A 40949-nucleotide genomic window follows, 5' to 3' on the forward strand; every position below is an offset into this window, starting at 1 on the left:
GCCCACCGCAAGGAGCGGCGGCAGGTGCTGGTGGAGGCGGTCGACGCGGTGGACGGGCCGGGGGCCGGGGCGGGGCCGGGCGCCGCGGGCGGGTCCGGCGGGTGGGACGGCGGGGTGGGGCGGCGGCACGCGGAGCTGGAGGCGGTCCGGCTGTTGGGGCGGCTGTCGCACCGGCAGGCCGGGATCGTCATCCTGGTGGACCTCGACGGGTACACGATCGACCAGGCCGCGAAGATCATGAAGGTGCACCGCGGCACCGCCGCCCGGCACCGGGCCCGTGCCCTGGACAGGCTGCGCGCGTACCTCGTTGAATCGGAGCACGGGCAGGCCGGGAGGTGAGCGGCACGGTGGGCGCGGGGCCACGGGACGGCGCGGGCGGCGACGGCGAGGTCGAGGCGCTGCTGCGGGCGAGACTGCGGGCGGCCGACGAGGAGATCGACACGCCGCCGGGGCTGTGGGAACGGGTCAAGGGGCCCGCACCGGACGGGCGTTCGGCCGCCGCCGCGGGGGCCGCGGGGCGCCGCGGCGCGGCCCGGTTGCCGCGGCGGCACCCGTACGCCGTCGTGGTGGCGGTCGCGGCAGCGGTGGCGGCGGTGGTGCTGGGCGTCTGGTGGGCGTTCCTGCGGCCCGCGGCGGTGGAGGTCAGGCCGGCCGGGCCGCCGCGCACGGTGCCGCTCACGGTCTACAACGGCGAGGCGGCGTGCCGCCCGCGGCACACCCTGGAGTGCGCGCTGCGGCTGGCCGTGGATCCGCACCGGGCGTACGCGGCGCGCGACAACACCGCGGGGCGGGTGTGGCACGGGGAGGTGCTCGCGGCCCGGTGCGTGGTGCCGGACGGGCAACTGGTGCGGGACGAGCAGGGCGTCACCTCCACCCGCTGGTACCGGGTGCGCACCGGGCAGGGGGTGGAGGGGTGGCTGCCCGGGGTGCGCACCCGCAACACCCGGGAGGTGCCCGAGTGCCCGGCGGCCGGCCGGTGAGGCGGCCGGGCGCGCGGGGGAGCGGGGCGGGCGTCACCGGCCCCGGTACGTGGGGTGGCGGCGCTCGACGAAGGAGGCGACGCCTTCCTGTGCGTCCGCCGTCGTCATGTTGATCTCCTGGGCGGTGGCCTCGGCCGCGAACGACGTCCCGCGGTCGCCGTCGAAGGAGGCGTTGACCAGCGCCTTGGTGAGGGCGAGGGCGCGGGTGGGGCCGGCGGCGAGCCGCCCGGCCCACTCGCCGGCGGTCTTCGCCAACTCCCCGTCCGGGACGACCCGGTTGACCAGGCCCAGCCGCGCGGCCTCGGCGGCCGGCACGGCGTCCCCGAAGAACATCAGCTCCTTGGCGCGCTGCGGGCCGACGAGTCGGGGCAGCAGGTAGGCGCCGCCGCCGTCCGGGACCAGGCCGCGGCGGACGAACACCTCGATGAAGCGGGCGGATTCGGCGGCCAGCACCAGGTCGCAGGCGAACGCGAGGTGGGCGCCGATGCCGGCGGCGGTGCCGTTGACGGCGGCGATCACCGGTTTCTCGCAGTCCAGGACGGCGGCGACGAGCCGTTGCGCGCCGTTGCGGATCATCCGGGCGACGTCGCCGGCGACCCGGTCGCCGGTGGCCGGTGCGCCGCGCAGGTCGGCGCCGGCGCAGAAGCCCTTGCCGGTCGCGGTGAGCACCACGGCGCGGACGTCCGGGTCGGCGGAGGCGTCGGCGAGCCGGGCGATGAGGCGTTCGCGCATGTCCCAGGTGAGGGCGTTGAGGGCGTCGGGGCGGTTGAGGGTGAGGTGGGCGACGCCGTCGTGCGTGGCGTGGAGCACCAGGGCGTCGAGCGGGTCGGCGGCGGCCGGGCCGGTGGTCGGGTCGGTGGCCGGTGCGGGACGGGGGGACGGTGCGGAGGTCATGGGGGAGCGGCTCCGGGGCAGTGGGCGGACGGGGGGCGCGGACGCGGGCGGTCGGCCGGTGGTCAGTGGCACACCGCGAGGGCGTCCAGGGCCACGGCGCCCTGCCCGCGGGGCAGCACGACCAGCGGGTTGATGTCCAACTCGGCCAGTTCGCCGTCGAGTTCGAGGGCCATCCGCTGCACCCGCAGCACGGTCTCGACCAGCGCGTCGATGTCGGCGGGCGGCATGCCGCGGACGCCTTCCAGGAGCGCGTGCCCGCGCAGCCGGCGCAGCATGGTGCGGGCGTGTTCCTCCCCGAAGGGCGGGACGCCGACCGCGATGTCCTTGAGGACCTCCACCAGCACCCCGCCGAGGCCGACGGAGACGGTCGGCCCGAAGAGCGGGTCGGGGGTGACGCCGACGACCATCTCGACGCCCCGTTCGATCATCTGGCAGACCAGGACGCCGTCCAGCGGCAGGTCCTCGTAGCGGGCGATGTCGGTCAGTTCGCGGTAGGCGTCCCGGACCTGGCTCGCCGAGGTCAAGGCGACCTTGACCAGGCCGAGTTCGGTCTTGTGTGCCAGTTCCGGGCCGGAGCCCTTCAGCACGACCGGGTAGCCGACCTGGCTCGCCGCCCGGACGGCCGCCGCCGCGCTGGTCACCAGCTGTTCCCGCGGGACGCGGATGCCGTAGGCGCGCAGCAGTTGCTTCGCCGCGTGCTCGCTGAGCTGCTGGCCGGGCCGCAGCAGGGCCTGGGCCTTGCGGGCGGAGGGGGAGGGCGTGCGGGGGGCGTCGTCGAAGGGGGAGCGGTAGCCGGCGCTGAAGCGGTGGTGGTCGAGGTGGGCGCGGACGGCGGTGATGCAGTTGGCGAAGGTGCGGAAGGTCGCCACGCGGGAGGAGCCGAGGAGGGTGCGGCGGTAGGCGTCCTCGGTGCCGACCGGGGACCCCCAGACCACGCACACCAGCTTGTCCGTCTGCTCCGCCGCGTCGACGAGGTCCTGCGCCAGCTTGTCGCTCATGGGCGGGAAGGGGCCGGTGATCGGGCAGATCAGGACGCCGACGGACGGGTCGGCCAGGATCGCGTCGATGATCTTGCGGCCGCGCCAGTCGCCGACCGGGTGCCCGCCGTTGTCGATCGGGTTGGCGACGTTGAGGTAGTCCGGTATCCACTGGTGGAGTTCGCTCTGCTTGGCGTCGGACAGGGCGGGCAGGGTCAGGCCCGCCGCGGTCGCCAGGTCGGCGAAGTGGGCGCCGGTGCCGCCGGAGATCGAGTAGACCGCGACGCCCTCGGCGGTGGGTTTCTTGGCGCGGGCCAGCAGCGCCGCGGTGTCCTGTAGCTCGTCGAGGCCGTCCACCCGGATCACGCCGAACTGCCGCAGTGCCGCGTCCACCACCTCGTCCGCGCCGGTGAGCTTGCCGGTGTGCGAGGCGGCGGTCCGGGCGCCGGCCTCGGTGCGGCCGACCTTGACGACGACCACCGGCACCTTGTTGCGGGCGGCACGGTCGGCGGCGAGCAGGAAGCTGCGGCCGTCCTTGAGCCCTTCCACGTACGCGGCGATCGCGCCGACCTCGGGGCGGGTGGCGAAGTAGGAGAGGAAGTCGGCGGTCTCCAGGTCGGCCTCGTTGCCGGTCGGCGCCCAGTGCGAGAGGCGGACGCCCAGTTCCTGGAGGGTGAAGACCGGCCGGCCCTGGTGGCCCGACTGCGTGATCAGGGCGATGGCCGGGCCGTCGAGGTCGTCGCGGAACGCCTCGAAGGCGTTGAGGTTGGTGTTGGGGCCCAGCAGGCGCAGGCCGGAGCGGGCCACGGCGTCGGCCAGCCGGGCCTGGGCGGCCGCGCCGTCCGCGCCGGTCTCGGCGAAGCCGGAGGCGAAGGCCACCGCGAACTTCACCTTGGCGTCGGCCAGTTGGCCGATGAGCGGCAGCGGGTCGCCGACCAGCAGCACGGCCAGGTCGACCGGCTCCGGCAGTGCGCCGATGCCGGCGTGACAGGGCAGGCCGAAGACCCGCTCGCGCCCGGGGTTGACGGGGTGGAGCCGGGCGCCGACCCGCTCGGCCCAGGCGATCAGCTGCCGGGTGATGCCGGTGTTGGGTCGGCCCTCGCGGTCCGAGGCGCCGATCACGGCCACCGACTCGGGCCGGAAGAAACGGTCCAGGTCGGGCACCGGCGCGTACAGCGGGCGCCCGCTGACGTCCCGGTCGGTGCCGGCCGGGCCGGTGGCGGCGCCGGCGGGCCGCGGGCCGTCGGCGCCGTCGGGGTCGGCGATGCCGTGGACGGTGTGGGGTGGGTGCTCCCCGCAGGCCACGACGCGGGCCGGCCGGGAGTGCGTGGTGAGGGTGCCGTGAGTCGATCCAAGCATCGCAGACGCCCGCTCCTGTGTGACGGCTCTCGTGGACTGCGCGCCGTACCGCGCTCAGCAGTAGCTGACGCATAGTCAGATTACTGAACTGACGCCATGTCAGGAATGGGTGTGCGCGGTAAAGCTTCGCGGCGCCGTCCGGCGGGGGTGGGATCGACGACCCTCTTGCGGACCGGCGGCCGATGGGCTGGACTGGCCGGACGCAGTGAACTGATGCAGAGTCAGACATGACGGATCTGTTGGGGGGAGTGTCGGGATGGTCGTGCGGGACGACGCCGGAAGGGCGGGGCGGGCGCCGGGGGCGGCGGCCCCGCCGGGGCGCGCGGCGGTGCGGTTCGACCGGCCGGAGGTGGACGCCTTCACCCGGCCGTACTGGGCCGCGGCGGCCGAGGGGCGGCTGCTGTTGCGCCGGTGCCGGGCCGCGGGGTGCTGGGCCGTGCACCACTATCCGCGGGAGTTCTGCCCGCGGTGCTGGAGCGAGGACGTCGTCTGGGAGCCGGCCGCCGGGCGGGCCACCCTCTACACCTGGTCCGTCGTGCACCGCAACGACCTGCCGCCGTTCGGCGACCGGGTTCCGTACGTCGCCGCGGTCGTCGAACTCGCCGAGGGCCCGCGGATGATGACCGAGGTGACCGACTGCGCGGAGTCGGAGCTGCGGATCGGGATGCCGCTCGCGGTGCACTTCCGCACCGTGCCGGCGGCGGGGGACGGCGACGGGCCGGCGGGGGACGGTGGGTGCGCGGTGGCGGTGTTCCGGCCGGCGTGAGGCGCCCGCCCGCGCGCCCGCGCGCCCGCCGGACTAATGGAGTGGCGCGGGACGGGCTTCTCGGGGAGGCTGCCCGCGTGCTGATTCGAGACGCGAACCCGGCCGACTGGCCGTCGATCTGGCCCTTCTTCCGCTCCGTCGTACGGGCCGGCGAGACCTACACCTACCCCCAGGACATCGACGAGCCGGCCGCCCGCGACCTGTGGATGCTCCGCCCGCCGGGCCGCACGGTGATCGCCGTCGACGACCGCGGAACGGTGCTCGGCTCGGCCAAGATGAACCCCAACCAGATGGGGAACGGCGCGCACGTCGCCAGCGCCAGCTTCATGGTCGACCCGCGGCACCGCCGGCGCGGCACCGGGCGGGCGCTGGGGGAGCACGCCCTGGCCTGGGCCCGTGCCGAGGGCTACCGGGGGATGCAGTTCAACGCGGTGGTGGCGACCAATACCGGCGCGGTCGCCCTCTGGCAGTCGCTCGGCTTCCGGATCATGACGACCATCCCCGAGGGCTTCCACCACCCCGGTCGTGGCTACGTGGGGCTGCACGTCATGTACCAGCAGCTGTAGCCGCCCGCGGCGGCCGATCGGCACGGCGGCGCCGCTGCCGCCCCGCCTCACGGCCAGAGCAGTTCCCGCTCCCAACCGCCCGCGCCACGGCGGTAGTTGAGGCGTACGTGCTGACGCCGGTGCTGGTCGCCCTGGAAGAACTCGACCTCGTCGGCGCGGAGCACGTACAGCGTCCAGCTCGGCACCGGTGCGTCCGGTTCGCGCCGGGCGCGTTCCCAGGCGGCGTCCGCGGCGCGGGCCAGCTCCTCGGCCGAGCCGAGCACCTGGCTCTGGCGGCCCACCAGGGCGGCGGCCAGTGCGCCCGTGGAGCGGTGGTGCAGATCGGCCGCGCTCTCCTGGGGCCCCGCCGCGGTCACCGTGCCGTGGACCCGCACCTGGCGGCCGACCGCCGGCCAGTAGAAGGCCAGCGCGGCGCGGGGGCGGGCGGCCAGCTCGCGGCCCTTGCGGCTGTCGCGGTGGGTGCCGAAGTGCCAGCCGCGCTCGTCCGCGTCGTGCAGCATCACGATCCGCACGGAGGGGTCGCCGGCCGCGTCCGCCGTGGCCAGGGACATGGTGTGCGGCTCGGGAACACCGGCCTCGGCGGCCTCGCGCAGCCACTGCCGGAACAGCGGCAGCGGCTCGGCCGGTGCCCGCTCGGCGGCGAAGGCCGGCAGCTCGCCGTCCCAGACCCGCAGACCGCGCAGGAGCGTGCGGAAGGCGAGGGCGTCGGCGTCGGCCGCCGGCCCGGGGGCCGCGGGCGCGCCGGCGTCGGGGTCCGGAACGGCCCCGGTGGCGCGGTGATCCGTGTGGTCGGGCATGCCAGGCAGCGTACGCGGGGTGTTCGGGGTGCGGGCGGAAGGGGCGACGGCCGCCCTCGGCCGGTTCGCGGAGGCCGTTCCGGTCATCGGCGGGCGGGCCGCTATCCCCGTCCGAGGACCACGGTCCCCGAGGAGCAGAACCAGCCGCCGGTGCCGGACGCAACGGCCAGTTGCGGCAGGGTGCCGTCCGGCCGGTGGACCTGGCGGTCCGGGCCGGCCTCGCCGCGCAGCTGTCGGACCGCCTCGACCAGCAGGAACAGCCCCCGCATGCCGGGGTGGCAGGCGGCCAGTCCGCCGCCGTCGGTGTTGACCGGCAGTTCCCCGTCCCGCAGCAGCCGCCCCTTCTCGACGAACGGCCCGCCCTCCCCCTTGGCACAGAAGCCGAGGTCCTCCAGCGTCACCAGGGTCATGTAGGTGAAGGCGTCGTAGATCTCGGCGAGGTCGATCTCGGCGGGGCGGACACCGGCCCGTTCGAAGGCGAGCCGGCCGGAGACGGCGGCGGGGGAGACGGTGAAGTCGTCCCACTCCGCCATGGTGGTGTGCGAGACGGCGGTGCCCGAACCGAGCACCCACACCGGGCGGGTGGCGAGGTCGGGTACGAGGTCCTCGGCGACCAGCAGGACCGCGCAGCCGCCGTCGGAGCGGATGCAGCAGTGCAGCTTGGTGAACGGGTCGGCGACCATCGGGCCGGACAGCACCTCGTCCACGGTGATCGGCTCGCGGTACATGGCGTCCGGGTTGGTGGCCGCGTTGGCCCGTGCCTGGACGGCTATCTGGGCCAGCTGTTCCAGGGTCGTGCCGTACTGGTGCTGGTGGCGGCGGGCCGCCATGGCGTATTTGGCGATCAGGGTGTGCCCGTAGGGGACCTCGAACTGGAGCGGGCCGCGGGCGCCGAAGGAGAGGTTGGCGGTGCGGCGCCCGGCCTTGATGTCGGCGCGGGCGGTGGAGCCGTAGACCAGCAGGACGGCGTTGGCGTGCCCGGCCACGATGGCGTCGGCGGCGTGGGCGGCCATCACCTCCCAGGTGGCGCCGCCGACCGAGGTGGAGTCCACCCAGGTGGGGCGCAGTCCGAGGTATTCGGCGACCTCGACGGGGGCGAGGGTGCCGAGCCCGGCCGAGGCGAAGCCGTCGATCACCGACCGGTCGAGGCCGGAGTCGGCGAGCGCCCGACGGGCGGCCTGGGCGTGCAGGGCGTACGGGGTGGCCTCGTCCACCCGTCCGCAGTCGGAGAGTGCGACTCCGGCGACGGCGACCTTGCGGTGTCGAGGAGGGGTCCCTGGCGTCAGCCTCATGAATCTGACGGTACATCAGATTTGTGGGGGCGGGCAGGGGGCGAGAGGAGCTCCGGTGCACGTCTTCCCTGTCCGTCTCTAGGAAAGTGCCGCCGGTGTCCCTACTATGACGGGCCGTCAGATCGGACCCCGTTCGAGCGGACGGGCGTCGCCGCACGGCCGGGAGGAGCCCGCCGATGGATGCCGCGTTCACCGAGGAGCAGGACGAGATCCGCCGCACCCTGCGCACACTGCTGGCCAAGCGCTGCGGCCCGGACGAGGTCAGGGCGGCGGCCCGCACCCCGACCGGCCACGACCAGGCACTGTGGCGGCAGCTCGCCGGGCAGTTGGGGCTGCCCGGCCTCGCCCTGCCCGCCACGTACGGCGGAGCCGGTTGCGGTCCCACCGAACTCGCCCTGGCCTGCGAGGAGACCGGCCGCGCCCTGCTGCCCGCACCGCTGATCGGCACCGCCGTGCTCGCCGCGCCGCTGATCCTCGCCCTGGGCGGGGAGGAGCAGCGCGCCGCACTGCTCCCGCCGCTCGCCGCCGGGGAGCTGACCGCCACCCTCGTCGTCCCCGGCGGGCGGTTGGCCACCGCGTTGGCGCTGACCGGGCCGAACGACGGTGACTGGGCCGGCGGCGGCCGGTCCGGCGGGATCCAGGCACGGCAGGTCGACGGTGCCTGGCGGCTCTACGGGGAGGCCGGCCAGGTCCTCGACGGACACGCCGCGGACGTGCTGGTGGTCGCCGCGCACACCGGCGGCTTCGCGCGCAGCCGGACCCTGCTCCTGGCCGTACGGGCCACGGGCCCGGACGGCGCCGAGACGCCCGGGCTGCTGCGGACCCGGCAGACCGCGGTGGACGAGACCCGCCCGCAGGCCCGCGTCGAACTCCGCGATGTGCCAGCACAGTTGTTGTTGGGCCCCGAGCCGGCCGGGGACGACGGCGCGGTGACCGCGGCGCTGGCCGACACCGGGGCGACGGCGGCCGCGTGCCTGGCGGCCGAGGCGGTCGGCGCGGCCGACGCGGCGCTGTCCCGCACGGTCGACTACGTCAAGGAACGCACCCAGTTCGGCCGGCCGATCGGGTCCTTCCAGGCGGTGCAGCACCGGCTCGCCGACCTGTACGTGGCGGTGCAGGCGGCGCGCTCCGCGGCGTACTACGCGGCCTGGGCGGCGGGCGGTGCCCGCGGCGAACCCGGGGCGGGCGGACTGGCGCTGGCCCAGGCGCTGGAGGCGCTGCGCGCGGTGGCCGCCGAAGCGGTGCAGCTGCACGGCGGGCTCGGCTTCACGTGGGAACACCCGGCGCACCTGTACTTCAAGCGGGCGGCCTGCGACGAACTGCTGCTGGGGCCGGTGCACCGACTACGGGCCCGGGCGGCGGAACGGGCCGGCCTGTTCGGGGCCGGCGGACCGGACGGGACGGGCGCGGACGACCCCGCCGGCCCGGTGGCGCGAGCGGCGGTCGGTGCCTGATGGACCGACGCACACGGCTGGTGCAGAAGATCTCCTCGACCCGGACGTTCGCCCGCATCGCACCGCACGTCATCCCCGCGCTGGACCGCACCGTCCACCGGCTGTCCGGCGGGAAGGCGCTGCTCAGCACCCGGATGCTGCCCGGCGTCGTGCTGACCGCCACCGGCGCCAGGAGCGGCCTGCCGCGGAGCACCCCGCTGGCCTGCATGCCGCAGGACGACGGCGGCTGGCTGCTGATCGGCAGCAACTTCGGCCGTCCGGGACACCCGGCCTGGACCGGCAATTTGATCAAGAACCCGGAGGCGGAGGTGAGTTGGCGGGGCCGGGACGTCCCGGTGCGGGCCCGGCTGCTCACCGGTGAGGAACGCGCGCGGGCCTGGCGGGCGGCGCTGGAGTTCTGGCCGCCGTACGCGGCCTATCAGGCGCGGTTGGAACGGGAGATCCGGCTGTTCCGGCTGGACCGGCGCTGACCTGCCCGGACGCGGGCCGTCATGCGCGCAGCGGGTGCCGTACGGCCCCGAAGGGCGGTCGGCACCCGCTGCGACGCGGTACGACTATGGCAGGACGGACACAGGACGACGTGGGCGAACTGCCCCGGCGACACCGGGACATCGGGGATGCGACGGCCTCCCCGGCGGTGGTGCGGCGACTGGGGCGCGACGGTGCGGCTCGGCGTTCCGGCTCGGCGGGAACGGCGGCTCGGCGGCCCGAGCGGTGCGGCGGTCCCGCCGACGCGGACCCTCGGGGTCCGGGCGGGCGGTCCGCTACTTGGTGGGTTTCTTGCCGGTGACGCCGAAGTGCACGAGCAGGGCCAGGTTGGGCTTGAGGTCGGCCTGCTTGACGCCCCAGCTCTGGAAGCCCTTCTGGTGGCCGGCGACCGCCGCGAGCATGGCGACGATGGAGCCGGCCATGGCCGCCGGGCTGACGTCCTTGTCCACCTTGTTCTTGGCCTGGAGCTCCTGGATCGACTCCGTAAGGGAGTTGGTGACCGCGTTGAGGATCTTCATGCGGAGCTTGTAGAACCGCTTGTCGCCCTCGGCGGCCCCCAGGTCGACGACGCGCAGGATGGCGTCGTGCTTGCGCCAGAAGGAGAGGAAGCCGTCGACCAGCTCCTCGGCGGCCTGCCAACCGGATTTGCCCACCCAGGAGCGTTCGGCGACGAGATGGGTCAGGCTCGCGCCCTCTTTCGCCATCTCTTCGGCGATTTCGAGGACCGCACCTTCAACGTCCGGGAAGTACTGATAGAACGTCGCGGGTGAAGTGCCCGCCTTTCGGGCCACATCGATGACTTTGACGTCCCGATAGGGGGACGAACTGAGCATTTCACTGAGGCAGTCGAGGAGCTTTTGCCGCGTCGCCTGTCCGCGGCGGCCGGCAACTCTGCCGTCGACGGTTCGCACTTGTCCTGTCATGCCGTCAGCTTACCGAGGGGTGATCGGAGCGCGATTTGGCTGCCTGCAAATGGGGACGGGGGAGTTCGGCCCGCCTGGCGCCCGTAGCCGCGCTGGTGGCGGGCCTGACCGCTGCCGGGAGCGGCCTCCCAGGCATTGGTCCGATCCAGTGAATGTTGTTATCAACAGGCTGTGGACAACATCGGTGGACAAGCGGTCGGACGGGCCGCATCGGGTGCCTGGCGAGGACGGCGGGGGAATCCCCGCGCCGCGCGTGGTGTCACGACCGCGAAATCGCCGTGGGCGACGCAGAATTGATCCGTTGACGCAAGGCGGGGTGCGGGGGACGGCATGCGGACGGGCAACGGGTGGGGAAATGGAACGTTTTCGGCCACGGAGGGTGGTTGGTCGCCCGGGTTCGCGTCGGGCGTCGAAGGGGTGGTGGGGATCCTCCGATCCGTCCGCCTGGGCGGAACCAGTCCGTCCGGATGGGGCGATGGGCGGCGGAAATTCCGCGCACGGCACCCCAGAGCGGGCCACAACTGGCCGGTAACCCTTCGGCAATCGCCCGTCCCCGGACGTATCGGCGCACGTCAGGGCGGGGTGGAATACGCCGGGTAATGGCCTTGTTGCGTACCGCAGGGGGTGAGTCGTGACACGGCCGACAGGCCCCGGGTTCGCAACCGCCGGCCCGGCCAGGAAGAATCAAGGTGCGTACGGCCGTTTCGGCCTGGCGGTGGGACGCTGCGCGGGGCAGTGGCTCTCGGCGGCGCGTGGCTTTGGAGAGTCTCGTTCTATGCCCCACGGGGAGGTGGCAGGCAAGTGGTGGAGCAGCTGACGCAGCACGATCCCCGGCGGATCGGCCCGTTCGAGGTCCTCGGCCGTCTCGGGGCCGGCGGCATGGGACTGGTCTATCTGGCGCGGTCGGCGTCCGGTCGGCGGGTGGCGATCAAGACGGTCCGGTCCGAACTCGCCGAGGACCAGCTGTTCCGGGTCCGGTTCACCCGCGAGGTGGAGGCGGCCCGCGCGGTCAGCGGCTTCTACACCGCGGCCGTCGTCGACGCCGACCCCAGGGCGGCCGTGCCCTGGTTGGCCACCGCGTACGTGCCCGCGCCCTCCCTGGAGGAGATAGTCAATGAGTGCGGGCCGCTGCCGGTCCAGGCGGTGCGCTGGCTCGCCGCCGGCATCGCCGAGGCGCTCCAGTCCATCCACGGCGCCGGCCTCGTCCACCGCGACCTGAAGCCGTCGAACGTCCTGGTGGTCGAGGACGGCCCCCGGGTGATCGACTTCGGCATCGCCTCCGGGGTGTCCAACACCCGGCTGACGATGACCAACGTGGCCGTCGGCACGCCCGCCTACATGTCGCCGGAGCAGGCCCGCGACTCCCGCAGCGTCACCGGCGCCAGCGATGTCTTCTCGCTCGGCTCCACGCTGGTCTTCGCCGCCACCGGGCACGCGCCGTTCCACGGCGCCAACCCCGTCGAGACGGTCTTCATGCTGCTGCGGGAAGGCCCCGACGTCGCCGGACTGCCCGACGAACTGCGGCCGCTGATGGAGTCCTGCATGCAGATGGAGGCGGCCCACCGGCCGTCCCCGGCCGATCTGCAGTCCCAACTGGCGCCGCACCTCTTCAGCTCCGGCAGCGACGACAGCGGCACCGCGTCCGCCTGGCTGCCGCCCGGTGCCGTGGCGCTCATCGAGCAGCGGCGCGGCGGCGGCCGGGGCGCCGTGGCACCGAGCGTCCCGCGGGCCGCCGCCGCGCCCCGGGACGCCCGCCGGGAGCCGGTGGCCGCGCCGCCCATGCCGCAGGCCCCGCCGTACCCCGTGCCGCAGCGGGCCGAGGGCTCCCGGCCGGCCGAGGGCTGGCCCGGCCGGATCGGCGCCGGCCCCGGCGCGCACCGTGCCGCCGACCCCCGCGGCGCGGCCGCCCCGGTGCCCCAGCCCGCCACCGCCCCACCGGCCCCGGACGCCGCCGGCGGTCCCGTACGGCTCGGGGGTTCGCCCGCCCCGATAGGGCCCGGACCGCGCGCCGCCGACGCCCCGCCGCAGCGCGGCCCGGCTCCCGCCACGAACTGGGTCCGGCCGCCCGCCGGGGCGCCCGCGGCCGTAGTGCCCCAGCAGGGCGCGGTCACCGGCAGCGGCGGCTCCGGCGGGGAGGCCGTGCCGTCCGCTCCGCCGGAGCCGCCGTCCGCCGAGCCCGGCCGCTGGCGCCCCTGGCGGTTCCGGATGTCGAACGACGTCTGGGGCACCCCGGTGGTCGCCGACGACCTGCTCTACGTCACCTCCTTCGAGGTGCACGCCCTCGATGTGGGCAGCGGCCGGCGGAAGTTCAAGACCCGGGACGTCGCCTGGGCGATGGCGATCGCCGAGGGCCGGATCCACGCCTCGGACGGCCCCACCCTCTACGCCCTGGACGCCGCCGACGGCGGCGAGCTGTGGCGGCTGAGCAGCGAGGGCTGGGTCTACGCCCTCACCGCGGACCGCGGCACCGTCGTCACCAGCACCCGGGGCGGCGGCGTCCAGGCGCGGGAGGCCGCCACCGGCGAACGGCTGTGGGAGCTGTCCGGCGCCCAGACCGAGTTCGAGACCCCCGAGGCCGCGCCGGTGCAGCACGAGGGCACGGTCTACGTCTGGGCCGACGCCCGGCTCAAAGCACTGGAGGCGCGCACCGGCGTCGAGCGCTGGTCGTACCCGGTGGGCGACGCGGCGTCCTGCGGCGGCGTGCCGGTCCGGCTGCTGCCCGCGTCGGACGGTGCGGTGTACGTCGTCGCCGGCACCCGGGTGCTGGCCCTGGACGCCGCGCGCGGTGAGGTGCGCTGGCACTTCGAGGCGCCGGCGGCCTTCCTGAGTCCGCCCGCCTTCGCGCCCGGCCCGGCCGTCACCGGCGGCGGCCTCTACCTCGCCGACTACCTCGGCACGGTCTACGCCCTGGACGCCGCCGACGGCCGGGACCGCTGGCGGATCGCCACCGAGTCGCGCCAGTCCACCGAACCGGTCCTGGTGGCGCACGGCGCCGTCCACCTGGGCAGCGGCAAGGCGCTCTACACCCTCGACGCGGTGACCGGTACCCCGCGCTGGCGCTTCCAGGCGGGCGCCGAGGTCGTGGGCTCCCCGGTGGTGGCGGAGGGCCGGGTGCACTTCGGCTCCCACGACCACTGCCTGTACACCCTCGACGCGATGGGTGGTCAGCTGCGGTGGAAGCTGGCCACCGGCGGTGAGATCACCGGCTCTCCGGTGGCGGTCGGTGGAGTGGTCTACGCCTGTAGCAAGGACCGTTGCGTGTACGCCCTGGACGCCGCCAAGGGGACGGGGTTGGCCCGGCGCCCGTAGGCGGGTTCCTCGGTGGCGGGTCGTCAGCGGGGGGCGTCCGGCCCGCTCGCCCCCGGGTCGTGCGGCGCTTCCGGTCCGTTGGGTGGGGCGGGCCAGTCCGGCCGGGTCGGTCGGGTGGGCCGGTCATCGGTGTCGTGCTCCGGGGCCGGCCGTCGGTTCCGGCCCCACTCCACGGGCGGCGTGGGTGCCTGCGGCCCGTGCGGCGGGGTCGGTGGGCCGGGTGCGGGACCGGGCGGTTGCGGGTGCCAGGTCCGGGTGGGCTGGCCACCGGGGTCCCAGGCGTCGGGCGGCGGCCGGTGGGCGTGGCCATGGCTGTCGTAGCCGTCGCGACCGTCGTGGTCGTAGGCACCGTAGGCGTCGTAGCCGCCGTGGCCGTCGTCGTCCTCGTGCGCGGGGACCCGGCGGGGGCGTCCGCGCATGACGAGCGCGCCCAGGATCAGCAGGGCGCCACCGCCCAGGGCATTGGCCGCGCCGACGCCCAGCGCGTGGGCGCCGGCGGCGAGTTCGCCGGTGCGCTGGCCCTGACGGACCATCCACAGGACGGTGAAGCCCAGTACCACCAGCCCGGCGAGGGTGATCAACAAACGGGAGCGCAGCACCACGCCGACCAGGGTGAGCAGTCCGGCGAAGACCATCGGCAGCACCAGGGAGCCGAAGAGCGTGGCGCTGCTGCCGGTGATGCCGTTGAAGAGGTCCTCGATCCGGACGTCGCTCCCGTGACGGCCGTCGTACCAGGGACGGAAGGGGCTCCAGACGGCGGCCGTCGCTCCGATGAGGGCGATCAGGGAGCCGAGCACGTTGCGCACCACCGGCGTCGCCTCGCTTCGACTCGTCCTGTCGTCCCGTGATCGACGCTACGCCTGCCCGTCTGCCCCCGCTAGACAAGCACGGCCGGATGCGATCCGACGGCGCCGAGGGCTCCGCATGGGCCGTCACCGGCTCTTGCTAGGGTGCCGTGCACGCGTCAACCCTGGGGTTCGACGCGTCTGGGAACGCAGCAACGGGGGATGGTCGAAGGACATGGAGCAGCGCACGCGTACGCGCATGGGCACGGCCGCCGCGGGCACCGCGGACCGGGTCCGCAGGGGGATCAGGGCGGGGCTCGCGGTGGGGGTGGCGGCGATCACGCTCGCCACGGTCGGCGGCTGTGCGTTCGGCCGGCCCAAGATCACCGTGCCGCCCCCAAACTGGGCGACGGCCTCGCCGTCCGCCAGCTACGACCCGTACAACCCGACCCCGTCGTACACGCCCGGCTACGACAGCTACTCGCCGTCGCCGACGCAGGAGACGTACGACCCGGACGGGCGGTCCGACGTCCGCGGCAGCGGCTGCGACTTCTCCTCCTCGCTGCGCCAGTTCACCTACACGGTCTCCATCACCAACCCGTCGACGACCAGTTCGTACTCCTACGACATGCGGATCGACTGGATGAAGGACCGGCCGGCGGACGGCTCGTCCTACGGGCAGCACCAGCGCAGCGTCGTGGTGGCGCCCGGTGCGACCGAGACCTACACCGCCAAGTACACGCTGAACCAGTCCACCTGGCAGGCGTTCTGGTACACCTGCCAGATCACCCGGGCGACGAAGTCCAAGATGTGACGCGGGCCCGGTGGTGCCGGGGCCGCCGCGGGGCGCGGTGCCGGGGTGTGCCGCCGGTCATCTGACGGGCGGCGGGGCGGTTCGGGTGGAGGTCCGCGGGCGGGCGGCGAACAGGGCGGCCTGCCGCTCCGGCGGGAGGTTGCCCAGCGCGATCAGCTGCGGGGCGTGCGCCAGTGCCTGGGCCCGGGTGGCCTCCTTGGCCGCCCACAGCGCGCGGACGGTGCCCTGGACGGCCTCGGTGGGCTGCGCGGCCAGCACCGCGGCACGGCGCAGCGCGGTCTCGGCGGCGGCGCCGGGCGCCGTCAGTTCGGAGACCAGGCCGACGGCGTGGGCGCGGCGGGCGCCCAGCCGTTCCGCGGTGCCCATCAGCGCGAGCCGGGCGATCTCGCCGTGCGGCATCCGCTGCGCCATGAGGATGGACTCGTAGGCGCTGACCATCCCGTAGGTGGTGTGCGGGTCGAAGAAGGTGGCGTCCTCGGCGGCGATGAGGAACTCCGCCTCGCCCAGCAGGTAGAAGGCGCCGCCGCAGGCCATCCCCTCGACCGCGGCGAGCACCGGTTTCCACAGGTCGTTGGCCTTCGGGCCGATCCGCAGCAGCGGGTCGTCGAGGGAGAACGGGCCGGTGGGCTGGGGGACGTCGGCGGATCGGTCCAGGCCGGTGCAGAAGGCGCGGCCGCCGGCCCCGGTGAGGACCGCCGCGCGCACCGTGTCGTCGAAGCGCAACCCCCGCCAGATGGCGGCGAGTTCGTCGGCGGTGGCCAGGTCGAGGGCGTTGTGTCGGTCGGGTCGGTCCAGGGTGACCAGGGCGACCCCGTCGACGGTCTCGGTGCGGACCCCGGGGGACGTCACGGCCGCTCCAGGACCCAGCGCGGGACGGTGAGGCCGTCGGGCGTGCGGTGGAAGACGGCCTTCACCGGGGCGCCGATGCGCAGCTTGGCCGGGTCGACGGAGTTCAGGGCGGCGTCGGCGGCGGTGACGAGGTTGCCGACCAGGCGGATCCGCGGTGCCTCGGCGAGTTCCACGACGATCGCGTTGTAGGGGGCCTGGGCCGCGTAGGCGGGCAGCAGCGGCGGGTGCGGCACGACGAAGGACCAGATCCGGCCGCGGCCGCTCGTCCGCTGCCAGTGGGCGGTGAACGACTGGCAGTGCGGGCAGCAGGGGCGGGGCGGGAAGCGCGGTTCGTCGCAGTCGGTGCAGGTCTGCACGCGGAGTTCGCCGCGGGCCGCGTACTCCCAGAAGGGGGCGCCGTCGTCGTCGGGGACGGGGGCCAGTAGGTCGGCGTCGGGGGACGGGGGATTGTCAGTGGCGGGTGGCAGGCTTGTGGTCATGGAGTCACGGACGGTCACGGAATCGGTGTCGGCGGCGGTCCCGCCGGGGGAGTGGTCTGCGCGCATCTCGGATCAACTCCTCAGCAGTAGCGCGGAGGTGGGCACGCACTCGCCCGCGGTGACGAGGCAGGTGGCGGCGTCGGGCACCTGCGCGGTGCTGGTGCCGCGCAGTTGGCGGACGCCTTCGGTGATGAGGTTGAAGCCGTGCAGGTACGCCTCGGAGAGGCCGCCGCCGGCGGTGTTGAGGGGGAGTCGGCCGCCGATCTCCAGGGCGCCGCCCTCGGTGAAGGCCGCGCCCTCCCCGCGCCCGCAGAAGCCGTACCCCTCCAGGGTCAGGGGTATCAGGGGGGTGAACGCGTCGTAGATCTGCGCCACGTCGACGTCCTGCGGTCCGAGGTCGGCGCTCTTCCAGAGGTGGCGGGCGGCGGCCTGGGCCGGGCCGCTGAGCGGGTCGTCGGTCCAGTAGTTGACCATCCCGTGGTGCTGGGCGGGCAGGCCCTGGGCCGCGGCGTGGACGTAGACCGGGCGTCGGCGGCAGTCGCGGGCGCGCTCGGCGGAGACCACGACGCAGGCCAGGGCGCCGTCCGTCTCCAGGCAGTTGTCGAAGAGGCAGAGCGGTTCGCTGATCCAGCGGGCGGTCATGTACATCTCGCGGGTCAGCGGGCGGTCGTACGTCACCGCGGCCGGGTTCTGGTTGGCGCGGTTGCGGCAGGCCAGCGCGACGTTGAAGAAGTGGTCGCGGGTGGCGCCGTACTCGTGCATGTAGCGCCGGGCCAGCATGGCGATCTCGTCGGCGGGCCGGAGCAGGCCGAAGGGCCGGGTCCACTGTGCGGGGGTGGGGAGTTGGGTGTTGGTGTTGGTCCACGGGCGGGGTCCGGAGCCGCGTTTGCGGGACCGCCAGGCGACGCCGACGTTCGCCTGTCCGGTGGCGATCGCGGCGGCCAGGTGCGCGACCGTCGCGCAGGAACCGCCGCCGCCGTAGCCGACCTTGGAGAAGTGCGTGACGTCCCCGGCGCCGATGGACTTGGCGATCTCGACCTCGTCGGTCTCCTCCATGGTGTACGACGCGAAGGCGTCCACCTCGGAGGGGGCGATCCCGGCGTCGTCCAGGGCCGCGACGATCGCCCGGCACGCCAAGGTCCGTTCGGATTCGGGGAGTCGTTTGGCAAAGGCCGTCTGTCCGATACCGACGATCGCCGTAGCGTCCTTGAGGGTCGCCCCCATCGCCACCTCCGTGCTCGGCCGTCACTGCTGACAGCGGAGGAGGCTACCGCTAATCTGACGGACAGTCAGCTAGTGCGGTGCGGGGTCTTTGCCGGGAACGGGAGGCAGTGCGATGGGCGAACGGCTCGATGCGCGGGCGGACGTGGCCTACGGCTCGCTGGCACACCTGGTGCGCGCGGCCGCCGCGCGGTACGGCCCCCGGGAGGCCGTCGTCGAGGGCCGCACCCGGGTGTCCTACGCCGAGTTGGGCGGGCGGGTGGAGCGGGCCGCCGCGGCCTGCGTGGCCGCCGGCGTCGCCCCCGGGGACCGGGTCGCGGTCTGGGCGCCCAACACCCTCGACTGGATCGTCTCCGCCCTCGGCGCGGTGACCTCCGGCGCGGTCCTCGTCCCGGTCAACACCCGCTTCAAGGGCGCCGAGGCGGCCGACGTGCTGCGCCGCACCCGCGCCAAGGTCCTCTTCGTCACCGGCACCTTCCTCGGCACCTCCTACGTCGCCTCACTGCGCCGCGCCGCCGAGCGGGGCGACGGCCGCGGCCCGCTGCCCGCGCTGCCGCACCTCGAACGGGTGGTGGTGCTCGCCGACGACGCCCCCGCCGACTTCACCACCTGGCGCGACTTCCTCGCCGCCGGTGCGGCGGTGCCGCCCGAGGCGGTCCGGGCCCGCGCCGACGCCCTCGGCCCCGACGACCCCTCCGACATCATCTTCACCTCCGGTACCACCGGCCATCCCAAGGGCGCCGTGATCACCCACGGCCAGACCCTGCGCGCCTTCGACGTCTGGAGCGCACTGGCCGGCCTGGCGGAGGGCGACCGCTACCTCATCGTCAACCCCTTCTTCCACACCTTCGGCTACAAGGCCGGCATCGTCGCCTGCCTGCTGCGCGGCGCCACGATGGTCCCGCAGCCGGTCTTCAGCGTGGAGACCGCGCTCGCCAACATCGCCGCCGAGGCGATCTCCGTGCTGCCCGGCCCGCCCACCCTCCACCAGCAGCTCCTCGACCACCCCGACCGCGCCCTGCACGACCTGTCGGCGCTGCGGCTGGTCGTCACCGGCGCTGCCGTCGTCCCGCTGGAGCTGGTCGAACGGCTGCGCGGCGAGCTGAAGGTGGCCACCGTCCTGACCGCCTACGGCCTGTCGGAGAGCACCGGCGTCGTCACCATGTGCCGGCGCGGCGACCCGCCCGAGGTGGTCGCGGCGACCTCCGGGCGCGCCGTACCGGACACCGAGGTCCGGGTCGTGGACCCCGCCGGCCGCCCGCAGCCGCCCGGCGAGGCCGGCGAGATCCTGGTCCGCGGCTACCACGTCATGTCCGGCTACTTCGAGGACCCGGCCGCCACCGCCGCCGCGATCACCCCCGACGGCTGGCTGCGCACCGGCGACGTCGGCGTCCTGGACGAGGCCGGCAACCTCCGGATCACCGACCGCATCAAGGACATGTTCATCGTCGGCGGCTTCAACGCCTATCCCGCCGAGATAGAGCAACTCCTCGCCCGCCACCCGGACATCACCGAGGTCGCGGTCATCGGCGTCCCCGACCGCCGCCTCGGCGAGGTCGGCAAGGCGTACGCGGTCCGCCGCCACGGTTCCGGGCTCACCGCGGACGACCTCATCGCCTGGTCACGGCGGGAGATGGCGAACTACAAGGTCCCCCGGGAGGTCGAGTTCGTCGCCGGACTGCCGCGCAACGCGAGCGGCAAGGTGGTCAAGGGGCGGCTGCGGCAGGGCGGTTCGCACGCCGGGCGGGGCGGGGCGCGCTGACGGCCGACGGGGCCGGCGCACGGGCCGGGGGCCGGCCCCGGAGCCCGTGCGGGGCGCGACCACGGAGGCATTAGCGGGGCGTTAGCCGCCCGGCAGCCGGACGCCAGGGCGCCGGGACAGAGTAGGTGTCGTACCGAGGAGACAACGACACCGACCGTCCCGGGGGGACCTGCCATGAGCTCCAACACCGCCGTCCGCAACGCCCGCCGCCGCACCCTGCGGATCGCCGCCGCGGCGCTGACCGCGGTCGCCGGCCTGACCCTGACCGCGTGCTCCGGCTCGGACGTACCCGGCGCCAAGGCCGCCGGCGGCACGGAGAGAGCGGTCGGCGCCGCCGGCGTGGACGCCGGCGGTTCCTCCACCGACGCGGCCGGCTCCGCCACCGACGCCGCCGGTACCGCCGCCGACGCGCCGGAGAGCGCGGCCAAGGCGGGCGGGGGTGCCGAGGGCGGCACGAAGGCGGGGGGCGCGGGCAAGCAGGCGCCCGCCCCGCACGCCGCCGCCGGCGGGGCGGGCTCGGGCGTCGAGCGCTGCCACACCTCCGGGCTGAAGGCGTCGTTCAACACCGGCGGGGACGCGGTCCCGGACGAGGACGCGGGCGGGTCGACGACCACCAGCATCAACCTGGTCAACAAGGGCAGCCGCGCCTGCAAGATCGGCGGGTTCCCGGGCGTGGACCTCACGTCCATCAACGGCGGCGAGCGGTGGTCGCTGGTCCGTTCCTCGGCCAAGTTCAGCTCGATCACCCTGGCGCCCGGCGACAGCACCGACGTCGTGCTCAACGTCGCCATGACCAAGGAGAACGAGGGCTTCTACCAGCCGGCGTGGGTGGAGATCACCCCGCCCAACGAGACCACCTCGCTGAAGGTCGAGTGGCCCTGGGGCACGCTCCTCGACCAGCGCGGCGCCACCCACCCGGCCACCTTCGTCAACCCCATCGGCTGACGCCCGCACCCCCGGCGGCCGTTCCGAGGCCGGGCGTCCCGACGACGCCCCCGCCCGGAACGGCCTTCCCCGTTTCCGGTGCGGCCGAACGGCCCGCGACGCGCGCACCGTGCGACGGCCGGCGCCGCCCGGTGCGCTCACCGTGCGACGCGGCCGCCGGTGACTCCGGTCCGTTCCGCCAGCGCCCGCATCCGGTCCGCGAACCCGGCGTCCGCCGACCCGAACCACACCCCGAGGTCCGCGGCGCCCGCCGCCTCCCAGTCGGCGACCTCGGCCGCCACGTCCGCCACCGTGCGGTCCGGGCCGTCCCAGCCGATCCGGGTGCCGGCCGTCACCCGGGTCCCGCGCGACGCGGCCCGCCGGGCCAACTCCGCGGCCCGCTCGGCGAACTGCCCGGGGGTGAGTCCCACCCCCTGCCAGTGGCCGCCGAACTCCGCGGCGCGGCGCAGCGCCGCGTCCGAGTTCCCGCCGATCAGGAACGGCACCGGCTCCCGCGGCACCGGCGCGAACACCGCCCGCCCGTCGAAGGCCACCTGCCCGTCGTCGTAGGGCCCGCCGGCCCCCGTGTGCAGGTGTCGCACCAGCCGCAGCGTCCGGTCCGTGCGCGCACCCCGGTCGCCGAAGCCGACGCCGGCCGCCGCGAACTCGTACGGCTGCCAGCCCACGCCGACGCCCAGCACGAACCGGCCGCCGCTCAGCCGCGCCAGCGTCGCCGACTGCCGGGCCAGCAGCAGCGGTTCGCGCAGCGGTGCGATCAGCACCGACGTCCCCAGCGTGAGCCGTTCCGTCGCGGCGGCCAGGAAGGCGAGCGTGGTCAGCGCCTCGTACACCCCGCCGTAGCCCTCCGGCGGCCGTCCGTACGGGCCCGGCGGCAGCAGGTGGTCCGGCAGCCAGACCCCCGCGTACCCCAGCTCCTCGGCCTCCCGGGCCAGTCGGACCAGCTCCGGGGCGGGCATCGTGCCCGCCTCGGACGGCAGGACGACGTGCAGCCGCATCCGGTCCGGCCGCCCGGTGACCGCATCTGGGACGGCGGGGTGCGCGGTGGTGTGCTGGGTGGTGACGGCGTCGCTCATGGGACCTCCGCGGTACGCGTGACTCGGTCGGACGCCCCCTTCCTAAGCCCTGACACGGATGTGAGGGTCAAGGGCCGGGCGCCCGCCAGCCGCTCACCGTCCACCCCTCACCGTCCACCACTCACCACTCACCGCTCACCGCGCGTCGCCGTCCGCCGGTGCCGCCGCCGCCGTCGTCGCCGCCGTCCAGTCCGGTGTGCGTCCGCCGAGGGCCACCACCCGGTCCAGCAGCGGCGCGTCCGGCGCCACCGGGACCGCCGGCCCGAAGAGCGACCCGTCGCGCGCCTCGTCGCCCACGGTCGCCAGCAGGCCGTGCGCGACCGCGAGGCTCGCGCCGTCGGGTGCGTACTCCTGGCCGGTGGCGCGCGCCAGGTCCCAGCCGTGCAGCACCAGCTCGTTCAGCGCGAACCGGCCCGCGGCGGCCCCGGGCAGGGTGACCCCGCCCACCTGCGTCTCGCCCTCCCAGGCGGCCGGCACCCGCCAGGCGGCCGCCAGTTCGTCGAGGTTCCGTGCCAGTTCCGCGCGCCATCCCGGGGTGACGTCCGGGCGCTCGGTGTCCGGGGGCGTGTCGGTGGTCGGCCCCAGGTCCTTGCGCGCGGCGTCCCGGAACGCGACGGTCAGCCCGACCAGATGGCCCAGCAGGTGCCGCACGGCGAACGCGGGGCAGGGGGTGGGCGCCGCCAGCTGCGCGTCGGCGGTCCCGGCGGCGAGCCGCGCCACCTCCCGGGCCTGTGCCGCGAAGTCGACCGGCGGGGTCGACGGGGTCGGTGGGGCTGCCTTCTCGGTCATGATCGCGGGTTCCTTCCTCCTACGGGCCGGCCACCGCGGCCGGCCTCACGAGTACAGACCCCGCGACGCCCGCGAACTCATCGGTGCGGGCGCGGGTCCCTCGGCTGCTGCCCGTAGCGTTCCCGCAGCACCGCCTTGAGGACCTTGTCCAGCGGCCCGCCGCGCGGCAGCGCATCGGTGATCTCCAACTGCTCCGGCAGCTTCTGCGTCATCAGCCCCGCCGCCCGCAGGTGCGAGGTGAGGTCGGCCAGGGTGAGCGGCGGCGCCGCCCCGTCCCGCTGTGCGACGAGCGTGACCACCGCGCAGACCCGCTCGCCACGCTCCCGGTCCGGCAGGCCGATCACCGCCGCCTGGGCCACCGCCGGGTGGGTGTGCACCAGGTCCTCGACCTCCTGCGCGGAGATGTTCTCGCCCTTACGGATGATGATGTCCTTCAGCCGCCCGGTGAGCACCAGGTGCCCGTCGGACCGCAGGTGCCCGAGGTCGCCGGTGCGGAACGCGCCGTCCGCGGTGAACGCCCCGGCATTCAGCGCGGGATCGGTGTAGCGCCGGAACACCATCGGCCCGGACACCGTGACCTCACCGGTCTCGCCGGTCGCGGCCGCGCTCCCGTCCGCCCGCACGATCCGCACCCGGGCGCCCGCCACGGGCCGGCCGACGGTGTGCGCCAGCTGTTCGTCCGCGTCGTACGGCGTCCCCATCGCGATCATCGGGCTCTCCGTCATCCCGTACCCGTGCACCAGCGCGCAGCCCAGTTCCCGTCCGGCCGCGCGGTACAGCTCGGGCGGCAGTGGTGCCCCGCCGCCGGACAGCAGGCGCAGCGAGGGGATCAGCGGCCCGGCGCCCGGCGCGGCGGCCCGGCGGCGCCGCGAGGCGTCGTGGAACGCCTGGTAGAACGCGGTGCTGCCGCCCGCCATGGTCACCCCGTGGCGCCGGTAGACCGCGGCCGCCCGGTCCGCGTCGAAGCTCTCCAGCACCACCGCCGGGAAGCCGCTGACCAGCATGGCGATCACGTAGTCCGGCCCGGCGACGTGGGCGTAGGGGAACGCGATCGAGCCGACGTCGTCCGCCGTCATGCCCAGTGCGGTGGCCAGTCCCACGCCGCCGGCGATGAGCGAGGCGTCGGTGTGCTCGACGCCCTTGGGTGCGGAGGTGGTGCCGGACGTGTAGTAGATCCACCGGGTGGCGTCGTCCGCGGCGGCCGGGGCCTCGGGCAGCGTCGTGGGATCCCCCTGCGGCAGCCCGTCCGCCACCGAGACCACCCGCACGTCGCAGTGGTCCCCGGCCGCGTCGCGCACCATCGCCGCGTAGTCGAAGCCCCGCCACGCTCCGGGCACCAGGGCGAACTCGGCGGCCGATTCGCGCAGCACGAACCCGACCTCCCGCGCCCGGTGCAGGTGGATCACCGGCGTCTGCACGGCCCCGAGCCGGGCCAGCGCGAGCGACGCGACCACCGTGTCGATCCGGGTCGGCAACTGCCACAGCACCCGGGTCCCGGCCCCGATCCCCCACTTGCGGAACCCGGCCGCCGCGCCCGCCGCCGCGTCCCGCACCGCCTTGAAGGTCACGGTCCGCCCGTCGTCCCCGTCGAAGAACATCGGCGCGTCCCCGGAGGCCCTCGCCCGGTACTCGACCAGTTCCCACAGCGTGCGTAGACGGGCGGGTTCGAACACGGCGCGCCTCCGGGGGTGGATGGGCGGGGTGGGGCGTGACTGTAGCACCACAGCTGACGGATCGTCAGATATCGTGCGGTGCCCCGTCCGAGTGCCGCGCCCTTTCCCCGGGCCGTGCCGAGCGTTTCGGAACGGAAACGTCCGGCCCTTGGAGAACGGCGGACGGGGCCGGGCGTCGGCCCGGCCCCGTCCATGATGCCGCTACCGGAGGGCTGTCCTTCGGCTTCCGGTCAGGGCATGTGGTTGTCCATCGGAGCCAGCCCCGCGTGCTGGCCCTGCGGGGCCAGCGGTGCGTGGTTGTCCTGCGGTGCCATCGGCACGTGCTTGTCCTGGGCCGAGACCGCGTTCGGCGGCCCGGGTATGTGGTTGTCGGCCATGGCGGGCACTGCGGCGGTGCCGAGCACGGCCGCCGCGATGGCGGCGACGGCCAGGGACTTCTTCGTGCGGGTCATTCCAACTCCTCAAGTAACGGGGGTCGTTGCTGTTCCCAGAAACAAACTAGCGTCAAGTGTGTGCAGGTGTTCGAGCCTTGTCATGGAAAGCCGAGGCGCATCTACAGGTTTTACTTCCCGCACGAAAACGTCGTAGGGGCCGGTTTTCCGTGGCTTCCCCTCCAAGCCACGGAAAACCGGCCCCTACGAACTCCCGGAATCATCCGGGTCCCCCTCCGGAGCCCCCCCGGGTCCTCCGGCCGTACTCCCCCGTCCCCCGTGTCCCCCGTGTTCCCCCTTGCGTCGACGGTCTACTTGACTCCGCCGACGGGCTGGTGGCTGTCCATGGTGGTGAGGTTCTCCCCCTTGGCCGGCGCCTTCCCGCCCTCGTCCGCCGGCGCTTCCGCGGTGACCGCGTCGGCGGCGATGGGCTGGTGACTGTCCATCGGCTTGACGACGTCACGGTCCCGGGGCTTCGGGACCTTCGGTGCGGTGCCGGGCGCGATGATCGGCTGGTGGCTGTCGCGCGGCGCGATGATCGGCTGGTGACTGTCGCGCGGGGCGACGACGTCCCGTTCCCCCGAATTCTGCACAGTGTTCTCGGTGCTCATGGCGATCAACTCCTGATGGGCGCTTGAAGGCTGTCAGTCCGGCCGGCGACTCCCCCGTTGGCCGCCGGACGGACGTGACGCGGCCGCTCACGATAACTGCGCGACCTGGGCACCGAGCCGCTTGCCCCCCGAGGCGGCGGATCGGTAGCCCTAAGATTGGCCCGGACCGATGAACGATCGATAAACGCCGGCGGCGCGTGGCTGAACGGGCGTCAGGCCACCGTTGCGGGCGTGAGCAGGTTGCGCACCGCGGCGCTTTCCGCGGAGCCCAGCCGCTCGAAGATCGTCAGGGCTTCCTGCCAGCACACGCGGGCCCGACCGCCGTGTCCGATCTCGTGCAGGGCGCGGCCGAGCGTGGTCAGGGCGCTCGCCCGCCACGGTTCCCCGCCGATTCCCCGCAACGCGGTCAGCGCCTGCTCCGCGTGGTTGGCGGCGGCGGTGGGGCGGCCGGCGGCGAGGTCCACCTCGGCCAGCCGGTAGTTGGTCATGCCCTCCCAGAAGCGCTGGCGGCTGTCCCGGAAGATGCCCAGGGCGGCCATCAGTTGCTCGGCCGCCTCGGGCAGCCGCCCGGCCTGGGTGTAGGCCAGTGCGAGGGCGTACATGCCGTTGGCGAGGCGTCGTTTGGCTCCGAGCTCGCGGTAGATCGCGATGCCCTCCTCCGCCAGGCCGATGGCGTGGTCCACCCGCCCGGTGTCCAGGTGCACGCGGGAGAGGTTGCACAGCGCGCTGGCCTCGGACTGCCGATTGCCGTCGTCGCGGAAGGCCGCCAGGGCCTGGAGCAGGTACGCCTCGGCATCCTCGTGGCGGCGCTGCGCGTTGGCGATGATGCCGCGGTCGTTGGGGGCGTAGGAGGACGAGAAGGCGTCCCCGGCGGCGAGCCCGAGCAGCATCGCGGACTTGGCGTTCTCGTCGGCGTCCTCCAGCCGGCCCGAGAGCGTGCGGACGTAGGCCAGGGCGGTGTGGATGCGGGCCTGTGCGTGTTCGTCGCCGAGTTCGCGCGCCGCGGTCAGCAGGGCGGTGTTCGCCTGCTCGTACTGGAGGGCGTCGGCCCCGGATTCGGCCAGGTCCTTGGTGAGCAGCAGGAGGTCGGCGGCGCGGCGCAGGGTCGACGGGCTCGTGGACTGCCGGGCGCACGCCAGGACGCATCCCGCCTCGCTGAACAGCCACTCCAACGCGGAGGCGCGGTCCTGGAAGTCCAGCCCCGGGTAGTCGGTGGGCTCCATGTGGGCGATCAGCCGGTCCCCGGGGCGTTCCAGTGCGTACATCCGGGAGGCGGTCACCAGGTAGAAGTCGAGCAGCCGGGAGAGCGCCGCGTGTCGATCTGAGGGCGGGTGCTCATCGCGCTCGGCGCAGGCGCGGGCGTACAGGCGCACCAGGTCGTGGTAGCGGTAGCGGCCCGGGGCCGCGGACTCCAACAGGGAGGTGTCGACCAGCGATTCGAGCAGTTCCTCGGTGTCGTCCGGAGGCAGGTTGAGCACGGCGGCCGCGGCGGTCAGCGAGATGTCCGGCCCGTCGGCCAGGCCCAGCAGGCGGAAGGCGCGGGCCTGGGCGGGCTCCAGTTGTTTGTAGCCCAGTTCGAAGGTGGCCTTCACGGCCAGGTCGCCGGCGCGGAGTTCGTCCAGCCGGCGGCGTTCGTCGGCGAGCTTGCTGGCGAGGGTGGAGACCGTCCAGGTGCGGCGGGCGGCCAGGCGCGAGGCGGCGATGCGGATGGCCAGCGGCAGGAAGCCGCAGGCGCCGACCACCGCCATGGCGGCCTGCCGCTCGGAGGTGACGCGCTCCTCGCCGACGATGCGGATGAAGAGGGTCAGGGCCTCCTCGGGACTCATCACGTCGAGGTCGACCAGATGGGCCGAGGCCAGGTCGATCATCCGGGAGCGGCTGGTGATCAGGGCCGCGCACCCGGCCGTTCCGGGCAGGAGGGGGCGGATCTGGGCGGCGTCCCGGGCGTTGTCGAGCAGCGCCAGGACGCGTCGTCCGGCGAGCGTGGAGCGGTAGAGGGCGGCCCGTTCCTCCAGTCCGTCCGGGATGGCGGAGTCCGCCGCCCCCAGCGCACGCAGGAACGCGCCGAGCACCGCCTCCGGTTCGGCCGGGTTGTGTCCTGCGCCCTGGAGGTCGACGTAGAGCTGGCCGTCGGGGAAGTGTTCCCGTGCGGCGTGGGCGACGTGCACCGCGAGGGTGGTCTTGCCGACGCCGCCGATGCCGGCGACCGCGGAGACCGCCATCACGCTGCCCTCCGCCGTCGCCAGCTGGTCGCTGAGTTCCGTGACGAAGGCCGCGCGGCCGGTGAAGTCGGCGACGGTGGCGGGGAGCTGGCGCGGCCGGACGAAGGTGGCCTCCGGCGAACCGGAGTCCGTGACGGGCGGGGCGGCCAACTCGGCGTCGGCCCGCAGGATCCGCTGGTGGAGTTCGGAGAGCGACGCGCAGGGGTCCACGCCCAGCTCGTCCGCGAGCAGCCGCCGGGTGTCGGCGTACACCGCGAGTGCCTCGGCCTGCCGGGCGCTGCGGTAGAGGGCCAGCATCAGCAGCTCCCGCAGCCGTTCGCGCAGCGGGTGGGCGGCGGTGAGCGCGGTGAGTTCGGAGACCGCCTCGGCGTGGCAGCCGGCCTCCAGGTCCAGGTCGAGCCGGACCTCGGTCAGGGACAGTCGCCACTCCTGGAGGCGGGTGCGCTGGTTCTCGGCGTACGGGCCGGGGACGCTGGCGAGGGGTTCGCCGTCCCACAGGTCCAGTGCGGCGTCGAGGAGTTCGCGGGCCCGGGAGCGGTCGCCGGCGGCCTTGGCCTTCTCCGCCTCGGCGGCGTACTGCTCGGCGGTGTCGTGGTCGAGGTCTAACGGGAGACTGTCCACGGACCGCAGGGCGTAGCCGCCGGACTCGCTGACCAGCGCTTCCGCGTCGGTGCCGAGCGCCTTGCGGATCCGGGAGGCGTAGGTCCGCAGGGCGGCGAGCGCGGCGTGCGGCGGTTCGTCGCCCCACAGGGCGTCGACGAGCTCGGGCGCGGTGGCGGTCCGGCCGCCGCGTAGCAGCAGCGCGGCGAGCAGGGCACGCTGCTGCGGGGAACCCGCGGCCAGCGGCGTCTCACCGCGCCAAGCCCGCACGGGACCGAGCACGGTGAAGCGGAGCCGCTCCCGCACCTGTCCCGGACCGTCGTCCATGGTGTCCCCCTGCCCTGTCCCGTCTGTCCGCTTTGTCAAGGCTGTTCGCGCCTTTATCTCGTGCGCAACGGTCAGTCTGCCTTGTCGCGACCCCTCGCGTCAGTAGGGGTCCGGAGCGTGCACAAAGCCTCCTCGTGCGGCGCGGCGGGGAAGGTACGGCGATTCGGCGGGAGTTCGGAGGGGAACGTTCCGTTCTCGTTCGCGCCGCGTCGAACGGTGCCCGTCCGGCCCATTCCCCCTGATGGGTGCGGTGTGCCGCGCCGACCGTCACCCGTCCGCCCTCCCGTAGCCCCGGGTTCCGGCCGCCCGCCCCGGTTGCCGCCCGGACGCCCGCCGCTGTCCACCCGGCGCGCCGCACACCACTCCTGACTGGCTGGTTTGTTACTGCCGGTGGATCGATACCGGCCGCCCGAACTGCCTGCGTACGGGCCTGCGGGGCGCCGGCGGGCCCTCCGTGCGACGCCGCCCCGCCGCAGCTCGGACCGCCCGGCGCCGCCCCGCGACCGCCCCGGCGCCGTCCGTTCGCCCGCCCGTTCCCCGTCCAACTTACTGACGGACCGTCAGATCAGCGCTACCGTACCGCCCATGGAGACCACGCAGCCCAAGGAGACCGCGGCGCCCGAAGCCCCCCAGGAACCCTTCCCCCTGATCATCTCGGTCGACGACCACACCGTGGAGCCCCCGGGCGTCTGGCGGGATCGGCTCCCGTCGAAGTACCACGACACCGGCCCCCGCATCGTCCGCGCCCCCGTCAAGGAGATGACCTTCGTCGGCGGCAAGTTCGCCCCGAAGATGGGTGCGCCCGGCGACGACGGCCCGCTGGCCGACTGGTGGATCTACGAGGACCTGCACCGCCCGCTGACCCGTCTGGACACCGCCGTCGGCTACTCCCGCGACGAGATCAAACTGGAGGGCATCACCTACGAGCAGATGCGCCCGGGCTCGTACGCGGTCCCCGACCGGCTGGCCGACATGGACGTCAACCACGTCCAGTCCGCCCTCTGCTTCCCGACCTTCCCGCGCTTCTGCGGCCAGACCTTCACCGAGGCCAAGGACCGCGACCTGGGGCTGCTCGGGGTGCGCGCCTACAACGACTGGATGGTCGAGGAGTGGTGCGGCCCGCAGGCCGGCGGCCGGCTCGTCCCGCTGACCCTCATCCCCCTGTGGGACGCGGAGTTGGCCGCCGAGGAGGTGCGTCGCAACGCGGCCCGCGGCGTGCGCGCGGTCTGCTTCAGCGAGATACCGCCGCACCTGGGGCTGCCCAGCATCCACACCGACTACTGGGACCCGTTCCTGCGCGCCTGCGACGAGACCGGCACGGTCATCGCCATGCACATCGGCTCGTCGTCGAAGATGCCGTCCACGTCGGCCGACGCGCCGCCCGCCGTCGGCTCCACGATCACCTTCGCCAACTGCTGCTTCTCGATGACCGACTGGCTGATGAGCGGCAAGTTCGAACGCTTCCCGAACCTCAAGATCATGTACGCCGAGGGCCAGATCGGTTGGATCCCGTACATCCTGGAGCGCGCGGACGTGGTCTGGGAGGAGAACCGCGCCTGGGGCGGCGTCGCCGACAAGGTCCGCCGCCCACCGTCCGAACTCTTCGCCGGCCACGTCTTCGGCTGCTTCTTCGACGACGCGTTCGGCCTGAAGAACCTCGACGCCATCGGCGTCGGCAACGTCCTCTACGAGACCGACTACCCGCACTCCGACTCCACCTGGCCCAAGTCCCTCCAGGTCGCCGAGACGCAGATGTCACACCTCGCCCCCGACGTCATCGACCGCATCGTCCGCGGCAACGCGATCGAATTGCTGGGGTTGACGGGGGAGGGGCTTTGGGGGCCGGCGGTCGGTGGGGGGTGATTCCCGGCAGCGGTCGCTGCCTGGCTCAGGCGGGTGGGGCTCCCGCCTCGGCGGTACGGCGGGCGGCTACCGCGTCGGTGTAGAGATCCGCCGTGAAGTCCGCATCAACAAGGCCGAGTTCACCCATCACCGCCCGGATATCTTTCAGCGCCGCGGCGAGTTCCCGTTCTTCTGACACCAGGGTTTCGACTTCCAGGAAAGTTCCTTGGACCTCGGGAACGTGGACCAGCGTAGCCAGCAGGCTGCGGCCGCGAGTGCGGAACTCGTAGTTCCGGCATCGCTTCTGGAAGGCGATTGCCGGAACGTATCCGAGTCCCCGTAGCAGGGCATGGACAGCATCCGGGCTGTCCACACGCGTTTCATACTCAGGCTTCGAGCCGGATCGCGCATCAACTCGGGCCTCCTTGTACGTGAGAACGGATCGTGACGAGTCGGCACCGTGAATCGTGCGAAGCCTCAACTCTTGGTCGTTGGCACCGAGACTCCCAGTCGCGTCGTCGTAGTAGGTGTCTTGATAGAGCTCTGCCCGGCCCTCTGCCTTCAAGTCGAGTTTCCCCATGACATATTCGGGGTTCTGCACGCGAGCTTTCAGCTCCGCCTCGATCAATGTGCGGCCCTCCGTTCAAACGGTACGGATTCCTGTCTCAATCATGGATGCGAATGTTCGCTGAAAACCCCGGTACAGTAGGCCGTTTGCTGTCTCCGTAATCCGGTAGGTGGCCGACTCATGTCCTTCCCAGTCGGTGTCGAAGGCCGATACGAACATGGTTCTGTCCAGCCTGATAATGCGCCATGTTGGATGTGTTCTGTACTGGTACACGTGAAGGTCGCAGACACTCGACAGCTCACGCAATCGGGATTCGGCAAGTCTGACCCCGCCGGCGAGCGATTCTGTGGATTCCCCGATCTCTGCCGCGCGTACGGAAAGGGCCGGCGAATCGGGGTCGAGTAGCAACACACGAACTCGGGGTGCGTGCTGTCCATCCGGCCGACTGAGAGGGGAACGAAGCAGGGAATCGTTCAGCCCGATGAGGCCGAGGCCGCGTACCGCGAGGATGTCCACCTGCTGCGCGGACACGGCCAGTTGTCGGATTTCCTCCGCCGCCGCGGCTTGAGTTGCGTACACCGCTACGACTTCGGGAAATGTGGTCGGGTCAAGTAGATGATCACCGCGTCTCGACGAAAGGCCGAGCAAGTGCCTGGCCCTACCAGGCATGTTCAGCCCTTCTGCGATGCGCTCGAACACGTCGAGGCGTGTGATCTCTCGGCGTCCGTTGATGACCTCGTTCACCCGTGCCTGAGTCATGGCTACGGCCGTAGCAATCCTGCCTTGACTTACTCCGCCGTATTGCTGGACGTGGCGGAACACCGCGCCCACGTCGCGAGTCCGTAAAGCCTCGCAGACTTCGGGACGCTGCCAGGCCCACTCGGGCAGCTCGATCGGTACGAGTGCCGTCGGCATGGTCCTCCTCCGGTATCGCGGTGGGATCAAAGTCATCCCAGGGTGAGATTACCGCCAGGGTATGGATTCCCTGCCGTCTCGGGCTGAATCTTGGCTGCGTCAGTACAGACCCCCGCGACCGCTGTGAACGGCCCGGGGGCGTGGTCAACGCCTCAGAGGAGCGTCAACATGCCACACCGTATCGCCCGTTTCTTCGAGCCGCTTTTGCAGTTGTTGGTGCCTGGCTCGGGCTGGAGCCGTGTGGGGACGACCGGTGGTGAGTGAGAGGGAGGAGCCCCGGCTGTTGCCGTGGGTGTCACCGGAGGGGAAGACCTGTTTCGTCCTGGGGGACGGGGAGGGGTTCGTCTCCCGGATGGCGGACCAGGTGGAGGCCGTTCAGCTCGATATGGCTGATGACCTGGTCGCCCATGCGGAGGGGATGCTCGGCGAGTCGAAGGTGTCGGAGCGGGAACTCCGGTTCTTGGTAGGTCATTTGGTGTGGGCGCTACGGGACGTCCGTCGGGTGGCGGTGAGTCGTGGTGCGCGGCTGGGTGCGTCGGGTGGCGTGCCCGGTTAGGAGCTCCCCCGATCGGGGCCGGCGGGTGTGGCTCGTCGGCCCGGTCCGTCCTGCGGGGAGCGTTCCGGGCGGTCCCCTGAAGGGTGCCGTGCCTGGTGGGGTGCGGTGAGGGAGGTGGGCCCCGCCCGTCCCGGTGTCGGGGCGGGCGGGGTCGTTGCGTTGCCCGCACCCTTGTCTGATGCACCGTCAGGTATCACCATGACCGCACTTCGCGCGGCACGCGGTGGCGTGGCGCTGGGATGGACAAGGGGTGCAGTCATGGTGCGAGTGCTGCCGCAGGGGCGGCTGGTGTACGGGATGCAGTTGCCGGTGCAGGCGCAGAGCACGCTCTTCGCGGAGGAGTGGGAGGCGGGCGCCGGGCCGGCGGACCTGGTGGCGGTGGCGCGGGCGGCGGACCGGGCCGGCTTCGCGTACGTGGCGTGCTGCGAGCACGTGGCGATCCCGCGGCGACTGGCGGGGCCGATGGGGACGGTGTGGTACGACCCGGTGGCCACGCTCTCCTATCTGGCGGCCGTCACGGAGCGCGTGCGGTTGTTGAGCCACGTGGCGGTGGTCGGGCTGCGGCATCCGCTGCTCGGCGCCAAGCAGTACGCGACGCTGGACCGGCTGTCCGGTGGGCGGTTGATCCTCGGGGTCGGCGCCGGGCACGTGCGGGAGGAGTTCGAGGCGGTCGGGGCGGACTTCGCGCGGCGCGGGGCGGTGCTGGACGAGGCGATCGACGCACTCAAGGCGGCGTTGGGGGCGGAGGAGTTCCCGGAGTTCGAGGGGGAGCGGTTCGCGTTCGCCGGGTTGGGGCAGGCGCCGCGGCCGGTGCAGGTGCCGCGGCCGCCGGTGTGGGTGGGGGGCTCGTCCCCGGCGGCGGTGCGGCGGGCGGCGGTGCGGGGGGACGGATGGCTGCCGCAGGGGGACCGGCGGGAGGAGCTTCCCGGGCAGATCGCGAAGGTGCGGCGGCTGCGGGCGGAGGCGGGCATCGCCGAGCCGATCGAGGTCGGGACGATCGCGGAGCCGGTGTACGTGGGGGAGCCCGGGTGGGACGTCGGGCGGCGGACGCTGGTCGGGGCGCCGGAGCGGATCGCCGCCTCGCTGCGGGAGTACGCGGCGATGGGGGTGCAGCAGATCCAGGTGCGGTTCCGCAGCCGGGAGCGGGCGGAACTCGTCGAGCAGGTCGCGGCCTTCGGGGCCGAGGTCGGGCCGCTGCTGAACGACTGAGCGGCCGGGCCGCTGGGAGCGCCGCGGCCACCGGGGCGCGTGGCGCCGCGGCCGGGCGGGCTCGCGGGAGCCTGCGGCCGTCCTCCGTACGCACACCACAGGAGCGTGGGCATGGGCAAGCTCGACGGCAGGGTCGTCGTCATCACCGGGGCGGCGCGCGGGCAGGGGGAGCAGGAGGCGCGGCTCTTCGTGGCGGAGGGGGCGCGGGTGGTGCTCGGTGACGTGTTGGACGAACGAGGTGCGGAACTGGCCGCGGAGTTGGGGGAGGAGCGGGCGCGGTTCGTGCATCTGGACGTGGCGGTGGAGGGGGACTGGTCGGGGGTGGTCGACGCCGCCGACGAGGCGTTCGGGAAGATCGACGGGTTGGTGAACAACGCCGGGATCCTGCGGTTCAACGCGCTGCTGGACACCCCGCTGGAGGAGTTCCAGCAGGTGGTGTCGGTCAACCAGACGGGCTGCTTCCTGGGGATGCGGGCGGTGGCGCCGCGGATCGCGGCGGCCGGCGGCGGGACGATCGTCAACACCGCCTCGTACGCGGGGCTGACCGGGATGGCGTACGTCGGGGCGTACGCCGCGACCAAGCACGCGGTGGTCGGGCTGACCCGGGTCGCCGCGCTGGAGCTGGCGGCGCAGGGGATACGGGTGAACGCGGTCTGCCCCGGGGCGGTGGACACGCCGATGGCGAACCCGGCGGCGCTGGATCCGACGGCGGACGCGACAAAGAGCGCGCGGGCCCTGGACGCGCTGTACCGGAAGCTGGTTCCGCTGGGGCGGATCGGGCGGCCGGAGGAGGTGGCGCGGCTGGCGCTGTTCCTGACCTCGGAGGACTCGTCGTACGTCACGGGGCAGCCGTTCGTGATCGACGGGGGGTGGCTGGCGGGGGTGAGCCCGTTCTGAGCGCCGTTCGGAGGCGTCGCGGGGGCGGAGGCCCGTAGCTGATGGCTCGTCAGGTTTGCGGGTTGCGGGTATTGACGGGTCCGGGTGCCGCTGGAACAGTCGGGGCACAGTCAATCTGACGGTACGTCAGAAATAGCCGCAGCAGCGGATGAGGGACGGTGAACCCCCTTGGAATTCGGGCTCTTTGTGCAGGGCTACGTGCCCGCCGCGCGAGCGCAGGCCGACCCCGAGGCCGAGCACCACGCACTGATGGAGGAGACCGAGTACGTCATCCAGGCGGACAGGTCCGGCTTCAAGTACGCCTGGGCCTCCGAGCACCACTTCCTGGAGGAGTACTCCCACCTCTCCGCCAACGACGTCTACCTCGGCTACCTCGCGCACGCGACCGAGCGGATCCACCTCGGCTCGGGCATCTTCAACCCGCTCGCCCCGGTCAACCACCCGGTGAAGGTCGCCGAGAAGGTCGCCATGCTCGACCACCTCTCCGCCGGCCGCTTCGAGTTCGGCTCCGGCCGCGGCGCCGGCAGCCACGAGATCCTGGGGTTCCTGCCGGGCATCACCGACATGAACCACACCAAGGAGATCTGGGAAGAGACCATCGCGGAATTCCCCAAGATGTGGCTCCAGGACGAGTACCAGGGCTTCCAGGGCAAGCACTGGCAGCTGCCGCCGCGCAAGGTCCTGCCCAAGCCGTACGGCCGTTCGCACCCCGCGATGTGGTACGCCGCCGGATCACCCTCCTCGTACGCGATGGCCGGCAAGAAGGGACTCGGCGTCCTCGGCTTCAGCGTGCAGAAGGTCGCCGACATGGAGTGGGTCGTCGACTCGTACAAGAACGCGGTGAAGGACGCCGAACCCGTCGGCGACTTCGTCAACGACAACGTGATGGTCACCTCGACCGCCATCTGCGCCGAGACCCACCAAAAAGCCGTCGAGATCGCCCTCGGCGGCGGCCTCAACTACCTCCAGTCGCTGCTCTTCCGCTACCACGACACCTTCCCGCGCCCGGACGGCATCCCCGAGTGGCCCGAACTGCTCCCCGACTACACCGAGGAGATCATCGAGCTGCTGATCGCCGAGGAGCTGATGATCTGCGGCGACCCCGACGAGGTGCTGCGCCAGTGCAAGCGCTGGGAACAGGCCGGCGCCGACCAACTCTCCTTCGGACTGCCCATCGGCATCTCCCACGCAGACACCCTCAACAGCATCAAGCTCATCGGCGAACACGTCATCCCGAAGATCGACACCGATCCGGTGCACCGGACCACCCGCTTCCGACAGGCGGCCGGGACGACGGGCTGAGCCCGACCGGCCCCGCACCCGCCCGCCGCAGCACCCGCCCGCACCCCAGGAAGGACGCACGCCATGCTCGACCACCTCATCCAGTCCGCGACCGTCGTGGACGGCACGGGCGCGCCGGCCTTCGCGGCCGACGTCGGCATCCGGGACGGGCGGATCGCCGTGATCGCCCAGCCGGGCACCGTCACCGAGGAGGCCCGGACCAGGGAGGACGCGACCGGACTGGTCCTCGCCCCCGGCTTCGTCGACCCGCACACCCACTACGACGCCCAACTCTTCTGGGACCCCTACGCCACCCCGTCCCTCAACCACGGCGTCACCACCGTCGCCGGCGGCAACTGCGGCTTCACCCTCGCCCCGCTCCACCCCGACCGGCCCGACGACGCCGACTACACCCGGCGCATGATGAGCAAGGTCGAGGGCATGTCGCTGGTCGCACTGGAACAGGGCGCGCCCTGGAACTGGCACACCTTCGGCGAGTACCTCGACGCACTGGAGGGCCGGATCGCGGTCAACGCCGGCTTCATGGTGGGGCACTGCGCACTGCGCCGCCACGTGATGGGACCGGACGCGGTCGGCGGGCAACCCACCGAAGCCCAACTCGACGCCATGCTCACGCTCTTCCACGACGCGATGACCGCCGGCGCCTGGGGACTGTCCACCACCCAGTCCGCCAGCCACTCCGACGGCGACGGCGCACCCGTCGCCTCCCGGCACGCCCGCCCCGACGAACTGCTCGCGCTCTCCCGCGCGGTCGCCGCCCACGAAGGCACCCAACTGGAGGCGATCGTCGCGGGCTGCCTGGACCAGTTCGCCGACGCCGAGATCGACCTGCTGGTGGAGATGTCGGCGGCGGCCGGCCGCCCGCTCAACTGGAACGTCCTCACCATCGACGCCGCGGTCCCCGAACGGGTGCCCCGCCAACTCCTCGCCAGCGAACGGGCCCGCAAGGCCGGCGGCCGCATCGTGGCACTGACCATGCCGATCCTCACCCCGATGAACATGTCGCTGGGCACCTTCTGCGCCCTCAACCTCATCCCCGGCTGGGGCGAGGTCCTCGGCCTCCCCGTGCCCGAGCGGATCGCCCGGCTGCGCGACGTCGACGTCCGCACCGAGATGCTGCGCCGCGCCCACGGCAAGGAAGCCGGCGTCTTCCGCCGACTGACCGACTTCGCGCGCTACGTCATCGGCGACACCTACTCGGCGGCCAACGAGGGACTGTCCGGGCGGGTGGTGCGCGACATCGCCGCCGAACGCGGCCAGGAGCCCTTCCACTGCCTCGTCGAGATCTGCGCCAACGACGCACTGCGCACCGTGCTCTGGCCGATGCCCACCGACAACGACCCGGACAGCTGGGCGCTGCGGCAACAGACCTGGCAACACGAGGACGTCATGCTGGGCGGCTCGGACGCCGGCGCCCACCTGGACCGGATGTGCGGCGCCCCCTACACCACCCGCTTCCTCGGCGACTGCCTGCGCGGGCGCAAGCTCGTCGGGCTGGAAGCGGCGGTGCGGATGCTGACCGACGACCCGGCGCAGCTGTTCGGACTGCGCGACCGGGGCCGGATCGCCGAGGGCCACCACGCCGACCTGGTGCTCTTCGACCCCGAACGGATCGACGCCGCGCCCGCCACGCTGGTGCACGACCTGCCGGGGGACAGCCCCCGGCTGGACTCCCGCGCGATCGGCGTGGTGAGCGTGCGCGTCAACGGGGTGGAGACGATCCGGGACGACGTGGTGACCGGCGCGGTGCCCGGGACCGTACTGCGGTCCGGGCGGGACACGAGGACGGTGAGCACCAGGTGAGCACGGACCGGCACCCGGCCGCACAGCGGCTCTACATCGGCGGGGAGTGGGTGGCGCCCGACGGCGGCCACTACGACGTGATCAACCCGGCGACCGAGGAGGTCGTCGGGGCGGCCCCGGAGGCGAGCCGGGCGCAGGTGGCGGCCGCGGTGGACGCGGCCCGGGACGCCTTCGACGGCTGGTCGCGGACCGCGCCCGAGGAACGCGCGGCCGTCCTGGACCGCGCCGCACGGGTGATCCGCCGGGAGGCCGCCGGCTACGCCGAACTCGCGCAGGCGGAGAGCGGCGCGACGACCGGGACGGCCCGCGCCCTCCAGGTCGGGGTGTCCGCGGCCCGCTTCGAGCGGTACGCCCGCGGCGCCCTCGAACCGGTGGAGACCGCGGTGCCGCCGCAGATCAACGCGGCCGGGCCGATGGGCGGCGGGGGCGTCTTCGGGGCGGTCGCGGTGCGCCGCCCGGTGGGCGTCGTCACCTGCATCACCTCGTACAACAATCCGTGGGCCAATCCGGCGGGGAAGGTCGCGCCGGCGCTGGCGATGGGCAACACGGTGGTGGTCAAGCCGGCCCCGCAGGACCCGCTGTCGGTGTACCGGATGGCGGAGGCGCTGGCGGAGGCCGGGGCCCCGCCGGGGGTGGTCAACGTCGTCAGCGGGGCGCGGCCGGAGGTCGGCGAGGCGGCGGTGGCGGCCGCGGGCGTGGACATGGTCAGCTTCACCGGCTCCACCGCGGTCGGCCAGCGGATCGCCGAGGAGTGCGGCCGCCAGATGAAGCGGCAGCTGATGGAGTTGGGCGGCAAGGGCGCGGCGCTGGTCTTCGACGACGCCGACCTGGCCTCGGCGGTGTCCGGGATCGGCACCACCTTCTCGTTCTACAGCGGCCAGATCTGCACCGCGCCGACCCGGGTGCTGGCCCAGCGCGGGATCTACGAGCGGCTGGTGGCCGGCCTGGCGCGGTACGCGGAGCACCTGAGCGTCGGCGATCCGCGGGAGCCGGGCACGGTGGTCGGCCCGGTGATCTCCGCCGCCCACCGGGACCGCATCGAGGCGTACGCCGCGCTGGCGGTGAAGGAGGGGGCCCGCCTGGTGACCGGGGGCGAGCGCCCGACACCGGCGCGCGGCTTCTACGTGGCGCCGACGCTCTTCGCCGACTGCACCCCCACGATGCGGGCGGTCCGCGAGGAGATCTTCGGGCCGGTGGTGACGGTGGTGCCCTTCGACGACGAGGAGGAGGGCGTCGCGCTGGCCAACGACAGCGACTACGGGCTGCTGGACTACGTGTGGTCCGGCGACGTGGCCCGGGCCTTCCGGGTGGCGGGCCGGCTGCGGGCCGGTGGGGTCGGCATCAACACGGTCGGCCGGAACATGGAGGCGCCGTTCGGCGGCTTCAAGCGCAGCGGGGTGGGGCGCGACGTGGGGTCGTACGCCCTGCACGCCTACAGCGAGCTCCAGGCGATCGTCTGGCCGGGGTGAGGCGGGGAGCAGGGGAGCAGGGGAGCGGGGGGAGCGGGGGAGCAGGGGAGCAGGGGAGGAGGGGTGCCGACGGTGTGGACGCGTCGGGTGTTCGCATGGCGGGAATGTGACGTTCGAAATTCGGACGGGAAAATTTAGAACCGGTACAAAACGGACAGTGCTGCGGTTCTCGCAATGCGGAAGACTTCAGTCGCGCCCGTGAAGTCCAAGGTTCAACTCAAATTTTTCTTGTGAATGGATGCCTAGTGCATCAAATTTTCCTGCGGAGTGAAGGGCGGGGACCCGGAGGATGATCTTCCGGATACGAAAACAGCAGCGCTTAACGTCCTGTTCATGGTTCAGGTTGACCCCCGGCCCCAGACCGGAGACACGGTAACGAGCGTCACGGCTACCGGCAGTAACAGTCAGAGCGGCTCCGGCGACACCCGGAGCAAGGGCCTCAGCGGCAACTCCGTCGGCCTGCTCGGCAGCGCAGTGATCGGCATCTCCACCGTCGCGCCCGTCTACTGCCTCACCTCCACGCTCGGCCCCACGGTCGGCGAGGTCGGCGTGCAGATGCCCGCCGTCTTCCTGGCCGGCTTCCTGCCGATGCTGCTGGTCGCCTTCGCCTACCGCGAGCTGAACAAGGCCGTCCCCGACTGCGGAACCTCCTTCACCTGGACCGTCAAGGCATTCGGGCCGCGGGTCGGCTGGATGTGCGGCTGGGGTCTGGTGATCGCGACGATCATCGTGCTCTCCAACCTCGCCGGCGTCGCCACCTCCTTCTTCTACCTGCTGCTCGGCGAACTCACCGGCTCACCCACCATCGCCGCCCTGGACCACAACCGGATCGCCCACGTCCTGACGTGCCTGGCCTTCATCGCCGTCGCCACCGCCATCAGCTACCGCGGGATGACCGCGACCAAGGGCGTCCAGTACACCCTCGTCGGCCTCCAACTCGCCGTCCTCGCCGTCTTCGTGGCGATGGCCGTCGTCAAGGCGCGCTCCGGTGACTTCGCCGGCTCCCTGCACTTCTCCTGGACCTGGCTCGACCCCTTCGCGGTCAAGTCCTTCTCCTCCTTCACCGCCGGACTCTCCCTCTCGATCTTCATGTTCTGGGGCTGGGACACCTGCCTGACCGTGAACGAGGAGACCGCCGGCAGCGAGAAGACGCCCGGCCGCGCCGCCCTGCTCGCGATGCTCGTGCTGATCGGCTCCTACCTGCTCACCGCCGTCGGCTCCCAGATGTTCGCCGGCGTCGGCAGCAAGGGCCTGGGCCTCGGCAACCCGCACACCGCCGACAACGTCTTCGCCACCCTCGCCAACCCCGTCATGGGCACCGCACTCGGCGTACTGCTCTTCGTCGCGGTCCTCGCCTCGGCCGCCGCCAGCCTCCAGACCACCTTCATCCCGGTGGCCCGCACCGTCCTGGCGATGAGCACCTACGAGGCGCTGCCGGCCTCCTTCGCCAAGATCCACCCGCGGTTCCGCTCCCCGGGCAAGGCCACCATCGCCGCCGGCGTCGCCACCGGCGTCTTCTACGCCGTGATGAGCTTCATCAGCGAGAACGTGCTGATCGACACCATCTACGCGCTGGGCCTCATGATCTGCTTCTACTACTCGATCACGGCCTTCGCCTGCGCCTGGTACTTCCGCCGCGAACTGCGCAACTCCGTCCGCGACCTCTTCCTCAAGGGCGTCTTCCCGCTGCTCGGCGGGCTGCTGCTGGCCGCGGTCTTCACCAAGACGCTCATCGACATGTGGAACCCGGCCTACGGATCGGGCAGTTCGGTCTTCGGCATCGGCTCGGTGTTCATCATCGGCGTCGGACTGCTGCTCCTCGGCGTCGTACTCATGCTCGTGATGCAACGCCGCAGCCCGGCCTTCTTCCGCGGCGAGATCCTCACCCGCGCCACGCCGGCGTTGGTGGTGGAGGAGTAGGGCGAGCGGGGGAGCGGGGGAGAGGAAGTGGGGTGGTGGGGCGGAAGTCGGAGGCCAAGCGGTCTTAGGAAGACAATTGCA

The 40949-nt window shown here is 73.2% G+C and carries 35 protein-coding genes (1 of these 35 cut by a window edge); 18 read left to right on the forward strand and 17 right to left on the reverse strand.

What is annotated here, in order from left to right; translation table 11 throughout:
* Together ABD385_RS30965 and ABD385_RS30970 are read left to right on the forward strand one after the other, a co-directional pair.
* Positions 1–339, forward strand: the 3' portion of a protein-coding gene (locus tag ABD385_RS30965; RefSeq protein ID WP_344582267.1) for an RNA polymerase sigma factor. The gene continues 327 nt to the left of window position 1, outside the view; only the last 339 of its 666 coding nucleotides appear in the window; its start codon lies beyond the left edge, outside the window; the stop codon is at positions 337–339.
* Positions 336–980, forward strand: a complete 645-nt coding sequence (locus ABD385_RS30970; RefSeq protein WP_344582269.1) for a hypothetical protein — start codon at positions 336–338, stop codon at positions 978–980. Before ABD385_RS30965 ends, ABD385_RS30970 begins: the two co-directional genes overlap by 4 nt.
* 33 nt (positions 981–1013) lie before the next feature.
* Here the strand turns inward: ABD385_RS30970 and ABD385_RS30975 are convergent, their stop codons facing one another.
* Entirely contained in the window at positions 1014–1874 is an 861-nt protein-coding gene (locus ABD385_RS30975; protein WP_344582271.1) for an enoyl-CoA hydratase/isomerase family protein, read from the reverse strand.
* 62 nt (positions 1875–1936) lie between these two features.
* Positions 1937–4210, reverse strand: coding sequence for an acetate--CoA ligase family protein (locus ABD385_RS30980; protein ID WP_344582273.1), 2274 nt, complete (start codon positions 4208–4210; stop codon positions 1937–1939).
* A gap of 256 nt (positions 4211–4466) precedes the next feature.
* Here ABD385_RS30980 and ABD385_RS30985 point away from each other — a divergent pair, with 256 nt between their 5' ends.
* Both ABD385_RS30985 and ABD385_RS30990 read left to right on the forward strand, forming a co-directional pair.
* Positions 4467–4976 carry a Zn-ribbon domain-containing OB-fold protein gene (locus ABD385_RS30985; RefSeq protein ID WP_344582275.1) on the forward strand — a complete coding sequence of 170 codons (510 nt, stop codon included), beginning with the start codon at positions 4467–4469 and terminating at the stop codon, positions 4974–4976.
* Positions 4977–5053: 77 nt separating this feature from the next.
* The gene (locus ABD385_RS30990) at positions 5054–5542 is read left to right on the forward strand and encodes a GNAT family N-acetyltransferase (RefSeq protein ID WP_344582277.1); all 489 of its coding nucleotides are present in this window, start codon (positions 5054–5056) and stop codon (positions 5540–5542) included.
* A 47-nt stretch (positions 5543–5589) separates the two neighbouring features.
* Here the strand turns inward: ABD385_RS30990 and ABD385_RS30995 are convergent, their stop codons facing one another.
* Both ABD385_RS30995 and ABD385_RS31000 read right to left on the reverse strand, forming a co-directional pair.
* Positions 5590–6339 (reverse strand): pyridoxine/pyridoxamine 5'-phosphate oxidase, encoded by a 750-nt coding sequence (locus ABD385_RS30995; RefSeq protein WP_344582279.1) that lies wholly within the window; start codon positions 6337–6339, stop codon positions 5590–5592.
* Between the two features lie 101 nt (positions 6340–6440).
* On the reverse strand, positions 6441–7631 hold the full coding sequence (locus ABD385_RS31000) for a thiolase C-terminal domain-containing protein (protein WP_344582280.1): 1191 nt from the start codon (positions 7629–7631) through the stop codon (positions 6441–6443).
* Positions 7632–7807: 176 nt separating this feature from the next.
* Here ABD385_RS31000 and ABD385_RS31005 point away from each other — a divergent pair, with 176 nt between their 5' ends.
* Together ABD385_RS31005 and ABD385_RS31010 are read left to right on the forward strand one after the other, a co-directional pair.
* Positions 7808–9085, forward strand: coding sequence for an acyl-CoA dehydrogenase family protein (locus tag ABD385_RS31005; protein WP_344582282.1), 1278 nt, complete (start codon positions 7808–7810; stop codon positions 9083–9085).
* On the forward strand, positions 9085–9555 hold the full coding sequence (locus ABD385_RS31010; RefSeq protein ID WP_344582284.1) for a nitroreductase family deazaflavin-dependent oxidoreductase: 471 nt from the start codon (positions 9085–9087) through the stop codon (positions 9553–9555). Before ABD385_RS31005 ends, ABD385_RS31010 begins: the two co-directional genes overlap by 1 nt.
* Before the next feature lie 294 nt (positions 9556–9849).
* On the opposite strand, the gene ABD385_RS31015 is transcribed toward ABD385_RS31010, so the two are convergent.
* Positions 9850–10497 (reverse strand): TetR family transcriptional regulator, encoded by a 648-nt coding sequence (locus ABD385_RS31015; protein WP_344582286.1) that lies wholly within the window; start codon positions 10495–10497, stop codon positions 9850–9852.
* A gap of 801 nt (positions 10498–11298) precedes the next feature.
* On the opposite strand from ABD385_RS31015, the gene afsK reads away from it, so the two are divergent.
* Positions 11299–13806, forward strand: coding sequence for a protein serine/threonine kinase AfsK (gene afsK, locus ABD385_RS31020; protein ID WP_344582288.1), 2508 nt, complete (start codon positions 11299–11301; stop codon positions 13804–13806).
* A 23-nt stretch (positions 13807–13829) separates the two neighbouring features.
* Here the strand turns inward: afsK and ABD385_RS31025 are convergent, their stop codons facing one another.
* The gene (locus tag ABD385_RS31025) at positions 13830–14615 is read right to left on the reverse strand and encodes a hypothetical protein (RefSeq protein WP_344582290.1); all 786 of its coding nucleotides are present in this window, start codon (positions 14613–14615) and stop codon (positions 13830–13832) included.
* A gap of 211 nt (positions 14616–14826) precedes the next feature.
* Here ABD385_RS31025 and ABD385_RS31030 point away from each other — a divergent pair, with 211 nt between their 5' ends.
* Positions 14827–15405 carry a hypothetical protein gene (locus tag ABD385_RS31030; RefSeq protein WP_344582291.1) on the forward strand — a complete coding sequence of 193 codons (579 nt, stop codon included), beginning with the start codon at positions 14827–14829 and terminating at the stop codon, positions 15403–15405.
* A gap of 57 nt (positions 15406–15462) precedes the next feature.
* On the opposite strand, the gene ABD385_RS31035 is transcribed toward ABD385_RS31030, so the two are convergent.
* The 3 genes from ABD385_RS31035 to ABD385_RS31045 all read right to left on the reverse strand — a co-directional run bounded on the left by ABD385_RS31035 (position 15463) and on the right by ABD385_RS31045 (position 17957).
* Positions 15463–16254, reverse strand: a complete 792-nt coding sequence (locus ABD385_RS31035) for an enoyl-CoA hydratase/isomerase family protein (RefSeq protein ID WP_344582292.1) — start codon at positions 16252–16254, stop codon at positions 15463–15465.
* The gene (locus ABD385_RS31040; RefSeq protein WP_344582328.1) at positions 16251–16733 is read right to left on the reverse strand and encodes a Zn-ribbon domain-containing OB-fold protein; all 483 of its coding nucleotides are present in this window, start codon (positions 16731–16733) and stop codon (positions 16251–16253) included. Before ABD385_RS31040 ends, ABD385_RS31035 begins: the two co-directional genes overlap by 4 nt.
* Positions 16734–16805: 72 nt before the next feature.
* Positions 16806–17957, reverse strand: coding sequence for a lipid-transfer protein (locus ABD385_RS31045; RefSeq protein ID WP_344582294.1), 1152 nt, complete (start codon positions 17955–17957; stop codon positions 16806–16808).
* Positions 17958–18069: 112 nt separating this feature from the next.
* On the opposite strand from ABD385_RS31045, the gene ABD385_RS31050 reads away from it, so the two are divergent.
* Both ABD385_RS31050 and ABD385_RS31055 read left to right on the forward strand, forming a co-directional pair.
* The gene (locus ABD385_RS31050) at positions 18070–19716 is read left to right on the forward strand and encodes a FadD3 family acyl-CoA ligase (protein WP_344582296.1); all 1647 of its coding nucleotides are present in this window, start codon (positions 18070–18072) and stop codon (positions 19714–19716) included.
* A gap of 174 nt (positions 19717–19890) precedes the next feature.
* Positions 19891–20661 carry a DUF4232 domain-containing protein gene (locus ABD385_RS31055; protein WP_344582297.1) on the forward strand — a complete coding sequence of 257 codons (771 nt, stop codon included), beginning with the start codon at positions 19891–19893 and terminating at the stop codon, positions 20659–20661.
* 137 nt (positions 20662–20798) lie between these two features.
* Here ABD385_RS31055 and ABD385_RS31060 read toward each other — a convergent pair whose 3' ends face one another.
* The 6 genes from ABD385_RS31060 to afsR all read right to left on the reverse strand — a co-directional run bounded on the left by ABD385_RS31060 (position 20799) and on the right by afsR (position 28387).
* Positions 20799–21734 carry a TIGR03619 family F420-dependent LLM class oxidoreductase gene (locus ABD385_RS31060; protein ID WP_344582298.1) on the reverse strand — a complete coding sequence of 312 codons (936 nt, stop codon included), beginning with the start codon at positions 21732–21734 and terminating at the stop codon, positions 20799–20801.
* A 135-nt stretch (positions 21735–21869) separates the two neighbouring features.
* Positions 21870–22523: a TIGR03086 family metal-binding protein gene (locus ABD385_RS31065; RefSeq protein WP_344582299.1), complete on the reverse strand. Its 654-nt coding sequence runs from the start codon at positions 22521–22523 to the stop codon at positions 21870–21872.
* 77 nt (positions 22524–22600) lie between these two features.
* On the reverse strand, positions 22601–24196 hold the full coding sequence (locus ABD385_RS31070; protein WP_344582300.1) for a class I adenylate-forming enzyme family protein: 1596 nt from the start codon (positions 24194–24196) through the stop codon (positions 22601–22603).
* 230 nt (positions 24197–24426) lie between these two features.
* On the reverse strand, positions 24427–24648 hold the full coding sequence (locus tag ABD385_RS31075) for a hypothetical protein (protein ID WP_344582302.1): 222 nt from the start codon (positions 24646–24648) through the stop codon (positions 24427–24429).
* Between the two features lie 290 nt (positions 24649–24938).
* The gene (locus ABD385_RS31080; protein WP_344582303.1) at positions 24939–25238 is read right to left on the reverse strand and encodes a hypothetical protein; all 300 of its coding nucleotides are present in this window, start codon (positions 25236–25238) and stop codon (positions 24939–24941) included.
* Between the two features lie 212 nt (positions 25239–25450).
* Positions 25451–28387: an SARP-family global regulator AfsR gene (gene afsR, locus ABD385_RS31085; RefSeq protein ID WP_344582304.1), complete on the reverse strand. Its 2937-nt coding sequence runs from the start codon at positions 28385–28387 to the stop codon at positions 25451–25453.
* A gap of 585 nt (positions 28388–28972) precedes the next feature.
* On the opposite strand from afsR, the gene ABD385_RS31090 reads away from it, so the two are divergent.
* A complete protein-coding gene (locus ABD385_RS31090; RefSeq protein WP_344582305.1) occupies positions 28973–30250 on the forward strand; it encodes an amidohydrolase family protein in 1278 nt (425 codons plus the stop codon).
* Positions 30251–30275: 25 nt separating this feature from the next.
* Here ABD385_RS31090 and cyaB read toward each other — a convergent pair whose 3' ends face one another.
* Positions 30276–30857 (reverse strand): class IV adenylate cyclase, encoded by a 582-nt coding sequence (gene cyaB, locus ABD385_RS31095; protein ID WP_344582306.1) that lies wholly within the window; start codon positions 30855–30857, stop codon positions 30276–30278.
* A gap of 15 nt (positions 30858–30872) precedes the next feature.
* Positions 30873–31712, reverse strand: coding sequence for a helix-turn-helix domain-containing protein (locus tag ABD385_RS31100; RefSeq protein ID WP_344582308.1), 840 nt, complete (start codon positions 31710–31712; stop codon positions 30873–30875).
* A gap of 256 nt (positions 31713–31968) precedes the next feature.
* Here ABD385_RS31100 and ABD385_RS31105 point away from each other — a divergent pair, with 256 nt between their 5' ends.
* The 7 genes from ABD385_RS31105 (at position 31969) to ABD385_RS31135 (ending at position 40868) form a co-directional block, all read left to right on the forward strand.
* Complete coding sequence (locus ABD385_RS31105) at positions 31969–32268, forward strand: hypothetical protein (protein WP_344582310.1); 300 nt, start codon at positions 31969–31971, stop codon at positions 32266–32268.
* A gap of 258 nt (positions 32269–32526) precedes the next feature.
* The gene (locus tag ABD385_RS31110; protein WP_344582312.1) at positions 32527–33477 is read left to right on the forward strand and encodes a TIGR03619 family F420-dependent LLM class oxidoreductase; all 951 of its coding nucleotides are present in this window, start codon (positions 32527–32529) and stop codon (positions 33475–33477) included.
* A gap of 111 nt (positions 33478–33588) precedes the next feature.
* Complete coding sequence (locus ABD385_RS31115) at positions 33589–34374, forward strand: SDR family NAD(P)-dependent oxidoreductase (protein WP_344582314.1); 786 nt, start codon at positions 33589–33591, stop codon at positions 34372–34374.
* Between the two features lie 168 nt (positions 34375–34542).
* A complete protein-coding gene (locus ABD385_RS31120; protein ID WP_344582316.1) occupies positions 34543–35676 on the forward strand; it encodes an LLM class flavin-dependent oxidoreductase in 1134 nt (377 codons plus the stop codon).
* Positions 35677–35739: 63 nt separating this feature from the next.
* Positions 35740–37479: an N-acyl-D-amino-acid deacylase family protein gene (locus ABD385_RS31125; RefSeq protein ID WP_344582317.1), complete on the forward strand. Its 1740-nt coding sequence runs from the start codon at positions 35740–35742 to the stop codon at positions 37477–37479.
* On the forward strand, positions 37476–38948 hold the full coding sequence (locus ABD385_RS31130) for an aldehyde dehydrogenase family protein (protein ID WP_344582318.1): 1473 nt from the start codon (positions 37476–37478) through the stop codon (positions 38946–38948). Before ABD385_RS31125 ends, ABD385_RS31130 begins: the two co-directional genes overlap by 4 nt.
* Positions 38949–39281: 333 nt before the next feature.
* Positions 39282–40868 (forward strand): APC family permease, encoded by a 1587-nt coding sequence (locus ABD385_RS31135; RefSeq protein ID WP_344582320.1) that lies wholly within the window; start codon positions 39282–39284, stop codon positions 40866–40868.
* Positions 40869–40949 lie beyond the last annotated feature (81 nt).

Origin of the sequence: Streptomyces lunalinharesii (genome assembly GCF_039532155.1) — a bacterium.
GTDB classification, from domain to species: Bacteria; Actinomycetota; Actinomycetes; order Streptomycetales; family Streptomycetaceae; genus Streptomyces; species Streptomyces lunalinharesii.

Bases quoted from the DNA above. Each gene is read 5' to 3' on its own strand.
- ABD385_RS30975 (WP_344582271.1), bottom strand. From the start codon at position 1,874: ATGACCTCCGCACCGTCCCCCCGTCCCGCACCGGCCACCGACCCGACC.
- ABD385_RS30980 (WP_344582273.1), bottom strand. From the start codon at position 4,210: ATGCTTGGATCGACTCACGGCACCCTCACCACGCACTCCCGGCCGGCC.
- ABD385_RS30985 (WP_344582275.1), top strand. From the start codon at position 4,467: ATGGTCGTGCGGGACGACGCCGGAAGGGCGGGGCGGGCGCCGGGGGCG.
- ABD385_RS30995 (WP_344582279.1), bottom strand. From the start codon at position 6,339: ATGCCCGACCACACGGATCACCGCGCCACCGGGGCCGTTCCGGACCCC.
- ABD385_RS31000 (WP_344582280.1), bottom strand. From the start codon at position 7,631: ATGAGGCTGACGCCAGGGACCCCTCCTCGACACCGCAAGGTCGCCGTC.
- ABD385_RS31005 (WP_344582282.1), top strand. From the start codon at position 7,808: ATGGATGCCGCGTTCACCGAGGAGCAGGACGAGATCCGCCGCACCCTG.
- ABD385_RS31010 (WP_344582284.1), top strand. From the start codon at position 9,085: ATGGACCGACGCACACGGCTGGTGCAGAAGATCTCCTCGACCCGGACG.
- ABD385_RS31015 (WP_344582286.1), bottom strand. From the start codon at position 10,497: ATGACAGGACAAGTGCGAACCGTCGACGGCAGAGTTGCCGGCCGCCGC.
- ABD385_RS31030 (WP_344582291.1), top strand. From the start codon at position 14,827: ATGGAGCAGCGCACGCGTACGCGCATGGGCACGGCCGCCGCGGGCACC.
- ABD385_RS31040 (WP_344582328.1), bottom strand. From the start codon at position 16,733: ATGACCACAAGCCTGCCACCCGCCACTGACAATCCCCCGTCCCCCGAC.
- ABD385_RS31045 (WP_344582294.1), bottom strand. From the start codon at position 17,957: ATGGGGGCGACCCTCAAGGACGCTACGGCGATCGTCGGTATCGGACAG.
- ABD385_RS31050 (WP_344582296.1), top strand. From the start codon at position 18,070: ATGGGCGAACGGCTCGATGCGCGGGCGGACGTGGCCTACGGCTCGCTG.
- ABD385_RS31055 (WP_344582297.1), top strand. From the start codon at position 19,891: ATGAGCTCCAACACCGCCGTCCGCAACGCCCGCCGCCGCACCCTGCGG.
- ABD385_RS31060 (WP_344582298.1), bottom strand. From the start codon at position 21,734: ATGAGCGACGCCGTCACCACCCAGCACACCACCGCGCACCCCGCCGTC.
- ABD385_RS31065 (WP_344582299.1), bottom strand. From the start codon at position 22,523: ATGACCGAGAAGGCAGCCCCACCGACCCCGTCGACCCCGCCGGTCGAC.
- ABD385_RS31075 (WP_344582302.1), bottom strand. From the start codon at position 24,648: ATGACCCGCACGAAGAAGTCCCTGGCCGTCGCCGCCATCGCGGCGGCC.
- ABD385_RS31080 (WP_344582303.1), bottom strand. From the start codon at position 25,238: ATGAGCACCGAGAACACTGTGCAGAATTCGGGGGAACGGGACGTCGTC.
- afsR (WP_344582304.1), bottom strand. From the start codon at position 28,387: ATGGACGACGGTCCGGGACAGGTGCGGGAGCGGCTCCGCTTCACCGTG.
- ABD385_RS31090 (WP_344582305.1), top strand. From the start codon at position 28,973: ATGGAGACCACGCAGCCCAAGGAGACCGCGGCGCCCGAAGCCCCCCAG.
- ABD385_RS31100 (WP_344582308.1), bottom strand. From the start codon at position 31,712: ATGCCGACGGCACTCGTACCGATCGAGCTGCCCGAGTGGGCCTGGCAG.
- ABD385_RS31110 (WP_344582312.1), top strand. From the start codon at position 32,527: ATGGTGCGAGTGCTGCCGCAGGGGCGGCTGGTGTACGGGATGCAGTTG.
- ABD385_RS31115 (WP_344582314.1), top strand. From the start codon at position 33,589: ATGGGCAAGCTCGACGGCAGGGTCGTCGTCATCACCGGGGCGGCGCGC.
- ABD385_RS31125 (WP_344582317.1), top strand. From the start codon at position 35,740: ATGCTCGACCACCTCATCCAGTCCGCGACCGTCGTGGACGGCACGGGC.
- ABD385_RS31135 (WP_344582320.1), top strand. From the start codon at position 39,282: ATGGTTCAGGTTGACCCCCGGCCCCAGACCGGAGACACGGTAACGAGC.